This is a genomic window from Cupriavidus sp. 05T41 (assembly GCF_056396525.1).
Genome location: NZ_JBFTLQ010000065.1, coordinates 1 through 45,730 on the forward strand (window position 1 = coordinate 1; position 45,730 = coordinate 45,730).

Genomic DNA, 45,730 nt, shown 5'->3' on the forward strand with positions numbered 1-45,730 from the left:
CGCGTGGTGCGCGCGGCGCAGGCCGGGTGAACGGCCCCGCCGTAGCGCTGGCCACGCCGGCCGGGGCGCCGCTGGCCATCGGGCAGGGCGCCGGCATCGACGCGGCCCTGCGCGCGCTCAGCGTCGATCCCGGCGAGACCTGCCTGTCCGAGCATGCCTTCGCCAATCTCTACCTGTTCCGGCAGGCGCACGACTACCGCTTCGTGGCGGGCGACTACCCGCATATCAGCGGCGTGACCTATGACGGCGTGCGTCATGTCCTGCCGCTGTTTGCGCTCGAAGGCACACCGCACGCCGTGCTGCGCGCGCTGCTGCGCGGGCACGATTGCTTCTATCCGCTATCCACGGCGCAGGTGGCACGGCTCGATCCGGCCGTGTTCCGCTGGACGGACGAGCGCGCCGACGCCGACTATCTCTACCCGGCAGCGAATTTCACCGCCTACCGCGGCACCACGCTGGCCAAGAAGCGCAACCTGATGAAGCAGTTGCTGGCCGCGCACGCGGTCACCGCGCGCCCGTATCACGCGGGGCTGGCCGAGCAGGCCATGTCCGTCCACCGGCGCTGGATGCAGGCCAGGCACAAGGCCGAAGGCGAGGCCGACGACACGCCATGCCTGGAAGCCCTGCGCCATGCCGGCGTGCTCGGGCTGGAAGGTTTCCTCTACGAAGTGGATGGCCTGCCGGTCGGCTTCGTGCTGGCGCAGGAAATCCGTCCGGCCGTGTTCGCCATGCGCTTCGCCAAGGGGCTCGGTGCTTACAAGGGCATCTACCAGTACATGTTCCACCACTTCTGCGCGGCCTTCGCGCGGCCGGTGGCGTGGCTGAACTTCGAGCAGGACATGGGGCTGGACAACTTCCGCCAGACCAAGCTGTCCTACGCGCCCGGCGCCTTGCTGCCCAAGTGCCGGGTCACATTGCGGGCGGACTGAGCACGCGCCCGCGGCGCGCTCAGCACAGCCAGTTCTCGCAAGACCCCGGCCAGCGCCGCCCCTACCATGGTTTCAAGCCGGCGCGCACCAGCCCCGGACAGTCAATTTCACAAGTCCATGGCCCATATCGAATCCAGAATTTCAGGCGGCAGCGAAGCATTCCAGGCCAACCGCAGCGGCATGCTGGCGCTGCTGGAACGCATCCGTGCCTTCGAGCGCCGTGCCGCCGACACCTCCGCCGCTTCGCGCGAGCGCTTCGAGAAGCGCGGCCAGCTGCTGCCGCGCGAGCGGCTGGCGCTGCTGCTCGACCCGGGCGCGCCGTTCATCGAACTATGCTCGCTGGCCGGTCTCGGCCTGGATAATCCGGACCTCGACAAGAGCGTGCCGGGCGGCGGGCTGATCGCCGGCATCGGCTTTGTCTCGGGCATCCGCTGCGTGATCAGCGCTTCGGACTCGGGCATCAACGCCGGCGCCTTGCAGCCCAAGGGGCTGGACAAGCAACTGCGCGTGCAGGAAATCGCGCTGGAAAACAAGCTGCCCTACGTGCAACTGGTGGAAAGCGCCGGTGCCAACCTGATGACCTACAAGGTCGAAGACTTCATCCGCGGCGGCAACCTGTTCCGCAACCTGGCGCGCCTGTCCGCGGCCGGGCTGCCGGTGGTCACTGTGACGCACGGCTCGTCCACGGCGGGCGGCGCCTACCAGACCGGCCTGTCGGACTACATCATCATGGTGCGCGGCCGCTCGCGCGCCTTCCTGGCCGGCCCGCCGTTGCTGATGGCGGCCACCGGCGAGGTGGCCACCGAGGAAGAACTGGGCGGCGCGGTCATGCACACCACCGTGTCCGGCCTGGGCGACTACCTGGCCGAGGACGACCGCGACGCGCTGCGCATCGCCCGCGAGATCCTCGGCAAGATCGACTGGCAGCACGGACAGAGCGCCGCGCGCGCCTTCAAGCCGCCGCGCTACGACGCCGAGGAACTGCTGGGCCTGATGCCGATGGACCACAAGCGGCCCGTGGACATGAAAGAGGTCATCGCGCGCATTGCCGATGACTCCGACTTCCTCGAGTTCGGCGAGAACTATGGTGGCGCCACCGTGTGCGGCCACGTGCGGATCGAGGGCTGGCCGCTCGGCATCATCACCAACAACGGCCCCATCGACCCGGCCGGCGCCACCAAGGCGACCCACTTCATCCAGGCCTGCTGCCAGTCGCGCACGCCCATCCTCTACCTGAACAACACCACCGGCTTCATTGTGGGCCGCAGCTACGAGGAAGACGGCATCATCAAGCACGGCTCCAAGATGATCCAGGCGGTCAGCAACGCCACCGTGCCGCAGATCACCATCTACTGCGGTGCGTCCTTCGGCGCCGGCAACTACGGCATGTGCGGGCGCGGCTTCCACCCGCGCTTCTGTTTCTCCTGGCCCAACGCCAAGACCGCCGTGATGGGCGGCGAGCAAGCCGCGCGCACCATGGCCATCGTCACCGAGGCCGCCATGAAGCGCAAAGGCGGGGAGATAGACACAGCACAGCTCGAAGCGCTGCAAAAAGGCATCGTCGAACGCTTCGACCGCCAGATGAGCGTGTTCGTCACCAGCGCCCACGTGCTGGACGACGGCGTGATCGACCCACGCAATACGCGCGCCGTGCTGGCCAACGTGCTGGCCATCTGCCGCGAGGGCGACGCCCGCACGCCGCAGCCGATGCAGTTTGCCGTGGCGCGCCCCTGAGCCGCGCGCCAGCAGATCAATCCGGAACAACCGACACCAGCGAGACCAGCGATATGCAACTGACTCCCGAACACGAGGCGCTGCGCGCCACCATCAAGCGCTTTATCGCCGAGCAGGTCAACCCGCACGTGGACGCCTGGGAAGAGGCCGAGACTTTCCCTGCGCATGAAGTCTTCCGCAAGATGGGCGCGCTGGGCCTGCTCGGCTTGTCCAAGCCGGAAGCCGACGGCGGTGCCGGCCTGGACTATTCCTACAGCGCCGTGCTGGCCGAGACCCTGGCCGACATCAACTGCGGCGGCGTGCCGATGGCCATCGGCGTGCAGACCGACATGGCCACCCCCGCGCTGGCCCACCACGGCAACGAGGAACTGCGGCGCGAATTCCTCGCGCCCGCCATCAGCGGCGAGTACGTGGCCTGCCTGGGCGTGTCCGAGGTCGGCAGCGGCTCCGACGTGGCCTCCATCAAGACCACCGCCCGCCGCGACGGCGGCGACTACATCATCAACGGCGGCAAGATGTGGACCACCAACGGCACCCAGGCAGACTTCTGCTGCGTGCTGGCCAACACCTCGGAAGGCGCGCCCCACCGCAACAAGACCCTCATCGTGGTGCCCATGAAGACGCGCGGCGTGTCGGTGGCCAAGAAGATCCGCAAGATCGGCATGGACTCCTCCGACACCGCGCAGCTCTACTTCGACGACGTGCGCGTGCCGCAGCGCTGGCGCATCGGCGAGGAAGGCATGGGCTTCACCTACCAGATGGAGCAGTTCCAGGTGGAGCGCCTTTGGGGCGCGCTGAACACCTGCGGCGTGTGCCAGAAGGCCATCAACCTCACCATCGAATACACCCGCGAGCGCAAGGCCTTCGGCCGCTCGATCCTCGACAACCAGTGGGTGCACTACACGCTGGCCGAGCTGCAGACCGAGGTGGAAGCATTGCACGCGCTGTGCTGGCGCGCCGTGGCAATGATGGTGCGCGGCGAGGATGCCACGCGCCTGGCCACCATGGCCAAGCTCAAGGCCGGCCGTCTGGTGCGCGAGGTATCCGACCGCAGCCTGCAGTTCTGGGGCGGCATGGGCTATGTGCTGGAAAGCCCGGTCTCGCGGATTTTCCGGGACGGGCGGCTGACCTCCATCGGCGGCGGCGCGGACGAAGTCATGCTGCAGATCCTGTGCAAGTTCATGGGCACCTTCCCGCAAGGGAAGTGATCGCTGGCAGGGCAGACCGAACAGAACAACCTCCACACCGGGGCAACATGAAGCAGTCCACGCCATTCCACAAGATCCTGATCGCCAACCGCGGCGAGATCGCCTTGCGCGTGATGCGCAGCGCGGCCGCGCTCGGCTACCGCACGGTGGCGGTCTACTCCAGCGCCGACGCCGGCGCCCGCCACGTGGCCGAGGCCGACCAGGCCGTGCACATCGGCGAGGCCGCGCCGGCGCAATCCTACCTGCGCATCGAAGCCATCATCGACGCCGCGCGACGCACCGGCGCCGACGCCGTGCACCCCGGCTACGGCTTCCTGGCCGAGAACGCCGCCTTCGCGCGCGCCTGCCGCGAGGCCGGGCTGGTCTTTATCGGCCCGTCGGCCGAATCCATCGTGGCCATGGGAAACAAGGCCGGCGCCAAGCGGCTGATGATGGCGGCGGACGTGCCATGCATTCCCGGCTACCAGGGCGAAGACCAGGACGAGGCGCGGCTGTGCGCCGAAGCCGGGCGCATCGGCTTCCCCGTCATGATCAAGGCCACCGCCGGCGGCGGCGGGCGGGGCATGCGGCTGGTGCCGGATGCCAGGTCCTTCCCCGAGCTGCTGCGCAGCGCCCGCTCGGAAGCGCAAGGCGCCTTCGGCGACCCCGAGGTCATCCTCGAGCGCGCCGTGATCGAACCGCGCCATATCGAGATCCAGGTCCTGGCCGACCGCTACGGCAACGCCATCCACCTGGGCGAGCGCGATTGCTCCGTGCAGCGCCGCCACCAGAAACTGATCGAAGAGGCCCCGTCGCCCGCCGTGAGCCCGGAGCTGCGCGCGCGCATGGGCGCCACCGCCGTGGCCGCCGTCAAGGCCATCGGCTACGAAGGCGCCGGCACGCTGGAATTCCTGCTCGACCGCGATGGCAACTACTACTTCATGGAGATGAACACGCGGCTGCAGGTGGAGCATCCGGTCACGGAAGCCATCACCGGGCTGGACCTGGTGGCGCTGCAACTGCGCATCGCCGCCGGCGAGCCGCTGCCGCTGGCGCAGCAAGACGTGCGTTTCACCGGCCACGCCATCGAGGTACGGCTGTGTGCCGAAGACGCGCAGCAGGGCTTCATGCCCCAGAGCGGCACCGTGGCGCTGTGGCAGCCCCCGCCCGCGCTGCGCGTGGAGCATGCGCTGTGCGGCGGCGCGGCCATTCCACCGTACTACGACTCCATGATCGCCAAGCTGGTCAGCCACGGCGCGGACCGCGAAGAAGCCCGCCGCCGGCTGGCGCGCGGGCTGGAAGACCTGGTGGCGCTGGGCGTCACCACCAACCAGGCCTTCCTGGGCCGCTGCCTGGCGCATCCGGCGTTTGCCGCCGGCCAGGCCACCACCGCCTTTATCGGCCAGCACCAGGATGCGCTGCTGCGCCCCGATGCCGCGCAGAACGAGCGGGCAGCCGCGCTGGCGGCGCTGCTGCTGTACGAGACCGCGCCCGGCCGCGCAAGCGGTGTGCCGTCGGCCAGCCTGGCCCCGGCGCTGCCCATCGGCCTGCGCTACCGCGTGGCAGGCACGGAGTACCAGGCCAGCCTGGCGTTCCGGGGCGGCAACCGCTTCGAAGTCGCCTTGGGCCAAGCCCGCTTTGCCTTCGAAACCATCGCCCTCGGCGAGCACACCGTGCGTTTCAGTTGCGACGGCCTGGTAGAAAGCGCGGTCTGCCACCGCGACGGCAACACCTTGCTGCTGCAGTACCAGGGCCAGCCGCTGCGGGTGGAAGACCACACCCGCGCCGCGGCCGAACGTGCCGGCGATGCCGCCGGCGACGGCAAGCTGCGTGCTTCCATGAACGGCCGCGTGGTCAATGTCATGGTGGCCACCGGCGACCGCGTCGAAGCCGGCCAGCCCATGGTCACGCTGGAAGCCATGAAGATGGAGCACATCCACGTCGCCCCGGCCGCCGGCCGCGTCGGCGCCGTGCACGTGCAGATAGGCGACCAGGCCGCCGCCATGCGCGTGATTGCCGAAATCGAGTTCGAGGCCCAGGTCCAGGCCCGGGCCGCCTGAACGCCGCCATCACCAGGAACCCTTACATGAGCGAAGCAGACAACCCGGCCGTCGTCCACGAGAAACGCGGCGCCGCCTTCTGGATCACCATCAACCGCCCCGACAAGCGCAACGCCCTCAACAAGGACGTGATCGCCGGCATCCGCGCCGGCTACCGCGCCGCGCATGCCGACCCGTCGGTGCGCGCCATCGTGCTGACCGGCGCCGGCGACAAGGCCTTCTGCGCCGGCGCCGACCTGCAGCCCGGCAAGGGCTTTGCATTCGACCTGTCGCAACCCAACCTGGACTACGCCGACATGTTGCGCGAAGCCCAGCAAGCCACGCTGCCCAGCATCGCCCGCATCAATGGCACCTGCATGGCCGGCGGCATCGGCCTGCTGTGCATGACCGACATGGCGGTGGCGGCCGACAACGCGCTGTTCGGCCTGCCCGAAGTCAAGGTCGGCGTGTTTCCCATGCAGGTGCTCAGCCTGCTCCAGGCACTGGCGCCGCCGCGCCTGGTGCGCGAATGGTGTATCAGCGGCGAGCCGTTCACCGCCGCCGAGGCCAAGGCTGCCGGCCTGGTCAACCATCTCGCCGCGTCCGCCGAGCTGGACGCCCGCACCGACTGGCTGGTGGCGCGCGTGGCAGACAAGTCGCCCACCGCCATCCGGCGCGGCAAGTACGCCATGCAGGCCATGGCGTCGATGAGCTTTAGCGAAGGCATTGCCTACACCGAAAGCCAGATCGCGCTGCTGGCGATGACCGAAGACGCGCGCGAGGGGCTGGCTGCCTTCAACGAGAAGCGCAAGCCGGTCTGGACGGGCAAATGATGACACCGGCGCCAGCCGGCAACTTGTGAGACAGGGGAATCGCGTATGGGAAACGCCGTAGCGGGACAAGCCATGTCGGTAAAACCATCCTCGGCGGCCGGCGACAGCGCCGGCCTGCTGGCCCTGGGCATGGCCCAATGGCTGTGCCGCCGCGCCGCCCGCGGGCCGCAGCGGCCCGCGCTCACCGGCGCCGGCCAGACCTGGAGCTATGGCGAGCTGGTGATCAAGGCCGGGCAGATGGCCGCCGTACTGGCCGCCGGCGGCGTGCGCCCGGGCCAGCGCGTGGGCTACCTGGGGCTGAACGATCCGCTGTTCCTGGTCACGCAGTTCGCCTGCGGCTGGCTCGGCGCCATCTTCGTGCCGCTCAATTTCCGGCTCACCGGGCCGGAACTGGCCTTCATCCTCAACGATGCCGGTGTCCACACCCTGTTCGCCGACGAAGATTATGCCGGCCTGATCGACGAAATCCGCCCCAGGCTGGAATGCCAGCGCTACCTGCGGCGCGGCCCGGCACCCGGCTGGGAAGGGCTGGACGCCCTCATGGCGCGGGCCGCCGCGGCGCCCCCGCTGGCCGCCACCCACCCGGACGACGTGGCCGCCATCATGTACACATCCGGCACCACCGGCCACCCCAAGGGCGCCATGCTCACGCACGGCAACTTCTGGTCCAACAACCTCAACGTCATGATGATGAGCGACATCGCCAGCACCGATGTCGCGCTCAACTTCGCCCCGTTGTTCCATGTCGGCGGCATGTGCTGCGTGACCTTGCCGATCCTGATGGCCGGCGGCCACCTGGTCCTGCAACGCAGCTTCGACCCCGGCAGCGTGATGCAGGCCGTGGCCGAGCACCGCGTGACGCTCAGCTTCGCGGTGCCTGCCATGCTGCTGTTCGTCAGCCAGCACCCGGACTTCGAGCGGGCCGATCTCTCCAGCCTGCGCAGTATTTCGGTAGGCGGCGCCCCCATGCCCGAGCCCCTGCTGCGCCTGTTCTCCGCGCGCGGCATCCCCGTCAACCAGGGCTACGGCCTGACCGAGACCGCTGCCGCCACCACCTTTCTCGCGCCCGAGCGCGCGCGCGACAAGCTGGGCTCGTGCGGCACCCCGGCCATCCTCACCGAAGTCTGCATCCGCGACTTCGACGGCAGGTCCGTCACGCAGCCTCACCAGCGCGGCGAAGTCTGCGCGCGCGGCGGCAACATCATGAAAGGCTACTGGAACCGCCCCGACGCCACCGCCGGCGCCTTCTACGACGGCGGCTGGTTCCGCACCGGCGACATCGGCTACGCAGATGAGGAAGGCTTCTACTACATCTGCGACCGCCTCAAGGACATGGTCATCAGCGGCGGCGAGAATGTCTACCCGGCCGAAGTGGAAAGCGTGCTGTACGAACACCCGGCCATCGCCGAAGTCGCTGTGATCGGCGCGCCCGACCCGCGCTGGGGCGAGCATGTGGTGGCCGTGGTGGCGCTCAAGCCCGGGCTCAGCCTGACGCTCGAAGCGCTACAAGACTTTGCCGAACCCCGGCTGGCGCGGTACAAGCTGCCGCGTGAACTGCGCGTGGTGGGGGCGTTGCCGCGCAATCCAACCGGCAAGGTGCTCAAGATGCGGCTGCGGGAGCAGGGCGCCGGCCAGGACTCAGGGCAGACTGCCTAGCCAGAACAAGGCGCCGTTCGGCGCCGTGGAAGCATCCCGGCGGGGCGTTCGAGGTGGCGCTGGTGCTGGAGTGGCGCCGAGCCGGGGGTCGGTGCCCGGTGGCGCGCTGGCCCGGCTCAGGTGATCGCCCCGGGGGTCGCCCCTCAGGTAATCGCACCCAGCTGCCAGGGTACGAACTCGTTCTGCCCGTACCCATGCAGCTCGCTGCGCGAGCGTTTGCCCGAAGCGGTATCCAGCATCAGCCGGAACAGCTCCGCGCCCAGCCCGGCAATGGTGGCGCTGCCGTCCAGTACCGCGCCGCAGTTGAGGTCCATGTCGTCGGACTGGCGTTGCCACAGGGCGGTGTTGGTGGCGAGCTTCACCGACGGCGAGGGCGCGCAGCCGTAGGCCGAGCCGCGGCCGGTGGTGAAGCAGATCAGGTTGGCGCCGCCGGCCACCTGCCCGGTGGCGGAGATGGGGTCGTAGCCGGGCGTGTCCATGAAGACCAGCCCGCGTGCCCGCACCGGTTGCGCGTACTCGTACACTTCGGCGAGATTGGTGGAGCCGCCCTTGGCGATGCCGCCCAGCGACTTTTCCAGCACGGTGGTCAGGCCGCCCGCCTTGTTGCCGGCGGAAGGGTTGTTGTCCATGCTGGCGCCGTGGCGCTCGCAATAGGCTTCCCACCAGCGGATGCGCGCCACCAGCTTCTGGCCGATCTCCGGCGTTTGCGCGCGCCGCGTCAACAGGTGCTCGGCGCCATAGATCTCCGGCGTCTCCGACAGGATGGCGGTGCCGCCGTGACGCACCAGCAGGTCCACCGCCGCGCCCAGCACCGGATTGGCCGAGATGCCGGAGTAGCCATCCGAGCCGCCGCACTGCAGCCCCACCACCAGATGGCTCGCGGGTACCGGCTGGCGTTCCACGGCATTGGCCGCGGGCAGCATCGCCTTGATCAGTTCGATCCCGTGGGCAATGGTCTTGGTGGTGCCGCCGGTGTCCTGGATGGTGAAGGTCTGCAGGCGCGCGCTGTGGGTGAGTCCCTGCGTGGCCAGCAGCGCGGAGATCTGGTTGGTCTCGCAGCCCAGGCCGATCACCAGTACGCTGGCAAAGTTCGGGTGGCAGGCATAGCCGCCGAGCGTGCGCTGCAATACCGCCAGCCCTTCGCCCTGCGGATCCACGGCGCAGCCCACGCCATGCGTGAGCGCGACCACGCCATCCACATTGGGATAGTCCGCCAGCGCCTCCGCATGGATATCGCGCCGGAAGCGATCCGCGATGGCGCGTGCCACGGTGGCCGAGCAATTCACCGAGGTCAGGATGCCGATGTAGTTGCGCGTGGCCACGCTGCCGTCGGCGCGCACGATGCCGTCGAAGGTGGCGGGAACCGCTTCGGCCTGCACCGTGCGGGCCTCGGCGCTGTAGGCATAGTCCCGCGTGAAATCGCCCATCGCCAGGTTATGCGTGTGCACGTGCTGGCCGGCGCGGATGTCCTGGCTCGCAAAGCCGATGATCTGGCCGTAGCGGCGCACGGCCTCGCCGCTCGCGATGGCGCGCGTGGCGATCTTGTGGCCGGGCGGGATCAGGCCGATCACGGTCACGCCTTCTTCCGCGACCGTGGTGCCGGCGACCATCTGGTCACGCGCGATGACGACATCGTCATCGGCATGCAGCCGGATGGTGCGCGACGTGCGCGGAACTTCGGCGGGGGCTGCTGCAAGGGTGTCTGTGCTCATGGAATGGCTACTCGCGGTTGGATTGCGCGCCAGGGTGACCTGCGCCGTGGTTGCGTCTCTTACTTGAGCATCTCTTCAGGCAGCGCGATGCCGAAATACTGCTTGTAGATCGTGTTGATCTTGCCGTTCTTCAGGTTGGTCTTGACCCAGGTGTCGAGCCAGCCCTTGAGCGCGGTGTCGCCCTTGCGCACGCCGATGGCATACGGATAGGCCTTCATCACGAACTTGATTTCCAGGTCGCGCGTGGGGTTGCTCTTCTTGACCACCGGAATCACGCTGATGGCCGCGGCAAGGTAGTCCTGCTGGCCGGTGGATACCGCGGTGTTGGTGGTGGCGTCGTCTTCGTAGCGCACGATGTTCACGCCGCTGATTTCCTTGGCGCCGCGGGTCAGTTCCTGGTCGGCCGTGGTGCCGCGCGTGACCGCGATGGTCTTGCCGGACAGCTCGGGGAACGATTTCAGCTTGGCTTGCGCCGGGCCGCCCACCACCACCGGCACCACGCCGTAGGGTTCGGAGAAGTCGATGACCTTCTTGCGCTCGTCCGTTACCGAGAACGAGGCCAGCACCACGTCGGCCTTCTTGGTCAGCAGGTAGGGCACGCGGTTGGGGCCGGTCACGGGCACGATCTCCAGTTCCACGCCGAGGTCCTTGGCCAGCAGGCGGGCCGTGTCCACGTCCGAGCCGCTTTGCTTGGCCTGGCTGTCGAGCATGCCGTAGGGCGGGGCGCCGATATCCACGGCAACCAGGATCTTCTTGCGTTGCTTGATGGTGTCGAGCGTATCGGACCAGGCGCTGGCCGATGCGCCCGCGAGCAGCAGGGCGGCGAACGAGCCGAGAAGGCGGCGGTTGATGTGCATGGGGTGTCTCCGTGTGGTTTTCGTTGAAAGGCTCGGGCTCTGCGAAGCGGGAATCAGAGGCCGTTGCCGACAAACTGCTTGAGTTCCGGCGTGGCGGGCTGGTCCAGCAGCTTGCCGCTGCCGCCTTCCCAGACGATGCCCTGGTGCATGAACATGATCTGGTCTGCCACCGACCGTGCGAAGGCCATCTCGTGCGTGACCAGCACCATGGTCATGCCGTCTTGCGCCAGGCGCTCGATCACCTTGAGCACCTCGCCGGTGAGTTCAGGGTCCAGCGCCGAGGTGACTTCGTCGAACAGCATCAGGCGCGGCTGCATCGCCAGCGAACGGGCAATCGCCACGCGCTGCTGCTGTCCGCCGGACAGTTGCTCCGGGTAGTAGCTGGCGCGCTCTTCCATGCCCACTTGCTTGAGCACGTGCATGGCCAGTTCGCGCGCTTCTTTCTTGCCCACGCCCTTGACCTTGCGCGGCGCCAGCATGACGTTCTCTTCCACGGTGAGATGCGGGAACAGGTTGTAGCTCTGGAAGACGATGCCGACTTCCTTGCGCAGCTCGCCCAGCGGCACATCGCCGTCGTGCATGGCGTGCCCGCATACATGCAGCGCGCCACCGCTCACGCGCTCCAGCCCGTTGATGCAGCGCAGGGCAGTGCTCTTGCCCGAACCGCTGCGGCCGATCAGCGCCACCACCTCCCCGGCGCGCACCGAGAAACTTACGCCCTTGAGGATCTCCACCTGCCCGAAGGATTTGCTCACCTTGTCGAAGCGGACGATATCTTCCATGCTTGTCTCCATGATTTCTTTGGTCCTCGCAGGCTCACACCCGCTTGAAGCGGCGCTCCAGCCGGTACGACAGCGACGACAGCGGATAGCAGATGGCGAAGTAGAGGGCGGCCGCGATCGAGAACACCACGAAGGGCTCGAAGGTGGAGTTGTTCACCACCCGTGCCGAGTAGGTCAGGTCGAAGAAGCCGATCACCACCGCGTACGAAGAGTTCTTCACGATCTGCACCAGGAAGCCCACCGTCGGTGCCACCGCGATGCGCGCGGCCTGCGGCAGGATCACGTACACCACGCGTTGCAGCGGCGTGAGCGCCAGGCACTCGGCGGCTTCCCACTGGGTGCGTGGCACGGCCTGGATGCAGCCCTTCCAGATCTCGGCCAGGTAGGCGCTGGAATATGCCGTCATGGCGATGCCGGCGGCCACCAGCGCGGGCAGGTCAAAGCCGCCCACGCTGATGCCGAAGTACACCACGAACATGATCACCGGCAGCGGCACGCCCTGCACGAGCTGCACGAAGGCACCCGTCACGGTGCGCAGCACGCGCCCGCCGCGGCTGCGCGCGAGAGCCAGCGGCAGGCCGACCAGCGCGCCACCGAAAAAGCCCATGGCGGACAGCAGCAAGGTCCAGCCCGCGCCGCGCAGGATGAACAAGACTTGATCCAGGGAAAGGCTGGACATGATGCTTGGCTCCGCGTCGAAAGTAGAAGGGGAAGAAGGAAGAGGGAAGGGGGAAGGGGAGGATCAGAGCGGTGTCTTCAGGCGCCGGCGGCGCGTGAAGGCCACGGCGCCCACGCCGGCCATCGACAGCCGCAGCAGCCACGACAGCGCCAGGTACACCACCGCGATGACGATGTAGATCTCGAAGCCGCGGAAGGTCTCCGACTGGATGCGATAGCCCGCCGCGGTGAGCTCTTCGGCCGAGATCTGCGACATGATCGAGGTAGCCAGCATCATCAGCACGAACTGGCTGATCAGCGCCGGGTACATGCGCTCCACCGCCTGCGGCAGTACCACCAGGCGCATCATCTGCCAGCGCGATAGCCCCAGGCACGAGGCCGCCTCCAGCTGCCCGCGCGGTACCGACTCGATCCCCGCGCGCACGATCTCCGTGGTGTAGGCCGACACATTGACCACCAGCGCCAGGACCGCCGCCACCATGGCCGGCACGCGCACATGCACCGCCGCCAGCCCGAAGAACAGCCAGAAGGCCTGGATCACCAGCGGCGTATTGCGAATCACATCCACATAGGCCGTCACGCAGCGGCGCGCCCAGGCCGGGCCCTCGGTGCGCACCACCGCCAGCGCCGTCCCCAGCACAAAGCCGAACACGATGGTGGCGACCGACATGCGCAAGGTCAGCCAGACCCCGTCGAGCAGGTCGCGCCAGTTGGCGGACAGGAAGCTGAAATCGAACTGGTAGTCCATCGGGGATGCGCTCTTTTGTTGGTGACGCCGGTTTGCCCGGCGCCCTGTCTCTCGTTCTTTGCGGGTTCGGATCCGCGTTGGCGATCCGGCATGGGTCCCAATATATGACGATTGCCGGCAATGGTCAATATTCGGGCTTACCCGTGTATCATCTCTCCGTGTGCAGCCTGATACTGGGCGCCAGCCAGATAGCCGATACTTATGCCTGGCGCACAGGCAGTGCTCATGCAGGTGTTCTTGCAGGTGCTCATGCAGGTGTTCTTGCGGACATGAGCGCGCCGAACCATCCATACCAGCTACAGAACCGGAGACAACGTGCCGAGTCCATCGACGGCAACGCGCCAAGACAAACGCGCCGCCCCCTTCGCGCCCACGCAGGACACCGAGGACGGGTTTAGGCATGCGCCGATCTATGCCGTCATGGTCGAACTGCTGCGCAAGGCCATCGTGGAGGGGACGCTGGCGCAAGGCACCGTGTTGCTCGAAGGACACCTCGCGGAGATACTGCGCTCCACGCGCTCGCCGGTGCGCCAGGCGCTGCGCGAGCTGGAGGCCGACGGGCTGGTCAGTCGTTTCGAAGGCCGCGGCTTCGTGGCCGGGCCCGCCGGCACGGCACCCCGGCGCATCGCCCTGGACCCGGCGATGCTGGGCGTGGAGAGCGCGCCCGATGTCGCGCGCAAGACGCTGGGCTGGGAACTGATCTACGACGAGGTGGAGCGCGACCTGGTGCACCTCTCGGTGTTTGGCCGCTACCGCGTCAACGAAGTGGAGCTGGCCCGCCATTTCAACGTCGGCCGGACCGTGGTGCGCGACGTGCTGCTGCGCCTGGAAAGCCTGGGCATCCTGGAAAAGGACGAACGCCTGCGCTGGGTCATCACCCCGCTGGACGCGCAGCGCATCCACGATCTCTACGAACTGCGCTCGCTGGTGGAGCCCGCCGCGCTGCGCGGGGCCATCGGGCATGCCGACAATGCCGAGATCCAGGCCATGATCGCGGAGCTGAACAAGGTGCAGCGCGTCTACCCGCAGGTCAACCGCACCGCCATGGACAAGCTCGAGCACGACCTGCACGTGCAGCTACTGTCCCAGTGCCCCAACAAGGAACTGCTGAGCAGCCTACAGCGCACGCGCTGCATTCTCACGCTGAGCAAGCACGTGCTGGGCGTAGCCATGCCGATGCCGGACGCCGACCCGTTCATGTCCGAGCACATCGCCGTGCTGCAGGCCGCTGCCGACGGCGCGCCGCAGAAAGCGGCCGATCTGTTGCGCGAGCACCTGGAACTGTCCTGCGACAAGGTGACCCGGCGCGCGGCACTGGTACGGGAGACCTTCCCGCTGCCCAAGGTCTCGTATATCGCGTGAGGCAGCAAGCGGCCGTGCCTCACGCTATCTGCTGAGTGGCGGCGGAGCCTTACCCGATGATCTCGAACTCGCCGAAGCCGGCCTCGTTGAGCGTCAGCCCCAGGCCCGGCAGGTTGTCGTCGAGCTGCAGGTAGCCCCTGTCGGGAGCGGGTTCGCCCTTGAAGATGTAGTAGAACAGCTCGTTGCCGACTTCCACGTCGTGCACCGGGAAGAATTCCGCCATCGGCGAAGCGGTCGAGGCCATGGTCAGGTGGTAGTTGTGCATCTGCCCGGCATGCGGGATGACCGGCACCGACCACGCCTCGGCCATGGCGTTGATTTTCTGTGCCGCCGTGATGCCGCCCACGCGGTTGGTGTCGTACTGGATCACGTCCACCGCGCGGCGTTCCAGCAGGTCCTTGAAGCCGTACGAGGTGAACTCGTGCTCGCCGCCGGAGATGGGGAAGGGGCTCATTTTCTTCAGCTCGGCGTAGCCTTCGATGTCGTCGGCGATGACCGGCTCCTCCAGCCAGCGCGGGTTGAACTCGGCCAGGCGCGGCAGCATGCGGCGCGCGTACTCGAGCGTCCAGCCCATGTAGCACTCCAGCATGATGTCAACCTTGTCGCCCACCAGTTCGCGCAGCAGGCGCACTTGCTCCAGGTTCTTCTGCATGCCGGCGGCGCCATCCTTGGGGCCGTAGCCGAAGCGCATCTTCATGGCCGTGAAGCCCTGGTCCAGGTAGCGCTGCGCCTCGCCGAGGAAGGCGTCGCGGTCATCGTTGTTGTAGAGCTTGGAGGCGTAGCACCAGATGGCTTCCTTGGTGCGCCCGCCCAGCAGCTTGAACACAGGCTTGCCGACCGCCTTGCCCATCAGGTCCCACAGCGCGATGTCCACCGCCGAGATCGCCGCCATGCCGATACCCTTGCGGCCCCACGCGTGCGTGCGCCGGTACATCTTCTGCCACAGGTATTCGTTGTCGAACGGATCCTGGCCAATCACGATGGGCGCCAGGTACTGGTCCACGATCTGCTTGGCCACGCGCGGCGCGAGTGCGCAGTTGCCGATGCCAACCAGTCCGGTATCGGTCTCCACCTCCACCACCAGCCAGCCGTGGAAGCGGAACGAGCCCATCGCATCGCCGCGCTCGAACAGGATGTCGGTGGCATTGGTGCAGAAGTGCGCCTGCGGCGGCACGGTCTTGCCCTTCCATTCGAAGACGCGGGCGCGGACATTGGTGATCTTCATGATGTGGCTCCTTCTTTGGTGCTGATGGGTTCGGGTTCAGGTTCAGGTTCAGGCTTCAGGTTCAGGCTCCGGCCGCGGATCCGGATGCGCGGGGTCCGCTCCTGACAGGTACACGCGCACGCATCCCCGGCCGGATCGAGGGCCGTCTTTGTCATGTCTTGCGTCGATGCGGCGCCGGCGCGGCGCCCGCCCGCTAAGGAGCGTGCCCGCCGCGCCTAGCCAGCGGCACGGCGCTGCGCCCCCATCTGGCAGGCCAGGTGGAATGCCTGCAGCGTGGCGCCCAGGTTCGCGCGGCCCTGCTGCGTGATATCGAAGGCGGTGCCGTGGGCCGGCGTGGTGATCGGCACCGGCAGGCCGCCCTGCACGGTGACGCCGCGCGAGAAGCCCATCAGCTTGATGCCGATCTGGCCCTGGTCGTGATACATGGTGACGATGGCGTCGAACTGCCGCTCGGCCGCGCCGCCTTGCACCTTGAGGAAGATGGTGTCGGCCGGGAAGGGGCCGTCCACCGCCATGCCGCTGGCCTGCGCGGCGGCGATGGCCGGGGCGATGAAATCGATCTCCTCGCGGCCAAAGGCGCCGTTGTCGCCGTTATGCGGATTGAGGCCGCAGACGCCGATGCGCGGCCGCGCAATGCCGGCGTCGCGCAAGGCCTTGTCGATCAGGCCGATGGCGGCGCCCACGCTGTCGCGGGTGATCATCGCGGGCACATCCTTGAGGGCCACGTGCGATGTCACGCGCGATGTCCACAGCCCGTCGAGCACATTGAACTCGCAGAAGGCGCCGTGGTAGCCGAGCTTCTCCGCGAACCAGTGCAATTCATCGTTGTGGCCCATGCCCGCGGCATGCAGCGAGCTCTTGTTGAGCGGCCCGAACAGGATCGCGTCGGCCTGGCCGGACTGCGCCAGTGCCAGCGCGATAGCCAGCGTGCCGAGGCTGTAGCGGCCGCCCTCGGCGCTGGCGGCGCCACGCGGGTAGGCCGGCTTGCCTTCGGGCTGCCAGTGGTAAAGGCGCGGGGCGCCGTCGGCATCGTTGCCAGCAAAGGCGGGCGCATCGGTTTCGCGCACATCGGGATTGATGCCGGCTACCTGCATGCCGTGGCGCCATTCATCGCGGTCGGCAATCAACAGGATGTCGGCCTGCCTGGCGGCGGGGTCGGCAAGCAGCTTCGCGATCAGCTCGGGGCCGATGCCGGCGGGGTCGCCGAGCACCATGGCGATTCTTGGGCGTGGAGTCATGTCGTATGGATGCAGGAAGATGCAAGAGGGTTTAGTCGAGCTTGACACCGAGTTCGGAAATCAGCTTGCCGTAGCGCGCGTACTCGGCACGCGAGAATGCATCGAACTGCGCCGCATCCAGCGTGCCGGGCTGGGCCCCGACATCGTTGAGGCGCCGGACGGTGTCGGGATCCTTGAGTATGGTGGCCAGTGCCGCGCCCAGCTTCTGCAAGGTGGCGGGCGGGGTGCCGGCCGGCGCATAGATGCCGTACCAGGCATTCATCTGGATGTTCGGCACACCGGCTTCGGCCAGCGTGGGCACGCCCGGCAACAGCGCCGAGCGCTGCTCGGCCGTCACCGCCAGGGCGCGCAGCTTGCCGGCCTTGATGTGGTTGATGACGGAGGGCATGGTCTCGAAACTCATGTCGACCTGGCCGCCCATCAGGTCCACCAGCGCGCTGCTGCTGCTCTTGTACGGCACGTGCAGCAACTTGCCGTTGATCTGCCGCGCGAAGGCGGCGCCGGCGAGGTGCTGGGTACTGCCGACGCCGGAGGAGCTGTAGCGGTACTTGTCCGGGCTGGCCTGGATCGCCGCCACCAGCGACCTGACGTCGCGCGCCGGCACCTGGTTGTTGACCACCAGCACATTGGGCACGGACGACACCATGGCCACCGGCACCAGATCCTTGAGCGGATTGAACTGCAGCTTGAGCAGGTGCGGCGCGATAGCCTGCGAGGTCACCACGCCCATCAGCAGCGTGTTGCCGTCGGGCGCGGCCTTGGCGGTGATGTCCGCGGCGATGGTGTTGGAGGCGCCGGGCCGGTTGTCGACCACCACGGGCTGCCTGATGATGGCGGCCAGTTTTTCGGAGACGATGCGGGCCATGACGTCGGTGCCGCCGCCCGGCGCCGCGCCGACCATCAGCCGCACGGGCCGGGAGTCCTGTGCATAGGCGCCGGCCGCTGTCGCGGCGGCAAGCGTCGCCAGGCCGGCAAAGGTGCCGGCGATCCATTTGTTCATGCTTGTCTCCGTCCTGTTGTCTGCCGGTCTCGGTGCCGGTGAGGCCACTATAGGGCCGTCAGTGATTCGCCACTACTGATGTTTTATTAATGGGCGATTACCTGGAGGAATACGTCGGCTCACCTTGGCCCGGCCCGGCCGCCCCGGGCTTGCCGGCGCGCAGCGCCACGATCAACCGCCTGGCAGCCGCCGAGAGCGTGCCGCCGCGCCGCGTGACGATGCCGAAGGTTTCGTGCCGGGACTGCATCTTCACCGGCAGGATCCGCAGCATCTTCTGGCGCGCATATGGCTGCGCCACGCTGGTCGGGAGCAGCGACACCAGCCTGGCGCTGCCCTGGAGCAAGGCCACGGTGACCAGCGTGGAGGCGGTGGTGATGGCATTGGGCGGCATGCCAATGCCGGCAAGGTCCAGCTCGCGCAGGAGCAGGGCATGCATCGGCATCTGGGACGGATAGACAATCCAGCGGTAGGCGGCCAGATCCGCAAAGGCGAGTTCGCTGGCGCGCGGGGCCGCATGGGCATGGCCGACCACCACCGACATCGGCTCGTCGTCCAGCGGCTCGTAGTGATACCGGGCGGGCTGGTCGCTCACCAGCGCGCGGCCGATGACCAGGTCCAGCCGGCCATCGTCCAGCAGGCTCAGCATGCGCAGGCTGGTGTCCTCCACGATTTCGATCGACAGGTTGGGCTGGTCTGCCTGCAAGGTCGCCAGCGCCGGCACCAGGACGCCGGTCACCGCGCCCATGATGACCCCGACGGCAAGCCGCCCCGCCGTGCCGGAACGGATTTCCGCCATGTCCTGGCAGAGCGCGGTCAGGTCGGTGGCAAGCAGCCGCGCATAGCGGATCACGCAATAGCCGAACGGGTTGGGCTGCATGCCGGTGTGGGTCCGCTCGAAAAGCGGTGCATCCAGCATGTTTTCCAGCTCCTGCAGGGCCTTGCTGGCGGCCGACTGCGTCATGGCCATGGCCGATGCGGCCTGGTGCAGCGATTTATGGTCGTCCAGCGCGATCAGCAGTTGCAGCTGTTTCATGCGCAGGCGCGACATCAGTACGTCGAGGGTGGCTCTCATGGGTGTGCGCAGGCGGGCGCAAACGGGGCCTCCTCAAGGAAGACGCCCCGCCTGGGCCCGGGTCGGGTTCGGTCTGGCCGGCGGGGTGAGTCGTAAAAGCGATCACCAGATGGAAAGGTTTCAATATACATGGTGTGCCGGACGCTCTTATATTGCGTGCAGCGACCGGCCGGCATTCCCCCCGCCGGCGACCCCCGCACAACAAGGAGACAGACATGATCAAGCCCGCCATCTACCGCGGCGTATTCCCGGTAGCGCCGACCATCTTCGACGAGCAGGGCGGCCTTGACCTGGACGGCCAGCGCCGTTGCATCGATTTCATGATCGATGCCGGCTCCAACGGCATCTGCATCCTGGCCAACTTCTCGGAGCAGTTCGTGCTGACCGACGACGAGCGCAACACGCTGATGACGGCGGTGCTCGACCACGTGGAGGGCCGCGTGCCGGTGATCGTCACCACCACGCACTTCAGCTCGCGCATCTGCGCCGAACGCAGCCGTGCCGCGCAGGATGCGGGCGCCGCCATGGTGATGGTGATGCCGCCGTATCACGGCGCCACCATCCGCATGCCCGAACGCGCCATCTACGAGTTCTTCGCCACGGTGTCCGACGCCATCGAGATCCCGATCATGATCCAGGACGCTCCGGTCAGCGGCACCACGCTGTCCGCGCCCTTCCTCGCGCGCATGGCCAGGGAACTCGCCAATGTGTCGTATTTCAAGATCGAAGTGCCGCAGGCCGCGGCCAAGCTGCGCGAGCTGATCGAACTGGGCGGCGCTGCCATCGTCGGCCCGTGGGACGGCGAGGAAGCCATCACGCTGATGGCCGATCTCGACGCCGGCGCCACCGGCGCGATGACGGGCGCGGGCTTCCCCGATGGCATCCGCCTGATCGTCGATGCCTACCAGGCCGGCGACACCGAGGGCGCCGCGCGCCACTACCAGCAATGGCTGCCACTCATCAATTACGAGAACCGCCAGGGCTGGCTGGCAACCAGCAAGGTGCTGATGAAAGAGGGCGGGGTGATCGCCTCGGACGCGGTGCGCCATCCGCTCCAGCCGATGCACCCGGCGACCCGCGCGGGCCTGCTGCAGATTGCGCGCCGGCTGGATCCGATGGTGCTGCGCTGGGGCCGTTGAGCGCCAGCGGCGCACCAGGCCGGACCGGAACGGAACCACTGGCCCCGGCGGGGCCAGACCTCAGTCAACAGGAATAGACATGCAAATCCAAGGCGAACTATTGATCGGCAGCCAGTCGGTGCGCGGCACCGACGGCGAAATCGTTGCGATCGACGCGGCCTCCGGCGCCAAGCTGGCGCCGGCCTTCGGCGGCGCCAGCGCTGCCCAGCTGGCCCAGGCCTGCGCGCTGGCCGAGCAGGCCTTCGACGCCTACCGCGAAACCAGTCTCGACAAGCGCGCGGCCTTTCTCGAAGCGATCGCTGCCAACATCCTTGAGCTGGGCGATGCGCTGGTCGACCGCTGCGCGAGCGAAAGCGGCCTGCCGCGCGCGCGCATCGAAGGCGAACGCGGGCGCACCGTGGGCCAGCTGCGGCTGTTCGCGGACCTGGTGCGGCAAGGAGACTTCCTCGGCGTGCGCGTGGACCCGGCCCTGCCCGAACGCAAGCCACTGCCGCGCGCGGACCTGCGCATGCGCCAGGTCGCGCTGGGGCCGGTGGCGGTGTTTGGCGCCAGCAATTTCCCGCTGGCGTTTTCCGTGGCGGGTGGCGACACCGCCTCGGCACTGGCGGCCGGTTGCCCGGTGATCGCCAAGGCCCACCCCGCGCATCCCGGCACCTCGGAGCTGGTCGGCCGCGCCATCCAGAAAGCCGTGCGCGACCTGGGGCTGCCCGAAGGCACCTTCTCGCTGCTGTTCGATAGCGGCCTGCAGGTCGGGCAGGGCCTGGTCAGCGATCACCGCATCAAGGCGGTCGGCTTCACCGGCTCGCGCGCGGGCGGCACGGCGCTGATGGCGCTGGCGGCCGCACGCCCGGAGGTCATTCCCGTCTATGCGGAAATGAGCAGCATCAACCCGGTGCTGCTGTTCCCGCACGCGCTGGCCAACCGCGCCGAGGCCATCGGTACCGCGTTCGCGGCATCGCTCACGCTGGGCGCCGGCCAGTTCTGCACCAATCCCGGCCTGGTGCTGGCTGTCGACGGCCCGGACCTGGGGCGCTTCATCGCTGCGGCGGCGCAGAGCATCGAGCAGACCGCGCCGGCGACCATGCTGACACCAGGCATCCAGCGCGCCTACTGCACCGGCGTGGACAAGCTGGCCGCGCACCCGCAGGTCAGCGCGCAGGCGCGCGGCCGCGCCGGCGACGCACAGCAGGGCTCGGCGGCGCTGTTCTCCACCACCGCCGAGGCGTTCCTTGCCGATGAGGCCTTGCGCGCGGAGATCTTCGGCGCGGCCGGGCTAATCGTGCGCTGCCCCGACCTGGACGCCATGCGCCATGTCGTGGAAGTCATCGAAGGCCAGCTGACCGCCGCGCTGCATATCGACGACGCCGACCACGATGCGGCCCGCGCCATCCTGCCCGCGCTGGAACGCAGGGTGGGGCGCATCCTCGTCAACGGTTTCGGCACCGGGGTGGAAGTCGGGCATGCCATGGTGCACGGCGGTCCGTATCCGGCCACCTCCGATGGCGGCCGCTCCACCTCGGTGGGCAGCCTGGCCATCGCGCGCTTCCTGCGCCCGGTGTGCTACCAGGACATGCCCGCGGGGCTGCTGCCCGCCGCCTTGCGCGAGGACAATCCGCTGCAACTGAGCCGGCTGGTGGACGGCCGGCCGGCGCCCCGGCCCGCCTAAGCGCAGCCCGCAAGGCCCGCGAGCCGGGCCTTGCGAAGCCCGCGCTAGGCCGGCCTGGCGCGCAGCGCGTCGATCAGCAGGCTCATCGACGCGGTAGGCGGCCGGCCCCGCCGCGTCACGATGCCGTAGGGCCCCAGCTTGCGCGGCAGCGGCAACGGCAGCACGGCCAGCGCGCCCAGCCCCGCGTAGAACGCCGCCACCGAGGCCGGCAGCACGGCAATCAGCTCGCTGTCCGCGAGCAGGGAAGTCGTCATTAGCACCGCCGCCGTCTCGATGGTCGAGGGCGGCGGCGCCACGCCCGCGTCCTCGAACGAACGGTCGATCAGCGCCCGCATGGGGCTCGGGCGCGGCTGCATGATCCACGGAAACGTCGCCAGCTCCTCGAAACCCGGCTTGCGGCGCCCGAGCAGCGGATGCAAGGGCCCGACGACGATCGCCAGGCTCTCCTCGCCCAGTTGCTCGAACTCCAGGCCGCTACTGTCCCAGCCCTCCGGCACCCGGCCCAGCACGATGTCGAGCTGGTCGCGCTCCAGCAGCGGCACCAGCAGATCGCTGGTTTCCACCTGCACCACCACCTCCAGCCTGGGATGCTCGCGGTTCAGGCTGCGGATCACGTTGGCCAGCAGCACCGGCGTCGGCGCCATCACCGCACCCACGCGCACCCGGCCCACCTTTCCCGATTCCAGCGCCGCCAGCTCATCACGCAGGCCTGCCATATCCGCGAACACCAGCCGCGCGAACTGCGTCGCCGCCAGGCCAAACCGCGTCGGCCGCAAACCGCGCGCATGGCGCTCGAACAACGACACGCCCAGCATCGATTCCATGTCCTGCAGCATCTTGCTGACCGCCGGCTGGGTCAGCATCACCGCCTCCGCCGCCTGCCGCAGCGAACCGCGCTCCTCGATCGCCAGCAGCAAGCGCAGATGCTGCATCTTGATGCGGCTGTAGAGGGTGCTGATGGGCGGGATTAGCGAAGGGCGGGGCATGCGCGGGGGCTCGGGCCAGGCAGACGGTGACCGATGGTGTTTATCGGTTCTTGGAGAAGGCGTCAATGGGTGGATGTGGCCGGAGGGCCGCCGCGTGCGGCTCAGGCTGCGAGTCCTGCTCCAGGGCGGACGCCGATCCCGTAGCCTACTTCGCGCGCCTTGGGCCTGCCTTTCGAGCGGACGTATTGAGCGCGACCGCGGCACGGACAAGCGCCCTGAACGCGTCCGCGTCGATCTCGTCTGCCTCGAGGATGTCAATCGCGCGCCTGACGTTCCCGTCGAGGCTTGAGTTGAAGAGCCTGGCCGGGTCCTCCAGCGCAGCGCCCTTGGCGAAAGTCAGCTTCACCTTTGCCTTGTAAGACTCGCCGGTGCAGATGATCCCGTCGTGCGACCATACGGGAGTGCCCATCCACTTCCACTCCTCCACGACGTCCGGATCAGCCTCTTTGATGAGCTTGCGCATCCTGCTCAGCGTCGCCCCGCGCCAGTCCGCGAGCTCGGCGATTCTGTTGTCGATCAGCCCGGATGCCGGCAGCCCCTCGGTCGAACCCGATTTTTTCATGTTCTCCTCCTGAAACTTCCTGAAACTTCCTGACTCTTCCAGACGCTATCAGCCCATGAATTCGCCGAACAGGATGATGACATGGCAAGGGCTTGCCGGAAATCCCAGCGCGCGGCTCCATGTGGCCGCGGCGCCTCGCCCGCGGGCGGTGAAACTTCCGTCCCGTCTGCGTGTCGTTCCTTGCATAATCGCGCAAGCCGCGATGACATAGGACGACCGACCGATGAACATGGCAATCCTCCTCGCCCACCCCTGGTTCGGCACATGGGCGGCGGCCCTGATCGCCGTCGCCGTCGCGCTGCTGGCGCATCGCCTCGGCGGGCTGCTGCTCTTGCGCATTACCCGGCCGGCCCCGGTGCTGCATGCGATCGTGAAGAAGGCGCGCGCGCCGTCGACAGTGGTCTTGCCCTTGCTGGCCTTGCAGGCGGTCTGGCAGGCCGCGTCGGATGATCTGCCCTGGATCGGCAGCGTGCGCCATTTCAATGGCCTGTTGATGATCGCCGCGGCCACCTGGCTCGTGGCGCGCATCATTGCCGGCATTGCGCAGGGTATCCTGGACACACACCCGGTGGACGTGCAGGACAACATGAATGCGCGCCGCATTCACACGCAGACACGCGTGCTCTCGCGCACCGCGATGACGCTGGTGGTGGTGATGGGTGCGGCGATGGTGCTCATGACCTTTCCCGGGGCGCGGCAGGTGGGCGCCAGCCTGTTGGCCTCGGCAGGCGTGCTGGGCCTGATCGCCGGCTTTGCCGCCAAGCCCGTGTTCAGCAACCTGATCGCCGGTCTGCAGCTCGCCCTGACGCAGCCTATCCGGCTCGACGACGTGCTCATCGTCGAAGGCGAGTGGGGCCGCGTGGAGGAGATTACCGGCACGTACGTCGTGCTCCGGATATGGGACGACCGCCGTCTCATCATCCCGCTGCAGTATTTCATCGAGAAGCCCTTCCAGAACTGGACCCGCAACAATGCCGAGATCATGGGGTCGGTGTTCTTCCACGTCGACTACGGCATGCCGCTGGCGCCGCTACGCGAGGAGCTGGAACGCATCGTGCGCGCGGCGCCGGAGTGGGACCAGCGCTTCTTCAATCTGGTAGTGACCGATGCCACGGAGCGGACGATGCAACTACGCGTGCTGTGTACCGCGGCTTCCTCCGGGCTGGCGTGGGACCTGCGCTGCGTCGTGCGCGAAGGGCTGATCGACTTCATGCAGCGCGAATTCCCGCAGTTCCTGCCACGGCTGCGCATCGAGGGCGACCAAGGCGACGAAGGCGCGCCGAAGCGAAACACACCGTCGCCGCCCTGAGCGCGTATCAGGGCGTCCTGTTCCTCAGCGAAACCTGCTCGTTCAGCGTCCAGAAGTCATACAGCACGCCGATCAGGAACAGGCCGCCGGTGAGCAGGTAGATCAGGCCGGTGATCCATTTGCCGATATACATGCGATGCACGCCGAAGAAGCCGAGGAAGGTCAGCAGGATCCACGCCACGTTGTAGTCGGTCCTGCCGGCGGCGAAGCGGTAGTCCGCCTCGCGGTCCATGCCCGGGATCAGGAACACGTCGATCAGCCAGCCGATGCCGAGCAGGCCCAGCGTGCAGAACCAGATCGTGCCGGTGATGGGCTTGCCGTAGTAGAAGCGATGGGAGCCGGTAAAGCCGAAGATCCACAGCAGGTAGCCGATGACTTTGCTGTGCGTATCGCTCGGTGGAATGCTCGGTAGATTGCTCGATGGATTCATCGTTCGCCTCGTGCAGTGGTTTGGCGCGATGATGCCATAGCTTGTGGCGCCGCAGCTACCCGGCCGCCGCCGGCAGGGGGCGGCTGTCTACCTGCCACAAGGAATCCCGCCCTCCGGGTTGCGCGACCGCATGCCCGCCGGCAGCATCGCCGGCCCCACACTACAATGGCGCATCGCCCGGCCTCCCGCCGGGCCGGACCCGGGAGTCGAAGATGCGTATTCTGGTAGTCGGGGCGGGCGCCATTGGCGGCTATTTCGGCGCGCGGCTGTTGCAGGCCGGGCGCGACGTGACATTCCTGGTGCGCCCCCGGCGCGCCGCCCAACTGGCCGAGCATGGCCTGCGGGTCAAGAGCCCGCACGGCGACCTGCATTTCCCCAACCCGCCACTGGTGCAGGCCGAACAGATCACGCAACCGTATGACGTGGTGCTGCTGAGCTGCAAAGCCTACGACCTGGACAGCGCCATGGACGGCTTCGCGCCCGCCATGGGCCCCGGCACCGTCGTCATCCCCATGCTCAACGGCATGCAGCATCTCGACAAGCTCGATGCTCGCTTCGGCGCCGGGCGCGTGATGGGCGGGCGCTGCATGATCTCCAGCACGCTGGACGAACAAGGCACGATCCTCCACCTGTCCGCCTTCCATGTATTGTCCTTCGGCGAGCGCCCCGCCGGCAGCAGCGACCGCGCGCTGGCCCTGGCCGCGGCGCTCGACGGCGCCGGTTTCGATGTACAGCGCAGCGAAGCCATGCTGCAAGACATGTGGGAAAAGTGGCTGTTCCTGGCCACGCTGGCATCGTCCACCTGCCTGATGCGGGCAGCCATTGGCGACATCCTCGCCGCCCCGCGCGGACGCGAGACCATCACGGCCCTGTTCGACGAATGCGCGGCCATCGCCGCCACCAACGGCTACCCCGCCCGCGCCCCGGCACTGGAACAGGCGAAGACCACGCTATTTACCGCAGGCTCGCCGCTGATGGCCTCGATGCTGCGCGACATCGAACGCGGCGCGGCCATCGAGTCTGACCAGATCGTGGGCGACCTGCTGGCACGCCGCGGCCAGACGCCTGCGCCGACGCTGGAAATGGCACTGACAAGCCTGAAGGCCTACGAGGCACGGCGCGCACGCGGCGGCTGAGAGGGAATCTGGCAGGTAGCCGGCCTGGCGCAGCTGATCCTCGCACGCCGGCTTTCCAAGCCAAGCCGCTATAACAAAGCGAATGGAGACACAACATGGCAGGACCGACGATTGATTTCTGGCAGGCGCGCTTCGAGGCCGGCCAAACACCGTGGGACCGCGGCGCGGCCAGCCCGCAGCTCAAGGCATGGCTGGCCAGCGGCGCCATCCGTCCCGGCGAGGACGTGATCGTGCCCGGCTGCGGCAGCGGCTGGGAAGTAGCCGCGCTGGCGGAGCAGGGCGTGCGCGTGCGCGGCATCGACTACGCGCCGGCGGCGCTGGCGCGCACCGGCGAGCTGCTCGCGCAGACCGGGCTCAAGGCGACGCTGGAACAGGCCGATGTACTGGAGTGGCAGCCGCCCGCGCCCGTGGATGCGGTGTACGAGCAGACTTGCCTGTGCGCGCTGCATCCGGATCACTGGGTTCGCTACGCCGAGCAGCTTCATGCGTGGCTGCGGCCTGGCGGGCAGCTGTTCGCGCTGTTCATGCAGATGCGGCGCGAGAGTGCCGCGGAGGGCGTTGTCGAAGGGCCGCCTTATCACTGTGACATCAATGGGATGCGGGCTTTGTTTCCGGCGGACAAGTGGGAGTGGCCTAAGCCGCCGTTTGCTGCCGTTTCGCATCCTATTGGGGCGGTTGAGTTGGGGGTGGTTTTGGGGAGGTTGTGAAGTCCGGCCTTCCCACCTGCGATGGCTCTTGGCTTGGCAAGCGACAGCCATGATCAAAGCGCGGCCGGCCGGCCTCGACTGCATATTTAATCGGTCGATGCAACACACTGCACACCGCGTGAGCAGATGCCATCGGTGGGCCGATGGCATCTTGATCGCTTAAGTCGGCTCGAAGCAATAGGTACAGATCTTATTGCCATCGGGGTCCCTGACATATGCCGCATAGGCAGTAGGCGTAAAGCTGCGCGGGCCCGGCGCGCCTTCATCATTGGCGCCGAGGCTGAGTGCGGCCTCGTGGAATGCATGTACGGCATCCCGGCTAGGTGCAGCAAAGCTTACTGTGCCGCCATTGGCATAGGTCGACGGCAAGCCATTGCCGGGCTTGGTGACCATGAACTCTGGCCCGAAGGTGCCCCATAGCGATGCTGTTTCGAAGTCTAGGACACGCTGGATGCCGAGTCGGCTCAGGACGGCGTCGTAGAATGCGCGCGAGCGCTCCAGGTCATTGGTGCCGACCACGATATGTGTGAAGATTGCCACGGTGTATCTCCTTGATAGTTGGAGGTAGGAAGAAATTTGGGTCCGTGCTGTGTGCCAGCGGCGACCGAATCGGGGCCAGGAGCGTAAAGCCCTCACGAAGCCCCTCGCATCCATGAAGGCATCAGCGCCAGGGTGCAGTGTTCAGATATCAGTTCCATGGCCGCGTCCTAGTACAGCACCACGGACCGGATCGACTCGCCATGCTTCATGAGGTCGAAGCCCTCGTTGATGCGCTCCAGCGGGAAGCTATGGGTGATCAACTCGTCAATGTTGAGTTTTCCTTCCATGTACCAGTCGACAATCTTCGGTACGTCGGTGCGGCCGCGAGCCCCCCCAAAGGCCGAACCTTTCCATTCACGCCCAGTCACGAGCTGGAATGGCCGCGTCGAGATCTCCGCGCCGGCTTCGGCGACGCCGATGATGATGGATTTGCCCCAGCCCTTGTGACAGCACTCCAGCGCCTGGCGCATGACACGCGTGTTGCCGATGCACTCGAAGCTATAGTCGGCGCCGCCGTCGGTCAGTTGCACGATGTGGTCGACGACGTTGTCGGTATCGCGCGGATTGACGAAGTGCGTCATGCCGAAGCGCCTTGCCATGCCTGCACGAGCGGGATTGAGGTCGACTCCGATAATCTTGTCGGCGCCCACCATGCGCGCGGCCTGGATCACGTTCAGGCCGATTCCCCCGAGTCCGAACACGACAACATTGGCACCCGCCTCGACCCTGGCGGTAAAGATGACCGCGCCGACGCCGGTCGTCACGCCGCAGCCGATGTAGCAAATCTTGTCGAACGGCGCATCCTGCCGCACCCTGGCGACCGCGATTTCCGGCACAACGATGTGATTGGCGAAGGTCGAGGTCCCCATGTAGTGAAATAGAGGCTTGCCGCCGATGGAAAAGCGAGAGGTGCCGTCCGGCATCAGGCCGCGGCCCTGCGTCTGCCTTATCGCCTGGCACAGGTTGGTCTTGCGTGACAGGCAGAACTTGCACTGGCGGCATTCAGGCGTATATAGCGGAATCACGTGGTCGCCCGCTTTCAGGCTCGTGACGTTGGGTCCGACATCCACCACAATGCCAGCGCCCTCGTGGCCGAGGATCGCCGGGAAGATGCCTTCAGGGTCGGCGCCGGACAGCGTGTAATAGTCCGTATGGCAGATGCCGGTCGCCTTCACTTCGATCAGTACCTCGCCGGCGCGCGGCCCGTCGAGGTCAACTTCCTCGATCGCCAGCGGCGCACCGGCTTCCCATGCGACTGCGGCTTTGGTCTTCATTGCATCTCCTCCCTTTTCTCGCTGAGTTTGAATCGCCTTATCGGCCAAGATAGTGTTCAATGCGCTGTCGCAGGCCCGGCTCGGCGGCCGAGCTGACCAGTGCCGCCATGTCCGCGTCCGCGGTTGAAGGCAGCACCGCGGCGTACAGCGCGGTACGGGCGCGGGAGGAAAGCACGCGAGAGGCACCACCATCCTCGACCAGCCGGGCCGGCCAGTCGGCCTGCCCCGCCAGGCGAGAGACCAAGCCAATCCGTGCTGCCTCTTCGGCAGGAATGTCACGCGCCGTCTGCAGGATTTCGCGGGCCGGCTCGGCGCCGACCAGTGCCGCGAAGCGACGCGAGCCGAGCACCAGGTCGAACAGCAGACCGGGCATCCGGAAGTGCGAGTCGACCGTCGCATAGCGGCGCTTGCATGCGGCAAACAGGTCCACACCAGCGCCGAAGTTGCGCCCGTGCGCATATGCCGTGGTCAGGCAGGGCGAGTACGCGACCATCTGCAGCAGCGTTTCGATCCTGACCAGGCGCAGCAGCAAGTCGGCATCGGTCTGCTGGTCGAGGTCTCCCAGGTCGAACCCCGCGCAAAAATTCCGTCCTGCGCCTTGGAAGCGGATCATCGTGGCATCGTCGTCGTGTGCCTGCCGGACCGCGGCGATCAGGGCTTCCACCAGTCCCGGGCAAAGCGCATTGAGCTTGTCTGGACGGTTCAAGGTGAGCGAGACATGTCCGGCCTCGCGTTCGACGATGAGCAGATCGCTCATTGCGCTATCTCCTCACTGGAGGGGACCGCCGAGCCCAGCACTTCGGCATTGTGCTCGCCCAGCGCGGGCGGACCACGGCGGATCGGCAGATTGACCCCGGACAGGCGGATCGGCGAGGCGAAAGTGCTGGTTTCGATGCCATTGGGCAGCGTGAGGGGCTGCACCCATTGCATATGTTCCACCTGCGCGTCGGCGAGCACATCGGAATATGTATTGATTGGTGCGCAGGGCACGCCCGCTTGCCGGAACCGGCTCAGCCAGGTGGCAGCGTCTTCCCGGACGAACTCCGCTTCGAGCATCTCGCGCAGTTCGCGCTGGTGCCGCGCGCGCAGCGTCGGATTGGCGAAGCGATCGTAGGACAGCCATTCCTCGTGCGCCATGACGGCGCACACTGCCCGCCACAGGGTATTGTTGCCGGCCGCCATACCGAAGTAGCCGTCGCGGCAGGCGAACACCTGGTAGGGCGCGTTGCGTGGATGGGCGCTGCCCAACTTGACCGGATCCTTGCGGCTGCCAAAGTACTCGGAGGTCTGCAGTGCAGCGATGCCAAGGGTGGCGCCCAGCATGGAGATATCGACGTGCGTGCCCTCGCCAATGGCCTGTGCCTGCCGCAAGGCGCATACTGCAGAGAATGCCGCATAGAGTCCGGCGGAGAAGTCGGCAATCGGAACGCCGCATTTCACCGGCGCGCCGCCGGGTTCACCGGTCACGCTCATGATGCCGCTCATCGCCTGGAGCGTCAGGTCGAAGCCGCCTTCGCTAGCGCGCGGGCCTGACTGGCCGTAAGCGGAAATCGAGCAGTAGACCAGGCCGGGACTCCCGCCGCGCAGGGCGTCATAGCCGAGACCAAGGCGATCCATGACGCCCGGCCGGTTGTTCTCGATCAGCAGGTCGGCCGAAGCGATCAGGTCGCGGGCGCGGGCGGCATCGTCGGGATCCTTCAGGTTCAGGGTGACAGAGCGCTTGTTCCGGTTCAGCGATGCGAAGTTCTCGCTATAGCCCCCCGAGATCGGCGGCCAGCTCCGCAGCGTGTCGCCCGTCTCGGGATGCTCGATCTTGATGACGTCAGCGCCCATGTCGGCAAGCAGCATGCCGCAGTAGGGACCCGCAGCCACGTTGCAGATTTCGATGACGCGGGTGCCCTCGAGGGGCAGGGCCGGTTTTGCAGGAGTTTTCATTGTCTGGAGGAGAAGTGAAAGGTCGGGAAGCGGGCTGGCAGACGGGATGCGCCCGCCGGACATTGCCGTCAGGCGCCGGTGTGGGGCACGACCAGCAGGTAGAGCAGACCGAAGAAGGTCCCGGCGGTGATGAAGCTGACCAGCGTGAAGCCGAGCACCCGCTGCACTCCGACGCCAGCGATTGCGACCACCGGGATGGCCCAGAAAGGTTGAAGCAGGCTGCCCGCCAGTTCGCCAGCGGCCACTGCCATCGAGGTGCCGGCCAGGGTGGAACCGAGCTGTTGGGCGGCCGGGATAGTGAAGGGGCCTTGGACGGCCCAGTGGCCGCCGCCGCTGGGAATGAAGATGGTAATGACAATGGAGCCCAGGTAGCTCCAGAACGGCAGGGTGTCGCCGGACGCGAAGCGGATGAAGGATGCCGACGCGACTTCCGCCAGCCCGGTCGCATGCATGATGCCCATGATGCCGCCGTAGAAGGGGTACTGCAGCAGCATGGGGCCGGTCACCTTGGCGGCTTCCGTCACGGCATGAACATAGGCCCCGGCGCCGCCGTGCAGGCACAGACCGCCTAGCAGGAAGATGAAGATCACTGTGTTGATGTCCAGCCGGATACCGGTCGCGCTCCATTGCTGCACAAGGTAGGCAGCGCCCGCCACGACGAAGACCAGTGCGCACAGGCGTGACCGCTCGAGCAGGCCGGCCAAGCCGTTGCGGCGCTTCGGCTCAGTCGCCGCGGCTTCGCTGGCTTCAATGGCCTTGGGGTCGGCGGCGATGATGTCGCTGTCGGACGGACGCATCATCATGAAGACCAGCGGCAACAGCAATGTCGCAATCAGGCCAGCCGCGAGATTCCAGATGGAGAAGACCGTATGCGAGAGCGGCACCACGGCGTGCGTATGCTGCTCGACGATATTGAGCGGATTCCCTGGCGTGGCAATGGAAAGGGCAATCGAGCTCGACATGCCGGTGAACGCCCACAGGACCCAGGCCGTATAGCCAGCAGCGACGAGCCAGGCAAAGTCGACCCGTACGCGCTTGGCCACCTCCTTGGCTAGCATGGCGCCGACCACCAACCCGAAGCCCCAATTTAGGAAGGTTGCGAAAGCACCGACGATCGAGACCAGTGCAACGGCCGAGAGGGGACCGGTGGCGAGCATTGTGAGGCGTTGCAGGCCACGCTTGATCATGGGTGCGCTGGCCAGCGCGTAGCCTGTCACCAGCACCAGCACCATCTGGAAGGCGAAGGTGAAGATGCCGAAGATTCCCTTGTACCAGCCGGCCAAAATGTTCGTGACGGTGCCACCTGGGGCAAAGGCGGAGGCACAGGCGGCCGTCATCACTGTCAGGAGAATAACAATGACAAACGGGTCGGGCATCAGCCGCTCGAACAGATATACGCATGAGCTGATCGAGCGCTGCATCCACGTCTTCTGTGACAGCGGTCCGGAAAGAGCGAGTTCCTGTGCTTCCATGATTTGTCTCCACACCAGAATGTTGCGGGCCCGTCTGAGGCCTCTGTAGGCTATTTCTTGCGCGCTATGCGACGGCCGCAGTGGTGGGCAGCGGATGAATCGGGATGACGGACTTCTCCTCCAGTCGCTCCTCCCGCTGCATGGTCATCAGGATCTGGCGCGCGCGGCGCAGGGCCTTGTCGGTCTTAAGGAACAGCTCGGAATAATCGTCCTCCGGATAGGCGAACATCGCCTGCTGCCGTTCCAGTGCCCACTGGTCCTGCGCGACCACGGCGGGGAACATCTCGGCAACCTTGTGCGCAGTTGGGATATCTGGGTCGCTCAGCGTGGTATGGCCCTTCGTGCACGACACGTTCCAGCGCCAGACGAGGTTTTCCTCGTCGACCGGGTAGTGCAGGTGCAGCAGCGTGTATCCGCGTTCCATCTCGGTGCCGAGTTGGCCCTCAGGTGCTACATGCATCTCGACACGCGTCAGGCCCGGGCTGACCATACAGTGCGTATGCAGGCGCTCGACTTCCTCGTAGTGGAACCACTCACGCAGGTAGGGTGGCTGCTTGTAGCCGTGCACGTGGCGGAGCGTCTTGACGTACTCATAGCCCGCGTCGATGCCTTCCTGCAGTTGCACGGGAATGAGGCTATTCTCCTTGTCGCCGATGTTGCCGTCGTGCAAGGGATAGAAGTGCGTGATGTCGAGCAGGTTTTCGATCAGCAGCAGGTAGTTGGCCGGCACTTCTAGCGGCTGGGGCGAGCCGACCCCCACCTTGCCGGGATCAGTGACCTCCGGTGTGCGGGGGGGCTCAATGTTGGCAGCAGCCTTCTGTTCGCCTGGCCAGACCCAGACGACACCGTCCCGCTCGCACACCGGCACCCCATGCAGGCGCGCCTGGGGCGGGATCTTGCCCGGCTGGGACGGAATCTCCACGCATTGCCCGCTCGCGTCATAGCAGAGGCCGTGATACGCGCATTCGAGCCGGCCATCGTCAAGCAGCTTGCTCTGGGAGAGAGGGAAGCGCTTGTGACAGCAGCGATCGTCGAAGGCGACCACCTCTCCATCGTCCGTGCGCCACATGACGACTGGCTTGCCGGCGATCTTGAAGCCCTTGAGCTCATGGACGGGAAATTCCCGCGCGAAACCGATGGGATACCAACAATTCTTCACGTACTCGAACTTGCTCATTTCAGTTGTCTCCACGTTTTTTGGGGGGAATGACGAACGAGCGCGGCGCACGCCGGCTCAGAGGTCGAGGGTCAGGGTCTGGCTCTTAGCGCGGCTGCAGCAGATCATCACGAACTCCTGCTGATCCTCCTCGTCGAGGACGCTATCGCGATGAACGGGATCGCCGTCGAGATAGCGCGTCATGCAGGTCCCGCAGTAGCCTTCCTCGCAGGACACGTCGACTTCCACCGCGTTTTCCCGCAATACCTGGACGATGGTCTTGCCGGGCGGCACGGTGAAGGTCTTTCCGCAGCGTGAAAGCGTGACGTCGAAGGGTTGCTCTGCCTCAGCAGGTACGCTGGCCGGCTTTGACGCCGGCGCCGAGAAGCGTTCGCAATGCCGGGTGCCTGCGTGCCAATGCGCAGAATTGGCTTCCACTGCGTCCATGAAGCGTGACGGGCCGCAGTAATAGAGGTGCGCGCCGTCTGGCTGCTCCCGCAGGACGGCGCTCAGGTCGAGGCCTTTGGCGGGATCGCCGCCATCATGGTGGATGTGGGCGATGCCGGCGTGCACGAGCGGCGAGAGATCGTCGAGGAAGGCCGTCCGCCGTGGGGACCGGGTGCTGTAGTACAGCGTGAAGGTGTCGCGCCGTGCCAGTGCCGCCGACATCATGGACTTGATAGGGGTAATGCCGATGCCACCCGCTACGAATACATGGTGCGAAGCGTCATCGGCCAGCGGAAAATGATTACGCGGCCTGGAAATGGTGATGCGGTCGCCGGCGGCAAGCTGGTGGATCGCGGCGGAACCGCCTCGCCCCGCTGGTTCCCTGAGGACGGCGATGACGTAGCGGCTGGTGTCATGCGCGCTGCTGCAAATCGAATACTGGCGAATCAACCCGCCCGGCAAATGGACGTCAATATGGGCGCCTGCAGAGAATGCCGGTAGTGGCATGCCGAATAGGTCTGCCAGCTCGAACGCCCGGATATCTTCGGCGAGCTCGCTGACAGAGCGGATCGAAACGGGGATTTTTCCGGCGACCCGGTCATTTGCGGTGACGGTATCGCGTCTGCTTTCGACGATGAGGTCCATCGCGGTCTCCTGGAGGGTGCCCCGACCGCGTCGCTTGAGCAAATCGCGGCGGTCAGGTCGTCGTGGTTTGCTCAAGCATAGATTTTCGACTGTTTAATTCAAGCGATATTTTCAGGCACTATAACATCAATAAATTTGATGTGTCTGGAGAGAGAGGGACTTCACGTTTTTATGGTGAGAAACGGTGAATGATTCGGAAAAGTCGGTTGTAACGCGCTTTATCAAGCGTATTTGTGCCTTGCCCAGGGATTTCTACACGGCCGACGGTGGAAACCCTTACTTCTGAAAATCGCTGATATGTCCGGCGAGTTCGGCAATCGTGCTCGGGAGGGAATAAGTGTGTTCAGGCGAAACAGCGGCGACAAACTCGACGGGCTCAAAAGGATCTCGGACTCCGATAATCTCGAGTTGCCCACCGTCGAGTTGCCGGCGGTAATTGGGAATCGGCAAATAGGTAATTCCCATTTCGGCCATCGCGAGCGAAGCCGCGACGCCCATGCTCTTGCAGCGCGCCAGATAGCGGCAATGGGCGTGATCACGCTGAAACCAGGCGTTAATGGCGGCGCTATGGAAAGACTGGGGCTTCAAACCGATCAGCGGGTATTGCGCAAGCTCCGACGGCGCATAAGTCTTGTGTGCCATTTTCAGGCCCGGGCTCGCCATCCAGGCGAATTCGACTTTGCCGAGTGGGATTGTGGAGACGTCCTGCATGCGTGTGTGCCCGGGAGCCAGCACCAGATCCAGCTCGCCCTGCGTGAGGGCATCCATCAGGTCGCTGGTGAGTGCCTCGTCGATTTCCAGCCTCACTTGCGGATACTGCCTGGCTATGGCCTTGATCAGTGCGGGGAGCCACGTAGTGGATACGACTTCAGCAACCCCCATGCGGACGGTGCCACTCACTGCGCTCGGCGCCGCAACGCGATGCGAGAGTTCCGCTGAAAGGTTCAGGATGCGTGCGGCATAGTCGAGCACCTCGCGTCCATGCGGCGTCAGCCTTGCCTTGCGTTGCGTCCTGTCAAAAAGCTCAACCCCGAGGCTACGCTCAAGCTCGCGCAATCGCATGGAGACGGTGGACTGCGTAGCGCAAAGTCGCTCGGCTGCCGCCGCAAAACCGTCGAGCTGAACAATCCAGTAGAACGTTTCGAGTTGCTGTAGCGTCACGGCTTTCTGTCGCCTCCTGTAAGTGCATTGCAGGAGAAAGGATACAGGACGCCAGGGGCCTAACGGCTGCGCCCGTTCGATGGCGGCTCCTTGCAATTGACGGTCGTCGTCGGCTAGTTGGAGGTGGCGCGAGCGGGTCATGCGGATGCCCCCTGTGCTTGACGCTCCCACCCAAGGCATGGCTCACCATGGCTCACCCTAGAGGAGGCAGGCCGCGCCCAACGATTGGACTACTCCCGGCTATCGAATCAACGTAGAACTGCTTGGGGCCCTCATAGCAACACCTGGGGCATATTGAGACTGTTGCGCGCTTTGGGGTGTCGAACCAACGGCTCTTACGGCCCCCAGCGTAGCGACCGTCCCCCCCCTCTTCGACCTCTCATTCCGAGGCATCCCCGGCGCGTTTCGCTCAACGACGCCTCGCATGGTCACTCTGGATAACCGCATAGGCGGATCGCAGAATCGACGTTCTGCATGCCTCAGTAATCCACGGCCAGCTGCATGAGTTGACGCGGGCACTCCGGGTCCGCCCCATGCTGCAAGTGATGCCGTGACAGGGTGCCGCATCAGCCTGGCGGCTCGGTTGTTTGACCGAAGGGCGTGCTCATAGGCTGCTCGCATAAATCGCTCGCTCCCCCAGAAAACCTTGATCGTCACGCCGCTTGACGTAGCCCGTCGTCACGACTATAACCATCCATATGGATGGTAAGGGGATGGTGTCAGGATGGTAAATGTGACGTGGAAAACCCGCCGAACCCTCCCCGCATGACAAACCAGGAGAAAAAGTGACGATGGAAAAGCCTACAGCACAGATCGCGACGCTCAGACCAAAGGGGGGCGAGACAGAGAAAATCACCATCAACCTCGGTCCGGTTGATCTGGGCCAGATCGATCTATTGGTGGAGGAAGGCTTCTATTCCAACCGAACCGACCTGATCCGCACCGCCATTCGCAACCAGCTCGCCGTGCATGCACAAGCGATTCAGGAAACGGCAACACGGCGGGCGCTGGTTCTGGGCCTTCAGCATTTCTCGAAGCAAGACCTCGAGGCGGCGTTGAAGGCCAACGAGAAACTGGCCATTCACGTGCTCGGTTTGGCGAGCATTGCATCGGATGTCAGTCCCGAACTGGCGTTGGCGACGATCGAGTCGATCGTGGTGCTAGGCGCCTTTCACGCGCCAGCCGCCGTCAAGGCGGCATTGGCTGGACGCATACGGTAGTAGGCGGCAATTTCGCCGCGCCTGGTTCGCCAGGCCTGCAGAGACCCCAACATGAAAATGAACGACGCCTTTCTTGCCTCGATGCATGAGGCAATGCACCTGCTGCAGACGGCGGGCCCGATGGAGGCCACTGCCGTCATCCAGCGCGCACTTCGCGGGCAGTCGCCAACCGGCAACACAGGCGAAGCGCGAGCACCGATGCCGGCGCAAGTGGTGCAATCCTTGTTGACGGACAACACGTCACAGGGCCGGGCCGATACAGCGCCATCCGTGGAACCCGCCGCGCCGCGCCGCGCGCCACCGACTGCAATGCCCGGCCACTTCAGACGGCACACCTTTGCCAACCAGGCCGGGCAACGGTCCTACAAGGTCTATATCCCCGCCGGGCATTTGCAGGAGCCGATGCCCTTGGTGGTCATGCTGCACGGCTGCACGCAGGATGCCGATGACTTTGCCGCCGGCACGCGCATGAACGCGCTGGCGGACAAACTCGGCTTTGCGGTCGTGTACCCGATCCAGGCCGCCGATGCCAACACGTCGAAATGCTGGAACTGGTTTCGCCCTGGCGACCAGCAAGCCGACCGGGGCGAGCCGTCGATCATCGCGGGCATCACTCGCGAGGTCATGGCCAGCCACAGCATCGATCCGGATCGAGTCTATGTTGCGGGGCTGTCCGCCGGTGGCGCGATGGCGGCGGTGCTGATCCAGCGCTATCCGGACCTTTTTGCCGCAGCTGGCGTCCACTCGGGGCTGCCGACAGGGTGCGCGCATGACCTGCCTTCGGCGCTGGCGGCCATGAAGGGTGGCAAGGGATCGGGCGCTTCCAGGCGCGGCATTGCGCCGCCGGCGCGGCCGGTGCGTCCACTGATCGTGTTCCACGGCGATGCGGATCACACCGTGCATGCGTCGAACGGGGCGCGACTGATCGAGCCGTACGAACAAGGCCACGATCACAAGCACACTGAGCGCGAGACCGTCCGTGCAGGCCATGCCTACACGCGCTACCGGATCTTGCCGCCTGGTGGCGTGGATGCGGAATACTGGCTGATTCACGGCGCGGGGCATGCCTGGGCCGGTGGCGGCAGCGGCGGGTCGTACACTGACGCAAAAGGGCCGGATGCCAGCGTGGAAATGCTGCGATTTTTCCTCGCCCATCCCCGGCGTTCCTGAATCAAGCAAAATATGCCGTGATACATCTCATCAGACGCGGGCGAGGGGCATGGCTAGCCGTCGCCGCGTCGCGCGCCCGCTGGGGCGAGCCCTTGGCAGCCGGCGCTATGATTGCCGAGTACTCGCCCACGATCGGCTGGCCGGCCCAGCTAGGCAAGTGCTTTGCAAACGACTTCGGCGGTTTCCTTGGAAAGGCCCGGCGTCGCCGCGACTCCCTCCAGCGCGGCGCGCATCAGCGCGCGACGCCGCGGCTCGAAGCGCCTGTAGCGCTCGAAGTTGCGCACCATACGGGAGGCCACCTGCGGATTGATTTCATCAAGCGCCACCGCTTGCTCGATCATCAGCTCGTATCCGCAGCCGTCGGCCGCGTGGAATTGGGCCTGGTTTGCGCCAAAGCTGCCCAGCAGCGCGTAGACCTTATTGGGATTCTTCAGTGTGAAGACCGGATGCGCGGTCAGTTCGCGAACCCGCGCGACCGTTCCGGGTAAGCGGGACAGTGCCTCCAGTCCGAGCCACTTGTCTACCACCAGCGGCTCGCCCTGCCACTTGGCGTAGAAGGCGTCGAGTGAATCGCGGCGCTCGGGCCAATCGCAGTTGGCGATGGCGGTGAGCGCCGCCATTGTGTCGGTCATGTTGTCGGCGGTCTGGAGTTGCACGAGGCACATTCGGTGCGAATCTTCGTCGCCGAGGTCCACCAGCATGGCCAGGCAGAGATTGCGCAACGCGCGGCGACCGATCGACGCGGCGTCGGGCTTGTAGGGACCGGGTGTGGCGAAGCTGTCGTACGAGCGGCGCAACTCGGAGCGCAGCCGATCGGCCAGGAACTTGCGCATCGCCAGCCGCACCTCGTGCACGGCCTGAGGGTCGATCTCATCGAGCTGTTCGCCGATCACTACTTCGGACGGCAGCGCGAGTGCCTCGGCAGCGAAGGCCGGATTCCGCGCGGCGCCGTCAAGCACGCGGCCGAAGGCACGGGCCAAGTGGTCCGGGAATTGCACTGGCCGGCCGGCGCGATGATCGACTACACCGGCGAGCAGCAAGTTCATCGCGAGATGCTGCCCCGCTTCCCAGCGGTTGAACGGATCGCTGTCGTAGCTCAGAAGATGTTGTAGCGCCTCATCGCTGTAGTCGTAGTCGATAACCACAGGCGCGGAAAAGTCGCGGAGCAGCGACGGCACGGGACGGGCCGGCACATCCAGGAAGCGGAATGCCGCCGTCTCCTGGCGTAGCGACAGCACTCGGCTCGTGCATTGGGCCGTCTCCTCACCTTCGAGGCGCAGTGGCATCTCCTGGCCATCGGCGTCGATCAGACCGACTGCCAGCGGGATGTGCATTGGCTGCTTGACCGGCTGCCCCGGGGTGGGCGGGCAGTGTTGTGTCACGGTCAGCTCGTAGGTACGCGTGGCCGCGTCATGGCGGTCGCGGATGGACAGGCGCGGAGTACCGGCCTGCTCGTACCATAGCTTGAACTGGGCGAGATCCACACCGCTTGCATCCTGGATCGCGCTCACCAGATCATCGGTCGTGACCGCTTGCCCATCATGACGTTCGAAGTAGAGTTCGATGCCTTTGCTGAAGGCTAACGCGCCAACCAGCGTGCGCATCATGCGCACCAGCTCTGCCCCCTTGCTGTAGACCGTGGCAGTATAGAAATTGCTGATCTGCTGGTAGGAGCGCGGTCTCACCGGGTGCGCCATCGGGCCGGCGTCCTCCGGGAACTGGCCCGCGCGCAGATTGCGCACAGCCTGGATGCGCGACACTGCGCGCGAGTATCGGTCGCCAGCGTACTGCTGCTCGCGGAAGACCGTCAGCCCCTCCTTGAGCGCAAGCTGGAACCAGTCCCGGCAGGTGACGCGGTTGCCGGTCCAGTTGTGGAAGTACTCATGGGCAACCGTGCGATCGATGAAGCTGAAGTCCCAGTCGGTGGAGATGTCCGCCCGGGCAAGCACCAGCTTGGTGTTGAAAATGTTCAGGCCTTTGTTCTCCATCGCGCCGGCGTTGAAGTCCCCCACCGCGACGACGTTGTACTGGTCAAGATCGATCTCCAGGCCGTAGGTGTCCTCCTCCCACTTCATCGCGTGCTTGAGCGACTGCAGCGCGAACTCGCACTGATCCAGCTTGCCGGGCTCAACGAAAAAGCGCAGCGGCACCGTGCGGCCTGAGCGGGTCGTGAAGCTGTCCTCGCGGCCGTCGAGCCGTGCAGCCACGACGGCGAAGAGGTAAGAGGGCTTGGGAAAGGGGTCTTCCCAGCGGGCCCAGTGACGGCCGCCAGCCTCGTCGCCTTGGCCGGTGAGGTTGCCGTTGGCCAGCAGCACGGGATACCGGGCCTTGTCGGCATGCAGCGTGACCGAATAGCGGGCCATCACGTCCGGCCGGTCGAGAAAAGGTGTGATGCGCCGGAAGCCCTCCGCCTCGCAAAGACTGAAGAAGCCGGTGCTGGAGGTATAGATCCCCATCAGCTTGGTGTTCTGGCTGGGGTTGAGGTGGCTGACGGTCGTCAGCCTGAAGGCGTCGGGGGCGTTCCGCAGGGTCAGGTGGCGCTCGTCGAGCATGTAGCGGTCCGGGCCGAGCGGGATGCCGTCGAGGGCCACCGACTCCACCACAAGCTCGTCAAGATCGAGCCGCAGCGGCGCCTCGGGTTCGACTGCCTTGGGGTTGCGGCGGACCGTGATCCGGGCGAGTACACGCGCATTGTCCTCGGCGGCGAAGTCTACGTCGAGCTCGACCTCGGGGATCAGGAAACTGGGCGGCGCGTAATCCTTCAGATAGACCGTTGCGGCTGCTGGGACGTCCATGCTGTGGCTCCCTATCGCGTCAGAGATCGGGCTTGGTGCAGGCTTCGACGACGATCATGCTGATGAACTGCAGCTTGGCCACGACCGGCTTGGACATCACGAAGGGGTAGAAATCCGGTTCGCCCATGCTGCGCGCCATCTCGTTGAGGACCATGGTTACCTCGAGCCACGCGTTGAGGAGGGATAGAAAGCGCTCGGCACCGGGGTCTTCGGGTGCGTACAGCGCATCTCGCGTGAACGGCTGGATGTCTCCATCGAGATCCTCGGCATCCAGGCCGAAGCCTAGCGCCGTGCCTAGGCTGTCGACCACGTGCAGGTAGTGAGCCCACGTTTCGGCCCAGTCCTCCCAAGGGTGCATCGTCGCGTATGAGCTGATGTAAGCGTTGGCCCAATCGGGGGGAGGTCCTTGCTCGTAGTTGCGCTTGAGCGCCTCGGCATAGCTGGCGCGCTCATCGCCAAAGAGCAGCCGGAATGGCTCTAGCCACCCGGTGTTCCAGACCAGCCGGTCCCAGTAGTAGTGGCCCACCTCGTGGCGGAAGTGCCCCAGCAGCGTACGGTAGGGCTCCCGCAGGCCATGCCTGATGTGCTCGCGCTTGGCATCATCGGCCTCCTCGACGTTGAGCGTGATCAGGCCGCTGGCATGCCCGGTCATGACGCACGGGCCTCCGGGCGGCGAGCGCAGGAAATCGAACATCAGGCCGTGCTCGGGATCTTCCTCCACCTTGGATCGCACTGGCAGGCCCAGCGCGAGCAATTGCGAAACCAGCCGGCGCTTGGCGACCTCGATTTTCGTCCAGTAGAGTACGTTGTCAGCGTCGTCGAGGTCGGGGATGGTGCGGTTGAGCCGGCAGGCGATGCAGTGTGGCTGGGGATTGTGCGCATATATCATCCAGTTGCACGCGGCAGGGGAGTCACGGTTCGCGCAGAACTTCAGCAACTCCTTGCGGCCTTCCTCGCGCCAGGTACCGGGTTCGGGGCCCGGTTCAAGTGCGCCAAGCCGGCCTTCGTCCGGCAGGAAGCCCAGGGGCGAGTTGCATGCCAGACATAGCGTGTTGCGGAAGAAGACGTGGTTGCCGCAACGGCACTTGTAGGCACGCGAGTGGCGCTCGACGCGCACGTCATGCCTCTTCCACTGCGTGTCCACCTCTTGGCTGAGCGACGCCAGCAGATTGTGCATGTCTCCCCCCAAATGATGGAGCACGGTGAGACAAGAATAGGCAACAGGCGGGGAGCTGCAAGATTAAGATTCCCGTTGACTTGAGTCATCCAGTTCGTGCCCGGCAACGCCTGAACAGCATGGGCGCGGGCGCCACAAGCGACATGCAGAGCCCTTTGGGTCCACGGTTACCAATGGATGCCGATTTGGAGGGGTCGCCGGCCTGCCTGACGTAGGAGCTTCTTGCCCGCGATGACCGGGGGCATGGGTTGAGTATCGGCACGAGGCGGGTCTGCGTTTCACGACCCTCAAGCCAGAGCAGCAGGTGAAAGACTGCCTATGAGTCAGCCGTTCAGCTTCCAGAGCAAAAAACACCGCTGATGCGATTCGGATGGAGGAAATGTTTCTACAGGAGTACCGAGATGCGCGGACGGTCTTTTCGCGGGCATTCTAGACGGATGCGGGTAGGCCGATGAGACTACTCGTCGCCGCTGGAGACGACGTCCGTTAGCCTGGCTGAAGCCGCCATCCGAATGACCGATTGAGCGTGAGTGCCAAAGGCGCTTCATGGCCGTCTCGGTCCGATAGCCGCCGCGAAACCACGGCCGTCTCTGGAACGACCGCTTCTCAAGCGAGGGCTGCCACGTGGCCGACCCCGACGTCTTGCTTTCCCGTTCACAGAACACCTGCGCAATATGTTCGGTGTTCCCACTCAAGCGGAAGCACCAAGCAATGGGTAAGACCGTCCGTGGACCAATCATTTCCCCAGTGCCAGCATCACAAGTCATCAGCGCACTCGAAAATGGAGCCACGACATGACCGCCCGCCAACGCCGCCCACGCACCGCCGCCGAAGCCAGAAAAGCCGCCAGGGAAGCCCGGCTAGTAGCCGACCCCTTGCTGCCGGAAATCCAGCCCACGCCCACCGCCCAATGGCCCCAGGAAACCATCCAGCAAAGCTGCGACGACCTCCTGCGCGTGAGCGCCGGCCTGGAATCCGTCCTGACCCTGCTGGAGTTGCAGGCCGGGGAGCAGGCCGCCAATAGCGGCCTGCATGCGCTGCTGTCTCCGCTGAAGCGACAACTGGACCAGGCAGTGGACCGGGTACAGGCCCTGTACTGACGCCAGCAAAACCCACCCGAGACCCGCCTCGACGGGTCTCGTACCGGCCATTGCGTAAGCCAACTTGCGGAAGCAACAGAAGTCCGCCGCCGAAATTTCCGAACCCCGGCGAGCAAAACCGCTCACCCCCCGCACCGCAGCACCGCCCACCCGTGGGTAATCCCCACCTCCGCATAGCCAGTCCGCACAAGAGCCGCCCCACTAGTTTTGTTACGGTGGCACAGCCAGCGAAAGCGCGGCACTTCGCCCGCGAGGCATCCCCCCCTAAGCCAGGAGACAACGTTGGAGATCCTGCAACTGACCATCTCAGGCATTGCCCTGGGCTGTATCTACGCCCTGATCGCGCTGGGTTTCGTGCTGATCTACAAGGCGACCGAGACCGTGAACTTTGCCCAGGGCGAGTTCATGATGCTGGGCGCGTTTGCCGGGGTGGTGCTGACCATGATGGGGTTGCCGCTGTGGCTGGCGGTGCCGTTGACGGTCGCGGGCATGGCGGGGTTCGGGATGCTGGTGGAGCGGCTGGCGATCCGGCCGATCCTGGGGCAGCCGCAGTTCACGGTGGTGATGCTGACCATTGGCATGGGGTATGTGATGCGCGGCGTAATCACCATGGTGCCGGGCATCGGGGCGGGTACGCATACGTTGCCGGTGCCTTACCAGGGCATGGTGTGGCGCGCGGGCGCGCTGGTGCTGAGCGTGGAGCAGGTGGCGGTGATCGGGGCGACGGCGGGCTTGTGCGTGTTGTTGTACGGGGTGTTCCGCTATAGCCGGATCGGGGTGGCGATGCAGGCGAGTTCGCAGAACCAGCTTGCCGCCTATTACATGGGCATTCCGGTGCGGCGGCTGAACGGGCTGGTGTGGGGCTTGTCGGCGGCGGTGGCGGCGCTGGCGGGGTTGTTGCTGGCGCCGATCACGTTTGTGCATGCCAGCATGGGCTTGCTGGGGCTGAAGGCGTTTCCGGCGGCGGTGGTGGGGGGCTTTGGCAGCCTGCCGGGGGCCATCGTGGGCGGGCTGGTGATCGGGGTGGTGGAGTCGCTGGCGGGGTTTTACCTGCCGGAGGGCTTCAAGGATGTGGCGGCGTATGTGGTGGTGCTGATCGTGCTGGCGGTCAGGCCTAACGGGTTGTTTGGCGAGAACCTGCGCAAGAAGGTGTAGAGACGCGATGCGATTCCTCTTCAAGACCGATTATCGCCAGGACCTGCGCCTGGCCGGAAAGCCCGGGCAGGCCTTGTGGTACGTGCTGCTGCTGGCGTGTTTGCTGGTGGCGCCGGCCTGGGCCGGCAGTTACTGGATTGCGCAGCTGGGCTTTGTGCTGATCTATGCGATTGCGGGGCTGGGGCTGATGGTGCTGGCCGGCTATACCGGGCTGCTGTCGATCGGGCATGCGGCGTTCCTGGGCGTGGGGGCGTATGCGCAGGCGTGGCTGACCGGGCATGGCGTGCCGTTCGTGCCGGCCCTGGTGGCGTCGGCTGTGTTGTCCGCGGCGACGGGTGTGGTGGTGGGACTGCCGGCGCTGCGGGTGAAGGGCATCTATCTGGCGATTGCCACGCTGGCCTTCGGTTTCATCATGGAGGAGGTGATGGCGCGCTGGGAGGGGGTGACCGGGGGCAACGCGGGGCTGCCGGTGGCGGCGCCGGAGGTGGCCGGTTATACGCTGGATAGCCCGGTGGCGTTCTATTACTTGTCGCTGGCGGTGTGCCTGCTGGCGACGCTGGGGGTGCTGAACCTGCTGCGCGGCGCGACCGGGCGGGCCTTCATCGCCATCCGGGATTCGGAGATCTCGGCGCAGAGCATGGGGATTCACCTGGCGCGCTACAAGACCTTGTCGTTCGCGTTGTCGGCGGGGCTGGTGGGGCTGGCCGGGGCGTTGTATGCGCACAAGCTGCGCTTTATCTCGCCGGAGCAGTTCGGCATCGGGCAGTCCATCGATCTGTTGTTGCTGGTCGTGGTGGGCGGGCTGGGTTCGGTGCACGGCGCGTTCCTGGGGGCGGCGTTCCTGATCGTGATGCCGCAGCTGATCGTGCTGGCCAAGGACTGGCTGCCGCCTGCGGTGGCGCAGGCGAGCGGCTTGCAGGCGCTGGTGTACGGGCTGGTGCTGATGGGTTTTGTGTTGTTCGAGCCGATGGGGCTGTACGGGCGCTGGTGCAAGATCCGCACTTACCTGGAGCTGTTTCCGTTCTACCGCCAGGGCATGTTCCGGCGGCAGAAGGCGTTCCAGCGCTCCGAGCGCCTGAAATAAGGAGGGTGCGTCATGTCGCATAGCCATTCCGAACCCTTGCTGAGCGTGCGCGACCTGACCGTGCGCTTTGGCGGCGTGCTGGCGCTCAACGGCGTGAGCTTCGACGTGCGCGCGGGCGAGGTGTTTACGCTGATCGGGCCGAACGGGGCGGGCAAGACCACGGTGTTCAACCTGATCAGCCGCATCTATCCGCCCACCGGCGGGGAAATCCTGTGGCAGGGCCAGCCACTCACGCGCATGCCGCCGCACGCGATTGCGGCGCAGGGCATTGCGCGCACGTTCCAGAACATCGAGTTGTTCGAGCACGCCACGGTGCTGCAGAACCTGCTGATCGGCCACCACACGCACCGCGCCGCTGGCTTCTGGGCAGACCTGCTGTTCACGTCGGCGGCGCGCCGCTCGGAGCTGGCGG

The 45,730-nt window shown here is 66.1% G+C and carries 41 protein-coding genes; 18 read left to right on the forward strand and 23 right to left on the reverse strand.

The window, feature by feature from the left end; all coding sequences use genetic code 11:
* The 6 genes from AC1DKV_RS29520 to AC1DKV_RS29545 all read left to right on the forward strand — a co-directional run.
* Positions 1-929, forward strand: a 929-nt coding sequence (locus AC1DKV_RS29520) for a phosphatidylglycerol lysyltransferase domain-containing protein (RefSeq protein WP_477138643.1), incomplete at its 5' end; no start/stop codon positions are given.
* Between the two features lie 117 nt (positions 930-1,046).
* Positions 1,047-2,663: an acyl-CoA carboxylase subunit beta gene (locus tag AC1DKV_RS29525; protein WP_441615327.1), complete on the forward strand. Its 1,617-nt coding sequence runs from the start codon at positions 1,047-1,049 to the stop codon at positions 2,661-2,663.
* Between the two features lie 53 nt (positions 2,664-2,716).
* Complete coding sequence (locus tag AC1DKV_RS29530; RefSeq protein ID WP_441615329.1) at positions 2,717-3,871, forward strand: acyl-CoA dehydrogenase family protein; 1,155 nt, start codon at positions 2,717-2,719, stop codon at positions 3,869-3,871.
* A gap of 47 nt (positions 3,872-3,918) precedes the next feature.
* Positions 3,919-5,910 (forward strand): acetyl/propionyl/methylcrotonyl-CoA carboxylase subunit alpha, encoded by a 1,992-nt coding sequence (locus AC1DKV_RS29535; RefSeq protein WP_441615330.1) that lies wholly within the window; start codon positions 3,919-3,921, stop codon positions 5,908-5,910.
* A gap of 26 nt (positions 5,911-5,936) precedes the next feature.
* Positions 5,937-6,722 (forward strand): enoyl-CoA hydratase/isomerase family protein, encoded by a 786-nt coding sequence (locus tag AC1DKV_RS29540; RefSeq protein ID WP_441615332.1) that lies wholly within the window; start codon positions 5,937-5,939, stop codon positions 6,720-6,722.
* A gap of 72 nt (positions 6,723-6,794) precedes the next feature.
* Positions 6,795-8,378 carry an acyl-CoA synthetase gene (locus AC1DKV_RS29545; protein WP_441650008.1) on the forward strand — a complete coding sequence of 528 codons (1,584 nt, stop codon included), beginning with the start codon at positions 6,795-6,797 and terminating at the stop codon, positions 8,376-8,378.
* Between the two features lie 143 nt (positions 8,379-8,521).
* Here AC1DKV_RS29545 and AC1DKV_RS29550 read toward each other — a convergent pair whose 3' ends face one another.
* The 5 genes from AC1DKV_RS29550 to AC1DKV_RS29570 all read right to left on the reverse strand — a co-directional run bounded on the left by AC1DKV_RS29550 (position 8,522) and on the right by AC1DKV_RS29570 (position 13,155).
* Positions 8,522-10,090 (reverse strand): UxaA family hydrolase, encoded by a 1,569-nt coding sequence (locus AC1DKV_RS29550; RefSeq protein WP_441615336.1) that lies wholly within the window; start codon positions 10,088-10,090, stop codon positions 8,522-8,524.
* 59 nt (positions 10,091-10,149) lie between these two features.
* Complete coding sequence (locus tag AC1DKV_RS29555) at positions 10,150-10,947, reverse strand: transporter substrate-binding domain-containing protein (protein WP_441615338.1); 798 nt, start codon at positions 10,945-10,947, stop codon at positions 10,150-10,152.
* A 53-nt stretch (positions 10,948-11,000) separates the two neighbouring features.
* Positions 11,001-11,729, reverse strand: coding sequence for an amino acid ABC transporter ATP-binding protein (locus AC1DKV_RS29560; RefSeq protein ID WP_441615340.1), 729 nt, complete (start codon positions 11,727-11,729; stop codon positions 11,001-11,003).
* 34 nt (positions 11,730-11,763) lie between these two features.
* Positions 11,764-12,408, reverse strand: coding sequence for an amino acid ABC transporter permease (locus tag AC1DKV_RS29565; protein WP_441615341.1), 645 nt, complete (start codon positions 12,406-12,408; stop codon positions 11,764-11,766).
* A 63-nt stretch (positions 12,409-12,471) separates the two neighbouring features.
* On the reverse strand, positions 12,472-13,155 hold the full coding sequence (locus tag AC1DKV_RS29570) for an amino acid ABC transporter permease (protein WP_441615343.1): 684 nt from the start codon (positions 13,153-13,155) through the stop codon (positions 12,472-12,474).
* 315 nt (positions 13,156-13,470) lie between these two features.
* On the opposite strand from AC1DKV_RS29570, the gene AC1DKV_RS29575 reads away from it, so the two are divergent.
* Positions 13,471-14,517: a GntR family transcriptional regulator gene (locus tag AC1DKV_RS29575; RefSeq protein ID WP_441615344.1), complete on the forward strand. Its 1,047-nt coding sequence runs from the start codon at positions 13,471-13,473 to the stop codon at positions 14,515-14,517.
* A 49-nt stretch (positions 14,518-14,566) separates the two neighbouring features.
* Here the strand turns inward: AC1DKV_RS29575 and AC1DKV_RS29580 are convergent, their stop codons facing one another.
* From AC1DKV_RS29580 to AC1DKV_RS29595, 4 genes are all read right to left on the reverse strand, one after another.
* The gene (locus tag AC1DKV_RS29580) at positions 14,567-15,742 is read right to left on the reverse strand and encodes an L-rhamnonate dehydratase (protein WP_441615346.1); all 1,176 of its coding nucleotides are present in this window, start codon (positions 15,740-15,742) and stop codon (positions 14,567-14,569) included.
* A gap of 215 nt (positions 15,743-15,957) precedes the next feature.
* Entirely contained in the window at positions 15,958-16,980 is a 1,023-nt protein-coding gene (locus AC1DKV_RS29585; protein WP_441615348.1) for a 4-hydroxythreonine-4-phosphate dehydrogenase PdxA, read from the reverse strand.
* Positions 16,981-17,011: 31 nt separating this feature from the next.
* Positions 17,012-17,980: a Bug family tripartite tricarboxylate transporter substrate binding protein gene (locus tag AC1DKV_RS29590; RefSeq protein ID WP_441615350.1), complete on the reverse strand. Its 969-nt coding sequence runs from the start codon at positions 17,978-17,980 to the stop codon at positions 17,012-17,014.
* 97 nt (positions 17,981-18,077) lie between these two features.
* Positions 18,078-19,052: a LysR family transcriptional regulator gene (locus tag AC1DKV_RS29595; RefSeq protein ID WP_441615352.1), complete on the reverse strand. Its 975-nt coding sequence runs from the start codon at positions 19,050-19,052 to the stop codon at positions 18,078-18,080.
* Between the two features lie 215 nt (positions 19,053-19,267).
* Between AC1DKV_RS29595 and AC1DKV_RS29600 the strand changes: the two genes are divergently transcribed.
* A complete protein-coding gene (locus tag AC1DKV_RS29600) occupies positions 19,268-20,191 on the forward strand; it encodes a dihydrodipicolinate synthase family protein (protein WP_441615354.1) in 924 nt (307 codons plus the stop codon).
* A gap of 79 nt (positions 20,192-20,270) precedes the next feature.
* Positions 20,271-21,857 carry an aldehyde dehydrogenase (NADP(+)) gene (locus AC1DKV_RS29605; RefSeq protein ID WP_441615356.1) on the forward strand — a complete coding sequence of 529 codons (1,587 nt, stop codon included), beginning with the start codon at positions 20,271-20,273 and terminating at the stop codon, positions 21,855-21,857.
* A gap of 44 nt (positions 21,858-21,901) precedes the next feature.
* Here AC1DKV_RS29605 and AC1DKV_RS29610 read toward each other — a convergent pair whose 3' ends face one another.
* The 3 genes from AC1DKV_RS29610 to AC1DKV_RS29620 form a co-directional block, all read right to left on the reverse strand.
* Positions 21,902-22,843, reverse strand: coding sequence for a LysR family transcriptional regulator (locus tag AC1DKV_RS29610; protein ID WP_441615357.1), 942 nt, complete (start codon positions 22,841-22,843; stop codon positions 21,902-21,904).
* 145 nt (positions 22,844-22,988) lie between these two features.
* Positions 22,989-23,405, reverse strand: a complete 417-nt coding sequence (locus AC1DKV_RS29615; RefSeq protein ID WP_441615358.1) for a DUF1801 domain-containing protein — start codon at positions 23,403-23,405, stop codon at positions 22,989-22,991.
* Between the two features lie 48 nt (positions 23,406-23,453).
* A complete protein-coding gene (locus tag AC1DKV_RS29620) occupies positions 23,454-23,636 on the reverse strand; it encodes a hypothetical protein (RefSeq protein ID WP_441615442.1) in 183 nt (60 codons plus the stop codon).
* On the opposite strand from AC1DKV_RS29620, the gene AC1DKV_RS29625 reads away from it, so the two are divergent.
* Positions 23,629-24,714, forward strand: a complete 1,086-nt coding sequence (locus AC1DKV_RS29625) for a mechanosensitive ion channel family protein (RefSeq protein ID WP_441615360.1) — start codon at positions 23,629-23,631, stop codon at positions 24,712-24,714. The two genes, AC1DKV_RS29620 and AC1DKV_RS29625, sit on opposite strands and share 8 nt — an antisense overlap.
* Positions 24,715-24,721: 7 nt before the next feature.
* Here AC1DKV_RS29625 and AC1DKV_RS29630 read toward each other — a convergent pair whose 3' ends face one another.
* Positions 24,722-25,144 (reverse strand): NINE protein, encoded by a 423-nt coding sequence (locus AC1DKV_RS29630; protein ID WP_441615362.1) that lies wholly within the window; start codon positions 25,142-25,144, stop codon positions 24,722-24,724.
* A 212-nt stretch (positions 25,145-25,356) separates the two neighbouring features.
* Between AC1DKV_RS29630 and panE the strand changes: the two genes are divergently transcribed.
* Positions 25,357-26,280, forward strand: coding sequence for a 2-dehydropantoate 2-reductase (gene panE / locus AC1DKV_RS29635; protein WP_441615364.1), 924 nt, complete (start codon positions 25,357-25,359; stop codon positions 26,278-26,280).
* A 95-nt stretch (positions 26,281-26,375) separates the two neighbouring features.
* On the forward strand, positions 26,376-26,987 hold the full coding sequence (locus AC1DKV_RS29640; protein ID WP_441615366.1) for a methyltransferase domain-containing protein: 612 nt from the start codon (positions 26,376-26,378) through the stop codon (positions 26,985-26,987).
* 159 nt (positions 26,988-27,146) lie between these two features.
* On the opposite strand, the gene AC1DKV_RS29645 is transcribed toward AC1DKV_RS29640, so the two are convergent.
* The 8 genes from AC1DKV_RS29645 to AC1DKV_RS29680 form a co-directional block, all read right to left on the reverse strand.
* A complete protein-coding gene (locus AC1DKV_RS29645) occupies positions 27,147-27,527 on the reverse strand; it encodes a VOC family protein (protein WP_441615368.1) in 381 nt (126 codons plus the stop codon).
* 167 nt (positions 27,528-27,694) lie between these two features.
* Positions 27,695-28,801 carry an S-(hydroxymethyl)glutathione dehydrogenase/class III alcohol dehydrogenase gene (locus AC1DKV_RS29650; RefSeq protein WP_441615370.1) on the reverse strand — a complete coding sequence of 369 codons (1,107 nt, stop codon included), beginning with the start codon at positions 28,799-28,801 and terminating at the stop codon, positions 27,695-27,697.
* 37 nt (positions 28,802-28,838) lie between these two features.
* Positions 28,839-29,558, reverse strand: a complete 720-nt coding sequence (locus AC1DKV_RS29655; RefSeq protein ID WP_441615372.1) for an enoyl-CoA hydratase/isomerase family protein — start codon at positions 29,556-29,558, stop codon at positions 28,839-28,841.
* The gene (locus tag AC1DKV_RS29660; protein WP_441615438.1) at positions 29,555-30,736 is read right to left on the reverse strand and encodes a CaiB/BaiF CoA transferase family protein; all 1,182 of its coding nucleotides are present in this window, start codon (positions 30,734-30,736) and stop codon (positions 29,555-29,557) included. Before AC1DKV_RS29660 ends, AC1DKV_RS29655 begins: the two co-directional genes overlap by 4 nt.
* Positions 30,737-30,804: 68 nt before the next feature.
* Positions 30,805-32,208 carry a TIGR00366 family protein gene (locus AC1DKV_RS29665; protein ID WP_441615374.1) on the reverse strand — a complete coding sequence of 468 codons (1,404 nt, stop codon included), beginning with the start codon at positions 32,206-32,208 and terminating at the stop codon, positions 30,805-30,807.
* Between the two features lie 64 nt (positions 32,209-32,272).
* Positions 32,273-33,385, reverse strand: coding sequence for a Rieske 2Fe-2S domain-containing protein (locus tag AC1DKV_RS29670; RefSeq protein WP_441615376.1), 1,113 nt, complete (start codon positions 33,383-33,385; stop codon positions 32,273-32,275).
* A 57-nt stretch (positions 33,386-33,442) separates the two neighbouring features.
* Positions 33,443-34,456, reverse strand: a complete 1,014-nt coding sequence (locus AC1DKV_RS29675) for a PDR/VanB family oxidoreductase (protein ID WP_441615378.1) — start codon at positions 34,454-34,456, stop codon at positions 33,443-33,445.
* Between the two features lie 276 nt (positions 34,457-34,732).
* On the reverse strand, positions 34,733-35,617 hold the full coding sequence (locus AC1DKV_RS29680; protein ID WP_441615379.1) for a LysR family transcriptional regulator: 885 nt from the start codon (positions 35,615-35,617) through the stop codon (positions 34,733-34,735).
* Between the two features lie 791 nt (positions 35,618-36,408).
* On the opposite strand from AC1DKV_RS29680, the gene AC1DKV_RS29685 reads away from it, so the two are divergent.
* Positions 36,409-36,837, forward strand: coding sequence for a CopG family transcriptional regulator (locus AC1DKV_RS29685; RefSeq protein ID WP_441615440.1), 429 nt, complete (start codon positions 36,409-36,411; stop codon positions 36,835-36,837).
* 51 nt (positions 36,838-36,888) lie between these two features.
* Positions 36,889-38,007, forward strand: a complete 1,119-nt coding sequence (locus AC1DKV_RS29690) for an extracellular catalytic domain type 1 short-chain-length polyhydroxyalkanoate depolymerase (RefSeq protein ID WP_441615381.1) — start codon at positions 36,889-36,891, stop codon at positions 38,005-38,007.
* 149 nt (positions 38,008-38,156) lie between these two features.
* Here the strand turns inward: AC1DKV_RS29690 and pepN are convergent, their stop codons facing one another.
* Both pepN and AC1DKV_RS29700 read right to left on the reverse strand, forming a co-directional pair.
* Positions 38,157-40,802: an aminopeptidase N gene (pepN, locus tag AC1DKV_RS29695; RefSeq protein WP_441615383.1), complete on the reverse strand. Its 2,646-nt coding sequence runs from the start codon at positions 40,800-40,802 to the stop codon at positions 38,157-38,159.
* A gap of 19 nt (positions 40,803-40,821) precedes the next feature.
* Positions 40,822-41,979 carry a zinc-binding metallopeptidase family protein gene (locus AC1DKV_RS29700; RefSeq protein WP_441615385.1) on the reverse strand — a complete coding sequence of 386 codons (1,158 nt, stop codon included), beginning with the start codon at positions 41,977-41,979 and terminating at the stop codon, positions 40,822-40,824.
* A gap of 794 nt (positions 41,980-42,773) precedes the next feature.
* Between AC1DKV_RS29700 and AC1DKV_RS29705 the strand changes: the two genes are divergently transcribed.
* The 4 genes from AC1DKV_RS29705 to AC1DKV_RS29720 form a co-directional block, all read left to right on the forward strand.
* Positions 42,774-43,079 (forward strand): DUF1484 family protein, encoded by a 306-nt coding sequence (locus AC1DKV_RS29705; protein WP_441615387.1) that lies wholly within the window; start codon positions 42,774-42,776, stop codon positions 43,077-43,079.
* Positions 43,080-43,361: 282 nt separating this feature from the next.
* Positions 43,362-44,234, forward strand: a complete 873-nt coding sequence (locus tag AC1DKV_RS29710) for a branched-chain amino acid ABC transporter permease (protein ID WP_441615389.1) — start codon at positions 43,362-43,364, stop codon at positions 44,232-44,234.
* Between the two features lie 7 nt (positions 44,235-44,241).
* A complete protein-coding gene (locus tag AC1DKV_RS29715) occupies positions 44,242-45,318 on the forward strand; it encodes a branched-chain amino acid ABC transporter permease (protein ID WP_441615391.1) in 1,077 nt (358 codons plus the stop codon).
* Between the two features lie 12 nt (positions 45,319-45,330).
* Positions 45,331-45,730: ATP-binding cassette domain-containing protein (locus AC1DKV_RS29720; protein WP_477138644.1), on the forward strand; the 400-nt coding region annotated here is incomplete at its 3' end.

Coding starts and splice junctions, on each gene's coding strand:
- AC1DKV_RS29525 (WP_441615327.1), top strand. CDS start 1,047: ATGGCCCATATCGAATCCAGAATTTCAGGCGGCAGCGAAGCATTCCAG.
- AC1DKV_RS29530 (WP_441615329.1), top strand. CDS start 2,717: ATGCAACTGACTCCCGAACACGAGGCGCTGCGCGCCACCATCAAGCGC.
- AC1DKV_RS29535 (WP_441615330.1), top strand. CDS start 3,919: ATGAAGCAGTCCACGCCATTCCACAAGATCCTGATCGCCAACCGCGGC.
- AC1DKV_RS29540 (WP_441615332.1), top strand. CDS start 5,937: ATGAGCGAAGCAGACAACCCGGCCGTCGTCCACGAGAAACGCGGCGCC.
- AC1DKV_RS29545 (WP_441650008.1), top strand. CDS start 6,795: ATGTCGGTAAAACCATCCTCGGCGGCCGGCGACAGCGCCGGCCTGCTG.
- AC1DKV_RS29550 (WP_441615336.1), bottom strand. CDS start 10,090: ATGAGCACAGACACCCTTGCAGCAGCCCCCGCCGAAGTTCCGCGCACG.
- AC1DKV_RS29555 (WP_441615338.1), bottom strand. CDS start 10,947: ATGCACATCAACCGCCGCCTTCTCGGCTCGTTCGCCGCCCTGCTGCTC.
- AC1DKV_RS29560 (WP_441615340.1), bottom strand. CDS start 11,729: ATGGAAGATATCGTCCGCTTCGACAAGGTGAGCAAATCCTTCGGGCAG.
- AC1DKV_RS29565 (WP_441615341.1), bottom strand. CDS start 12,408: ATGTCCAGCCTTTCCCTGGATCAAGTCTTGTTCATCCTGCGCGGCGCG.
- AC1DKV_RS29570 (WP_441615343.1), bottom strand. CDS start 13,155: ATGGACTACCAGTTCGATTTCAGCTTCCTGTCCGCCAACTGGCGCGAC.
- AC1DKV_RS29580 (WP_441615346.1), bottom strand. CDS start 15,742: ATGAAGATCACCAATGTCCGCGCCCGCGTCTTCGAATGGAAGGGCAAG.
- AC1DKV_RS29585 (WP_441615348.1), bottom strand. CDS start 16,980: ATGACTCCACGCCCAAGAATCGCCATGGTGCTCGGCGACCCCGCCGGC.
- AC1DKV_RS29590 (WP_441615350.1), bottom strand. CDS start 17,980: ATGAACAAATGGATCGCCGGCACCTTTGCCGGCCTGGCGACGCTTGCC.
- AC1DKV_RS29595 (WP_441615352.1), bottom strand. CDS start 19,052: ATGAGAGCCACCCTCGACGTACTGATGTCGCGCCTGCGCATGAAACAG.
- AC1DKV_RS29600 (WP_441615354.1), top strand. CDS start 19,268: ATGATCAAGCCCGCCATCTACCGCGGCGTATTCCCGGTAGCGCCGACC.
- AC1DKV_RS29605 (WP_441615356.1), top strand. CDS start 20,271: ATGCAAATCCAAGGCGAACTATTGATCGGCAGCCAGTCGGTGCGCGGC.
- AC1DKV_RS29610 (WP_441615357.1), bottom strand. CDS start 22,843: ATGCCCCGCCCTTCGCTAATCCCGCCCATCAGCACCCTCTACAGCCGC.
- AC1DKV_RS29615 (WP_441615358.1), bottom strand. CDS start 23,405: ATGAAAAAATCGGGTTCGACCGAGGGGCTGCCGGCATCCGGGCTGATC.
- AC1DKV_RS29625 (WP_441615360.1), top strand. CDS start 23,629: ATGAACATGGCAATCCTCCTCGCCCACCCCTGGTTCGGCACATGGGCG.
- AC1DKV_RS29620 (WP_441615442.1), bottom strand. CDS start 23,636: ATGTTCATCGGTCGGTCGTCCTATGTCATCGCGGCTTGCGCGATTATG.
- AC1DKV_RS29630 (WP_441615362.1), bottom strand. CDS start 25,144: ATGAATCCATCGAGCAATCTACCGAGCATTCCACCGAGCGATACGCAC.
- panE (WP_441615364.1), top strand. CDS start 25,357: ATGCGTATTCTGGTAGTCGGGGCGGGCGCCATTGGCGGCTATTTCGGC.
- AC1DKV_RS29640 (WP_441615366.1), top strand. CDS start 26,376: ATGGCAGGACCGACGATTGATTTCTGGCAGGCGCGCTTCGAGGCCGGC.
- AC1DKV_RS29650 (WP_441615370.1), bottom strand. CDS start 28,801: ATGAAGACCAAAGCCGCAGTCGCATGGGAAGCCGGTGCGCCGCTGGCG.
- AC1DKV_RS29655 (WP_441615372.1), bottom strand. CDS start 29,558: ATGAGCGATCTGCTCATCGTCGAACGCGAGGCCGGACATGTCTCGCTC.
- AC1DKV_RS29660 (WP_441615438.1), bottom strand. CDS start 30,736: ATGAAAACTCCTGCAAAACCGGCCCTGCCCCTCGAGGGCACCCGCGTC.
- AC1DKV_RS29665 (WP_441615374.1), bottom strand. CDS start 32,208: ATGGAAGCACAGGAACTCGCTCTTTCCGGACCGCTGTCACAGAAGACG.
- AC1DKV_RS29670 (WP_441615376.1), bottom strand. CDS start 33,385: ATGAGCAAGTTCGAGTACGTGAAGAATTGTTGGTATCCCATCGGTTTC.
- AC1DKV_RS29675 (WP_441615378.1), bottom strand. CDS start 34,456: ATGGACCTCATCGTCGAAAGCAGACGCGATACCGTCACCGCAAATGAC.
- AC1DKV_RS29685 (WP_441615440.1), top strand. CDS start 36,409: ATGGAAAAGCCTACAGCACAGATCGCGACGCTCAGACCAAAGGGGGGC.
- AC1DKV_RS29690 (WP_441615381.1), top strand. CDS start 36,889: ATGAAAATGAACGACGCCTTTCTTGCCTCGATGCATGAGGCAATGCAC.
- pepN (WP_441615383.1), bottom strand. CDS start 40,802: ATGGACGTCCCAGCAGCCGCAACGGTCTATCTGAAGGATTACGCGCCG.
- AC1DKV_RS29700 (WP_441615385.1), bottom strand. CDS start 41,979: ATGCACAATCTGCTGGCGTCGCTCAGCCAAGAGGTGGACACGCAGTGG.
- AC1DKV_RS29705 (WP_441615387.1), top strand. CDS start 42,774: ATGACCGCCCGCCAACGCCGCCCACGCACCGCCGCCGAAGCCAGAAAA.
- AC1DKV_RS29715 (WP_441615391.1), top strand. CDS start 44,242: ATGCGATTCCTCTTCAAGACCGATTATCGCCAGGACCTGCGCCTGGCC.